Origin of the sequence: Nocardiopsis oceanisediminis, assembly GCF_048595525.1 — a bacterium.
Lineage (GTDB): Bacteria > Actinomycetota > Actinomycetes > Streptosporangiales > Streptosporangiaceae > Nocardiopsis_A > Nocardiopsis_A oceanisediminis.
On the sequence record NZ_JAFMZJ010000001.1, the window covers coordinates 6,711,054 to 6,766,756 of the forward strand.

At 73.5% G+C, this 55,703-nt stretch carries 53 protein-coding genes (2 of these 53 cut by a window edge); 20 read left to right on the top strand and 33 right to left on the bottom strand.

The window, feature by feature from the left end; all coding sequences use genetic code 11:
* The 3 genes in view from J0910_RS29335 to J0910_RS29345 are tightly spaced (at most 25 nt apart) and all read left to right on the top strand, a layout consistent with a single transcriptional unit that may run on beyond the window.
* On the top strand, positions 1-279 hold the final stretch of the coding sequence (locus J0910_RS29335) for a helix-turn-helix domain-containing protein (RefSeq protein WP_420161749.1). The gene continues 555 nt to the left of window position 1, outside the view; only the last 279 of its 834 coding nucleotides appear in the window; its start codon lies beyond the left edge, outside the window; it ends in the stop codon at positions 277-279.
* Between the two features lie 25 nt (positions 280-304).
* The gene (locus J0910_RS29340; RefSeq protein WP_420161750.1) at positions 305-496 is read left to right on the top strand and encodes a DUF397 domain-containing protein; all 192 of its coding nucleotides are present in this window, start codon (positions 305-307) and stop codon (positions 494-496) included.
* 5 nt (positions 497-501) lie between these two features.
* Positions 502-915: an NUDIX hydrolase gene (locus tag J0910_RS29345; RefSeq protein ID WP_420161751.1), complete on the top strand. Its 414-nt coding sequence runs from the start codon at positions 502-504 to the stop codon at positions 913-915.
* A 171-nt stretch (positions 916-1,086) separates the two neighbouring features.
* On the opposite strand, the gene J0910_RS29350 is transcribed toward J0910_RS29345, so the two are convergent.
* Genes J0910_RS29350 through J0910_RS29360 form a run of 3 tightly spaced genes read right to left on the bottom strand, consistent with a single transcriptional unit; the run spans position 1,087 to position 3,746 of the window.
* Positions 1,087-1,548: an NUDIX domain-containing protein gene (locus J0910_RS29350; RefSeq protein ID WP_420161752.1), complete on the bottom strand. Its 462-nt coding sequence runs from the start codon at positions 1,546-1,548 to the stop codon at positions 1,087-1,089.
* A 9-nt stretch (positions 1,549-1,557) separates the two neighbouring features.
* Positions 1,558-2,748: a DegT/DnrJ/EryC1/StrS family aminotransferase gene (locus tag J0910_RS29355; protein WP_420161753.1), complete on the bottom strand. Its 1,191-nt coding sequence runs from the start codon at positions 2,746-2,748 to the stop codon at positions 1,558-1,560.
* Complete coding sequence (locus J0910_RS29360; protein WP_420161754.1) at positions 2,748-3,746, bottom strand: Gfo/Idh/MocA family protein; 999 nt, start codon at positions 3,744-3,746, stop codon at positions 2,748-2,750. The genes J0910_RS29355 and J0910_RS29360 overlap by 1 nt, the downstream gene beginning before the upstream one ends.
* Positions 3,747-3,872: 126 nt before the next feature.
* Between J0910_RS29360 and J0910_RS29365 the strand changes: the two genes are divergently transcribed.
* Complete coding sequence (locus tag J0910_RS29365; protein WP_420161755.1) at positions 3,873-5,318, top strand: peptide deformylase; 1,446 nt, start codon at positions 3,873-3,875, stop codon at positions 5,316-5,318.
* Between the two features lie 212 nt (positions 5,319-5,530).
* Here J0910_RS29365 and J0910_RS29370 read toward each other — a convergent pair whose 3' ends face one another.
* The 4 genes from J0910_RS29370 to J0910_RS29385 form a co-directional block, all read right to left on the bottom strand.
* A complete protein-coding gene (locus tag J0910_RS29370) occupies positions 5,531-6,913 on the bottom strand; it encodes a dihydrolipoamide acetyltransferase family protein (RefSeq protein WP_420161756.1) in 1,383 nt (460 codons plus the stop codon).
* Positions 6,914-6,932: 19 nt separating this feature from the next.
* A complete protein-coding gene (locus J0910_RS29375; protein WP_420161757.1) occupies positions 6,933-7,910 on the bottom strand; it encodes an alpha-ketoacid dehydrogenase subunit beta in 978 nt (325 codons plus the stop codon).
* Between the two features lie 3 nt (positions 7,911-7,913).
* Positions 7,914-9,029 (bottom strand): pyruvate dehydrogenase (acetyl-transferring) E1 component subunit alpha, encoded by a 1,116-nt coding sequence (gene pdhA / locus J0910_RS29380; protein WP_420161758.1) that lies wholly within the window; start codon positions 9,027-9,029, stop codon positions 7,914-7,916.
* A gap of 475 nt (positions 9,030-9,504) precedes the next feature.
* Positions 9,505-10,101, bottom strand: a complete 597-nt coding sequence (locus J0910_RS29385) for a sigma-70 family RNA polymerase sigma factor (RefSeq protein WP_420161759.1) — start codon at positions 10,099-10,101, stop codon at positions 9,505-9,507.
* A 320-nt stretch (positions 10,102-10,421) separates the two neighbouring features.
* Here J0910_RS29385 and purS point away from each other — a divergent pair, with 320 nt between their 5' ends.
* The 5 genes from purS to purL all read left to right on the top strand — a co-directional run bounded on the left by purS (position 10,422) and on the right by purL (position 14,937).
* Entirely contained in the window at positions 10,422-10,664 is a 243-nt protein-coding gene (purS, locus tag J0910_RS29390; protein WP_026120662.1) for a phosphoribosylformylglycinamidine synthase subunit PurS, read from the top strand.
* A gap of 100 nt (positions 10,665-10,764) precedes the next feature.
* Positions 10,765-11,181, top strand: coding sequence for an ATP-binding protein (locus J0910_RS29395; protein ID WP_420161760.1), 417 nt, complete (start codon positions 10,765-10,767; stop codon positions 11,179-11,181).
* Positions 11,182-11,376: 195 nt separating this feature from the next.
* Positions 11,377-12,081, top strand: a complete 705-nt coding sequence (gene purQ, locus J0910_RS29400; RefSeq protein ID WP_420161761.1) for a phosphoribosylformylglycinamidine synthase subunit PurQ — start codon at positions 11,377-11,379, stop codon at positions 12,079-12,081.
* A complete protein-coding gene (locus tag J0910_RS29405; RefSeq protein ID WP_420161762.1) occupies positions 12,078-12,581 on the top strand; it encodes a hypothetical protein in 504 nt (167 codons plus the stop codon). Before purQ ends, J0910_RS29405 begins: the two co-directional genes overlap by 4 nt.
* A 46-nt stretch (positions 12,582-12,627) precedes the next feature.
* On the top strand, positions 12,628-14,937 hold the full coding sequence (gene purL, locus J0910_RS29410) for a phosphoribosylformylglycinamidine synthase subunit PurL (RefSeq protein WP_420161763.1): 2,310 nt from the start codon (positions 12,628-12,630) through the stop codon (positions 14,935-14,937).
* 254 nt (positions 14,938-15,191) lie between these two features.
* Here the strand turns inward: purL and J0910_RS29415 are convergent, their stop codons facing one another.
* A complete protein-coding gene (locus J0910_RS29415) occupies positions 15,192-16,244 on the bottom strand; it encodes a CPBP family intramembrane glutamic endopeptidase (RefSeq protein ID WP_420161764.1) in 1,053 nt (350 codons plus the stop codon).
* A 206-nt stretch (positions 16,245-16,450) separates the two neighbouring features.
* On the opposite strand from J0910_RS29415, the gene J0910_RS29420 reads away from it, so the two are divergent.
* On the top strand, positions 16,451-16,705 hold the full coding sequence (locus tag J0910_RS29420; protein WP_420161765.1) for a hypothetical protein: 255 nt from the start codon (positions 16,451-16,453) through the stop codon (positions 16,703-16,705).
* A 197-nt stretch (positions 16,706-16,902) separates the two neighbouring features.
* The gene (locus J0910_RS29425; RefSeq protein WP_420161766.1) at positions 16,903-17,583 is read left to right on the top strand and encodes a DUF5701 family protein; all 681 of its coding nucleotides are present in this window, start codon (positions 16,903-16,905) and stop codon (positions 17,581-17,583) included.
* A gap of 70 nt (positions 17,584-17,653) precedes the next feature.
* On the opposite strand, the gene J0910_RS29430 is transcribed toward J0910_RS29425, so the two are convergent.
* On the bottom strand, positions 17,654-18,595 hold the full coding sequence (locus tag J0910_RS29430) for a glycine betaine ABC transporter substrate-binding protein (protein ID WP_420161767.1): 942 nt from the start codon (positions 18,593-18,595) through the stop codon (positions 17,654-17,656).
* Positions 18,596-18,887: 292 nt separating this feature from the next.
* On the opposite strand from J0910_RS29430, the gene J0910_RS29435 reads away from it, so the two are divergent.
* Positions 18,888-20,645 carry a PQQ-binding-like beta-propeller repeat protein gene (locus tag J0910_RS29435; RefSeq protein WP_420161768.1) on the top strand — a complete coding sequence of 586 codons (1,758 nt, stop codon included), beginning with the start codon at positions 18,888-18,890 and terminating at the stop codon, positions 20,643-20,645.
* A 324-nt stretch (positions 20,646-20,969) separates the two neighbouring features.
* On the opposite strand, the gene J0910_RS29440 is transcribed toward J0910_RS29435, so the two are convergent.
* From J0910_RS29440 to J0910_RS29465, 6 genes are all read right to left on the bottom strand, one after another.
* A complete protein-coding gene (locus J0910_RS29440; protein WP_420161769.1) occupies positions 20,970-21,923 on the bottom strand; it encodes a glycine betaine ABC transporter substrate-binding protein in 954 nt (317 codons plus the stop codon).
* Between the two features lie 135 nt (positions 21,924-22,058).
* Entirely contained in the window at positions 22,059-23,030 is a 972-nt protein-coding gene (locus J0910_RS29445; RefSeq protein ID WP_420161770.1) for a glycine betaine ABC transporter substrate-binding protein, read from the bottom strand.
* Between the two features lie 13 nt (positions 23,031-23,043).
* Positions 23,044-24,963: an ABC transporter permease gene (locus J0910_RS29450; protein WP_420161771.1), complete on the bottom strand. Its 1,920-nt coding sequence runs from the start codon at positions 24,961-24,963 to the stop codon at positions 23,044-23,046.
* A 2-nt stretch (positions 24,964-24,965) separates the two neighbouring features.
* On the bottom strand, positions 24,966-26,081 hold the full coding sequence (locus J0910_RS29455) for a quaternary amine ABC transporter ATP-binding protein (protein WP_420161772.1): 1,116 nt from the start codon (positions 26,079-26,081) through the stop codon (positions 24,966-24,968).
* Between the two features lie 113 nt (positions 26,082-26,194).
* Positions 26,195-27,748, bottom strand: a complete 1,554-nt coding sequence (locus J0910_RS29460) for a GMC family oxidoreductase (protein WP_420161773.1) — start codon at positions 27,746-27,748, stop codon at positions 26,195-26,197.
* A gap of 54 nt (positions 27,749-27,802) precedes the next feature.
* A complete protein-coding gene (locus J0910_RS29465; RefSeq protein ID WP_420161774.1) occupies positions 27,803-29,335 on the bottom strand; it encodes an aldehyde dehydrogenase family protein in 1,533 nt (510 codons plus the stop codon).
* A 364-nt stretch (positions 29,336-29,699) separates the two neighbouring features.
* Here J0910_RS29465 and J0910_RS29470 point away from each other — a divergent pair, with 364 nt between their 5' ends.
* Positions 29,700-30,350, top strand: a complete 651-nt coding sequence (locus J0910_RS29470; RefSeq protein WP_420161775.1) for a class II aldolase/adducin family protein — start codon at positions 29,700-29,702, stop codon at positions 30,348-30,350.
* 99 nt (positions 30,351-30,449) lie between these two features.
* Here the strand turns inward: J0910_RS29470 and J0910_RS29475 are convergent, their stop codons facing one another.
* The 6 genes from J0910_RS29475 to J0910_RS29500 form a co-directional block, all read right to left on the bottom strand.
* Positions 30,450-30,758, bottom strand: a complete 309-nt coding sequence (locus J0910_RS29475) for a helix-turn-helix transcriptional regulator (RefSeq protein WP_420161776.1) — start codon at positions 30,756-30,758, stop codon at positions 30,450-30,452.
* Positions 30,751-31,611: an ABC transporter permease gene (locus J0910_RS29480; RefSeq protein WP_420161777.1), complete on the bottom strand. Its 861-nt coding sequence runs from the start codon at positions 31,609-31,611 to the stop codon at positions 30,751-30,753. Before J0910_RS29480 ends, J0910_RS29475 begins: the two co-directional genes overlap by 8 nt.
* Positions 31,608-32,573, bottom strand: coding sequence for an ABC transporter ATP-binding protein (locus tag J0910_RS29485; protein ID WP_420161778.1), 966 nt, complete (start codon positions 32,571-32,573; stop codon positions 31,608-31,610). Before J0910_RS29485 ends, J0910_RS29480 begins: the two co-directional genes overlap by 4 nt.
* Positions 32,574-32,680: 107 nt before the next feature.
* On the bottom strand, positions 32,681-33,043 hold the full coding sequence (locus tag J0910_RS29490; RefSeq protein WP_420161779.1) for a fluoride efflux transporter FluC: 363 nt from the start codon (positions 33,041-33,043) through the stop codon (positions 32,681-32,683).
* Positions 33,040-33,321, bottom strand: a complete 282-nt coding sequence (locus tag J0910_RS29495; protein ID WP_420161780.1) for a fluoride efflux transporter FluC — start codon at positions 33,319-33,321, stop codon at positions 33,040-33,042. The genes J0910_RS29490 and J0910_RS29495 overlap by 4 nt, the downstream gene beginning before the upstream one ends.
* A 360-nt stretch (positions 33,322-33,681) precedes the next feature.
* Positions 33,682-34,470, bottom strand: a complete 789-nt coding sequence (locus J0910_RS29500; protein WP_420161781.1) for an alpha/beta fold hydrolase — start codon at positions 34,468-34,470, stop codon at positions 33,682-33,684.
* Positions 34,471-34,745: 275 nt separating this feature from the next.
* Here J0910_RS29500 and J0910_RS29505 point away from each other — a divergent pair, with 275 nt between their 5' ends.
* Entirely contained in the window at positions 34,746-35,309 is a 564-nt protein-coding gene (locus J0910_RS29505) for a DinB family protein (protein ID WP_420161782.1), read from the top strand.
* A gap of 86 nt (positions 35,310-35,395) precedes the next feature.
* On the opposite strand, the gene J0910_RS29510 is transcribed toward J0910_RS29505, so the two are convergent.
* Complete coding sequence (locus J0910_RS29510) at positions 35,396-35,752, bottom strand: VOC family protein (RefSeq protein ID WP_420161783.1); 357 nt, start codon at positions 35,750-35,752, stop codon at positions 35,396-35,398.
* 457 nt (positions 35,753-36,209) lie between these two features.
* On the opposite strand from J0910_RS29510, the gene J0910_RS29515 reads away from it, so the two are divergent.
* Positions 36,210-36,470 carry a DUF397 domain-containing protein gene (locus tag J0910_RS29515; protein WP_420161784.1) on the top strand — a complete coding sequence of 87 codons (261 nt, stop codon included), beginning with the start codon at positions 36,210-36,212 and terminating at the stop codon, positions 36,468-36,470.
* A gap of 1 nt (position 36,471) precedes the next feature.
* Here J0910_RS29515 and fxsT read toward each other — a convergent pair whose 3' ends face one another.
* From fxsT to J0910_RS29540, 5 genes are all read right to left on the bottom strand, one after another.
* Entirely contained in the window at positions 36,472-41,016 is a 4,545-nt protein-coding gene (gene fxsT, locus J0910_RS29520; RefSeq protein WP_420161785.1) for an FxSxx-COOH system tetratricopeptide repeat protein, read from the bottom strand.
* Entirely contained in the window at positions 41,007-42,095 is a 1,089-nt protein-coding gene (locus J0910_RS29525) for an AAA family ATPase (protein WP_420161786.1), read from the bottom strand. The genes fxsT and J0910_RS29525 overlap by 10 nt, the downstream gene beginning before the upstream one ends.
* Positions 42,096-42,108: 13 nt before the next feature.
* Entirely contained in the window at positions 42,109-44,253 is a 2,145-nt protein-coding gene (locus tag J0910_RS29530; protein WP_420161787.1) for a VMAP-C domain-containing protein, read from the bottom strand.
* 155 nt (positions 44,254-44,408) lie between these two features.
* A complete protein-coding gene (locus J0910_RS29535) occupies positions 44,409-45,335 on the bottom strand; it encodes an arylamine N-acetyltransferase family protein (RefSeq protein WP_420161788.1) in 927 nt (308 codons plus the stop codon).
* 120 nt (positions 45,336-45,455) lie between these two features.
* The gene (locus J0910_RS29540; protein WP_420161789.1) at positions 45,456-45,830 is read right to left on the bottom strand and encodes a hypothetical protein; all 375 of its coding nucleotides are present in this window, start codon (positions 45,828-45,830) and stop codon (positions 45,456-45,458) included.
* A gap of 495 nt (positions 45,831-46,325) precedes the next feature.
* On the opposite strand from J0910_RS29540, the gene J0910_RS29545 reads away from it, so the two are divergent.
* Entirely contained in the window at positions 46,326-47,285 is a 960-nt protein-coding gene (locus tag J0910_RS29545) for an SURF1 family protein (RefSeq protein WP_420161790.1), read from the top strand.
* A 99-nt stretch (positions 47,286-47,384) separates the two neighbouring features.
* Here the strand turns inward: J0910_RS29545 and J0910_RS29550 are convergent, their stop codons facing one another.
* Positions 47,385-47,783, bottom strand: coding sequence for a DUF3817 domain-containing protein (locus J0910_RS29550; RefSeq protein ID WP_420161791.1), 399 nt, complete (start codon positions 47,781-47,783; stop codon positions 47,385-47,387).
* 137 nt (positions 47,784-47,920) lie between these two features.
* Positions 47,921-49,498, bottom strand: coding sequence for a glycosyltransferase family 2 protein (locus J0910_RS29555; RefSeq protein WP_420161792.1), 1,578 nt, complete (start codon positions 49,496-49,498; stop codon positions 47,921-47,923).
* 473 nt (positions 49,499-49,971) lie between these two features.
* On the opposite strand from J0910_RS29555, the gene J0910_RS29560 reads away from it, so the two are divergent.
* From J0910_RS29560 to J0910_RS29570, 3 genes are all read left to right on the top strand, one after another.
* Positions 49,972-50,730 carry a WbqC family protein gene (locus J0910_RS29560; protein WP_420162122.1) on the top strand — a complete coding sequence of 253 codons (759 nt, stop codon included), beginning with the start codon at positions 49,972-49,974 and terminating at the stop codon, positions 50,728-50,730.
* A gap of 119 nt (positions 50,731-50,849) precedes the next feature.
* Entirely contained in the window at positions 50,850-51,563 is a 714-nt protein-coding gene (locus tag J0910_RS29565; protein WP_420161793.1) for a PIG-L deacetylase family protein, read from the top strand.
* An 84-nt stretch (positions 51,564-51,647) separates the two neighbouring features.
* Positions 51,648-52,643, top strand: a complete 996-nt coding sequence (locus J0910_RS29570; protein WP_420161794.1) for an NAD-dependent epimerase/dehydratase family protein — start codon at positions 51,648-51,650, stop codon at positions 52,641-52,643.
* Between the two features lie 52 nt (positions 52,644-52,695).
* Here the strand turns inward: J0910_RS29570 and J0910_RS29575 are convergent, their stop codons facing one another.
* On the bottom strand, positions 52,696-53,076 hold the full coding sequence (locus tag J0910_RS29575) for a DUF202 domain-containing protein (protein ID WP_420161795.1): 381 nt from the start codon (positions 53,074-53,076) through the stop codon (positions 52,696-52,698).
* Positions 53,073-53,444, bottom strand: coding sequence for a YidH family protein (locus tag J0910_RS29580; RefSeq protein ID WP_420161796.1), 372 nt, complete (start codon positions 53,442-53,444; stop codon positions 53,073-53,075). The genes J0910_RS29575 and J0910_RS29580 overlap by 4 nt, the downstream gene beginning before the upstream one ends.
* 221 nt (positions 53,445-53,665) lie before the next feature.
* Between J0910_RS29580 and trxA the strand changes: the two genes are divergently transcribed.
* A complete protein-coding gene (gene trxA / locus J0910_RS29585; RefSeq protein ID WP_420161797.1) occupies positions 53,666-54,043 on the top strand; it encodes a thioredoxin in 378 nt (125 codons plus the stop codon).
* A 54-nt stretch (positions 54,044-54,097) separates the two neighbouring features.
* Here the strand turns inward: trxA and J0910_RS29590 are convergent, their stop codons facing one another.
* Positions 54,098-54,922, bottom strand: coding sequence for an SDR family NAD(P)-dependent oxidoreductase (locus J0910_RS29590; RefSeq protein ID WP_420161798.1), 825 nt, complete (start codon positions 54,920-54,922; stop codon positions 54,098-54,100).
* A 362-nt stretch (positions 54,923-55,284) separates the two neighbouring features.
* Positions 55,285-55,703, bottom strand: the 3' portion of a protein-coding gene (locus J0910_RS29595; RefSeq protein WP_420161799.1) for a spermidine synthase family protein. It continues 283 nt past the right edge of the window; 419 of the gene's 702 nt are visible here — the last part of the coding sequence; its start codon lies off the right edge, out of view; the stop codon is at positions 55,285-55,287.

Below are 55,703 nucleotides of genomic sequence, written 5' to 3' on the forward strand. Positions count from 1 at the left end.
GAGCAGATCGCTCACCTCTGCGAACTGGGGAAACGACGCAACATCAATATCCAGGTCCTGCCCTTCGAGGCAGGCGCCCACGCAGGCGGAACCGTCCCGTTCCTCATCCTCGGCTTCGAGGGCGGAACCGACTCGGTCGTGTACATCGAGTCACCGGGAGACGGCTTCTACCTGGAGGCAGAAGAGGAGATCGCCAGGCATAGGCTGGTGTTCGATCGCGTCCAAGCCACTGCCATGTCGGTTGAGGACTCCGCCGACTTCCTCGCCGCCTTGGTCTGAGTGGAGCCACTGAAACGAGGACCCCATGGACCTGACCACCGCTGTGTGGCGTACGTCCAGCTACACCAACGCCAACAGCAACAACTGCGTGGAGGTCGCCGACGCCCCCCGCATGAGCGCCGTACGCGACACCAAGAATCGCGACCTCGGGGCACTGCTCTTCTCATCCCCCGAGTGGCAGGCGTTCCTGGACGCAGCCAAACACGACACCTTCTGACCCCCATGCACTCGGTCTCCGTCGCCGGCGCGGTCGTCCGTTCGGACGGCCGTGTCCTGGCCATCCGGCGGGCCGACAACGGGCGCTGGGAGCCGCCGGGCGGGGTCCTCGATCTCGGGGAGGACATCGAGGCCGGAGTCCGCCGGGAGGTCCTGGAGGAGACCGGCCTGCACGTCCGGGTCGGCCCGCTGACCGGTGTCTACAAGAACATGAAGCGCGGCGTCGTCGCGCTGGTCTTCCGCTGTTCCGCCGTCTCCGGCACGCCCCGGACGTCCGAGGAGAGCACCGGCGTCCGGTGGCTCACCCCTGAGCAGGTCCGGGAGCGGATGGCGCCGGCCTACGCCTGCCGGCTGCTCGACGCCCTCTCCCCCGGGCCGCCCGTCGTGCGCGCGCACGACGGCCGCGACCTGCTGGACTGACCCCTCGCATTCGTGCTCTGCAGCAGACGGTCCCCGGACCGCCGGTAAGGCCGGCGGGCCGGGGATCGCGGTCGTTCAGGCCGGAAGCGGGCCGGCATCCCCGCCTCACCGGCGGTCAGAGGCACGCGGGCCTCGGGGCGCGCCCGGATCCAGCACGGTGCCCTCGTGCCGCTACACGCCCGACGCCGCCGTGTGCGCGGCCCACTCCCGGATCGTCTGCCGGGACTCGGGGCTGAGGTCGGTGGCGCCGAGTTCGCCGGGGGCGATCCAGCGGTGGCCGGTGTGCTCGCCGGACAGGACGACCGGCGAGCCGTTCCAGGCCAGGCCGAAGGTGTACTGGCGGGCCGGGCGGCCGCTACCGGAGACGTAGTCGAAGGAGGCGGTGAAGCCCGCGTCGGGCTCGACCGGCCCCGACCACCCGACCTCTTCGGCGAGTTCGCGGGCCAGCGCCTCCATAAGGGACTCACCGGCCTCGACGCCGCCGGAGGGCAGCTCCTCGATGCCGGGCAGGAAGTCGTCGCTGAGGGAGCGGCGCAGGATGAGGACGCGGCCGCGGTCGTGGACGACGGCGCCGACCACGAGCTTGGCGATCCGGTCGCGCTCGGCGTCGTCGACGAGGCTCTGGAGATCCATGTGGCGACGCTACCGCCCACCGAGCTCGGCCAGAGCGGTTTCGAGAGCCTCGGCCACTTTTCGGGTGTAGCGGTCGGCGGCGGCGGTGTCCTCGGCCGGTACGCCGATGCGCAGGGAGTGCGCTGCGAGCCGGTCCGCGGTGGCCGTCGGCGTGCGCGGCGGCGGGTGCCGATAGGAGGTGAGGGGGGAGCGGGGCGCGGTGAAGGCGGGGTAGGTGTGCAGGGGCCGCATCGAGTCGCAGTCGGTCACCTCGGCGCAGTCGGCGCCGCGCAGTCGGGCGAGGAGGTCCTCGCGGGTGAATCCGGCCTGGTCGGGGTCGACGGTGAAGACGAACGCGTACAGCGTGGAGGTGTGGGGGCCGCCGGGGGTCAGGACGGCGATCCCGGGCCGGCCGTCCAGCGCGCTTTCGAACGCCGCGGCATGGCGGCGGCGGTGGCTCAGCCAGGCATCGAGCCGGGACAGGTAGACCTCGGCCATCGCCAGTCCGAGCGGGTGCGCTCGGTACTTCAGCCCCAGTCCCGTCTCGGCGTAGGCGTACAGCGGGGCATCAGGGCGGATCTCGGCCAAGGCGCGCTTGTTGAAGTGGCCGAGCAGCATCGCTTTCTCGTAGAGGCCGCGGTGGGGGGTGGTGAGGATGCCGCCCTCCCCTGCGGTGATGGTCTTGCGGCCTTGCAGGCTCCAGCACGCGGCGTCGGCGAGCCGACCGACGCTGAGGCCCTCCCGGGCGGCTCCGTGGGCGTGGGAGCAGTCTTCGACGAGGGCGATGGCGTGGCGGTCGCAGAAGGCGCGCAGCCGCCGCACCCGCTGGGGGTGGCCCCACATGTGGGTGGCCACCAGCGCCCGGGTGGCGGGGGTGAGGAGTGCGGCCGCCAGGTCCAGGTCGACGGCGCCTTCGGTATCGACGTCGACCAGCACCGGGGTCGCGCCGAGCTGAAGCAGCGGGGTGGCGGTGGCGAAGAAGGTGTAGTCCTGTACCAGGACCTCGTCGCCGGGGCCGATTCCCAGCGCGTAGTAGGCCGAGTGCAGGGCGGCGGTGCCGGAGCTGGTGAGCAGGGCGAAGGCGGCATCGTGGCGGGCCGCGAAAGCGTCTTCGAACCGGGCGATGATGCCGGAGCGGTCGTAGATGGACACGGCGGTGCCGAGTTGGCGGTCCACGGCGGCGCGCACCTCGGCGTCGATGGGAGGCCAGTCCAGGCTCATCAGGCGCTCCTTTTCAGGGGGGCGTTCGGCAGGGGTTCGGGGCGGCCCGAGGCCAGGGAGGCGTAGGCGGCCTCCATCAGCGCGGTGGCGGCGATCCCGACGCGGGCCTCGCCGGTGTCCACCGCCGCCTCGTGCCGGGTGGCGAAGTGGTGGGCGAGCATCCGCGCCCACGGGTCCTCTGTCGCTTCCAGCGCCACGACGTGGAGGGGGCCGCCGCGGTCGCCGACGCAGACGCGGGCCCGGTCTCCGATGATGGTGATGCGCCCGCCCTCGGCCACCAGGTCGAGGACGTCGGCGCGCTCGTCGCACCGCGAGACGTACACCGATCCCGTCGTGGAGCCGCGGTGAGTCAGCAGCACGTGCGCGGTCTCCTCCACTTCCACGGGTGCGCGCCATGCCGGTGAGGCGCCGGTGAGGGCGTAGACGCCGGTGGCCTCGGCCTCGGTGAAGCGGGCGATGAGGTCGAAGGCGTGGTAGCCCAGGTCCAGCAGTGCGCCGCCGCCCGCGTGCTCGTGTGAGGCGCGCCAGGTCGCGGAGTAGTCGCCGGTGGGGCGGGTGATGCGGATGCGGTAGGACAGCAGCCGCCCCCATCCGGCCAGCAGCCGGCGGGCGATCGCGTACAGCTGGCCGTGCGGGCGGTGGGCCAGGACGCGGACGCGCCCGCGCGCCGCCAGCCGCTCGGCCTCGGTCAAGGTGAGTGCGAGGGGCTTCTCCTTCCACACGGTCAGGCCGGCGGCGCGGAGCCGCTGCGCCGCCTCGTAGTGCAGGTGGTGGGGGCAGGCCAGGATCGCGATGTCGAAGGCGTCTGCGGCCAGCGCCTTCTCCAGGGACGGGTAGGCGGTGAGGGCGCCGCGCCGGAGGCGCCCGGCCGCCCCGGGGTCAGGGTCGGCGACCCCGGTGATCCGCAGCGGCAGTCCCGCCTTGTCCAGGGCGGGCAGCAGGACCTCGCGCACCCGCGCGCCCGCCCCCACCAGCAGCAACCGGTCGGTGGTCTCCATCAGTCCTCCAGAAGGCGGAAGTGTGCCGCCTCCAGGAGAGCGCCGGTGAACCGTGTGAGGACAGGCTGAACAGGGCTCATTCACGGTTCACTCACCCGCTCACACCCGGTGCGCGAGAATCGGCTCATGACCCCCAGCGACTTCGCCCCGGCCCTGACGGCCTGGCACACCCGCCGCGGATTGACGAAGAAGGCCCTGGCCCACGCCATCGGCTTCGACCCCTCCTACGTCAGCCACATCGAGGCCGGCCGCCACCCGGCCTCCGGAGACTTCGCCCGGCGTGCCGAGCAGCACCTGGATGCCGGCGGCGAGCTGTGGAAGGCATGGCAGGGCGCCGCCGGGAAGCAACCGGCCCCCACGGGCGCGGCCGAGCTGTTCGTCGACTCCGACCACGCAGAACTCCGCTACCACGACGGCGTCTACACCGCGCGGATGCGCCGCCGCGTCGTCAACGGCGGCACCGAACCGGTCAGCCGCTATCTGGTGCGCATCAGCGTCGACCGCTACCCCGGCCGGCCTGAGCACTCCAACGAGCTCTACCGCCGCCACCCCCTCGCCTGGGAGGCGCTGAACCTGAAGGCCGCGTGCAACAACGAACCGATGCGCTGGACGGTCAAACACGACAAGGACAGCTTCAAAGAGGTGTGGCTGTGCTTCGACAACGAGGAATCCAGGTTCCCCCTCTACCCCGGGCAGGCCGCCACCCTGGAGTACGCCTACACCGTCGGCGAGGACCAATGGGGCCAGTGGTTCCAGCGCGCCGTCCGCCTGCCCACCAACCGCATCGGCGTCGACCTGGTCTTCCCCGCCGGCCTCGACCCCGACGCCTGGGGCACCGAAACCTCCACCACCGCCGAAGCCGTGCCGCTGCGCCACCCGATCAAGCGCACCTGCCAGGGCGATGACGTGGTCTTCTCCTGGTCCGCCCAGGACCCGCCGATCGGTGCCCGCTACCGGCTCGAATGGCGCTGGCGCGCCCGGCCCGGGGGCGAGCCCCGCCCCCTGCTGCGCACCTCCAGCGACCGCATGGCCGCCGCCGGCATCGTTCAGGACGGCGACCCCGCTCTGGCCCGCAGCGCCCGCCGGTTCCGGCTGCCCGAGGAGGCCGCCGCCGCGCAGGAGACCGTCGACCACCTCCACCGGGCCATCGGCAGGGTGCGCGAGCACCACGAGTTCGGCAAGGGCATGGGGCTGGCCGCGCCCCAGATCGGCATCGACCGCGCGGCCGCGGTCGTCCTCCCGCCCGACCCCGACGCGTCGCCGCTGGTCCTGCTCAACCCCCGCATCATCGGCTCCTCCGCCGAGACCGATGAACACTACGAGGGCTGTCTGAGCTTCTTCGACGTCCGCGGCCTCGTCCCGCGCCCGCGCCGCATCGAGGTCGAGCACACCGCTCCAGAGGGCGCGACCGTTATCACGGTGTTCACCGACGCCCTGGCCCGGCTGGTTGCCCACGAGGTCGACCACCTCCACGGCATCGTCTACACCCGCCACATGCGCCCCGGGCTGTCGCCCATCCCGGTCGAGGAGTACCGGGGCACCGGCCGGCCCTGGCGGTACCGACGAACGTGAGCACGCCTGGAGCGAGCCCGTACATGGCTCCCGCACTCTCCGCCGCGCAGAAACGGGGGCCGGCGCCGCCTCGAGAAGGCGGGACAGCCGCCCGGAAGCGGCCTTGTAACACCCCTGCTTCCGGTGGGCCCTCCGTTTCGGAAGCGGCGTGCTTTCCGTCGGCATGAACGCGGCCGCCGGGTCCGGCGGCCGCGTTCTCCTCGTTCAGCGGGTCAGCCCCAGCTGAGGGCGGTCCCCTCCGGGTCCTCCAGGAAGGCTCCGATGTCGCGGAGGACCTTGGAGCCGAGCTCGCCGTCGACCAGCCGGTGGTCGAAGGAGAGCGACAGGGTGGTCACCTTGCGCAGCTTGAGCTCCCCCTTGTGCGCCCAGGGCATGTCGCGGATCTGGCCGAAGGCCAGGATGGCCGCCTCGCCCGGGTTGAGGATGGGGGTGCCCGCGTCCACGCCGAACACGCCGACGTTGGTGATGGTGATGGTGCCGCCGGTCATGTCGGCCGGGGAGGTCTTGCCCGCCCGCGCCGTCTCGGTCAGCTCCTGCAGGCTCTGCGCCAGCTCCGGCAGCGGCTTGGCGTGCGCGTCCTTGACGTTCGGGACGACCAGGCCGAGGTCGGTGGCCGCGGCGATGCCCAGGTTCACGTAGTGCTTGACCACGATCTCCTGCGCCTGCTCGTCCCAGGCCGCGTTGACCTCCGGGTGCCGGCGCACCGCGGTGAGCAGCGCCCGCGCCACCAGCAGCAGCGGGGACACCTTGACCCCGGCGAACTCCGGCCGCTCGCGCAGCCGGCGCACCGCCTTCATCGTCTTGGTGACGTCCACCTGCAGGAACTCGGTGACGTGCGGGGCGGTGAAGGCGCTGGACACCATGGCCGCCGCGGTGCGCTTGCGCACCCCCTTGACCGGGATGCGCTCCTCCAGCGCCGACCGGTCGGCGGCCGGGGCCGGCGCGACCGGGGTCGGGACCTCGGCCTCGGCGGCGACGGGGGCCGCAGCCGGCTCGCCCTCGGCGGTGCGGCGCACGTCCTCCCGGGTGACCAGGCCGCCCTCCCCGGTGGGGGTGACCGAGCGCAGGTCGACGCCGAGGTCCTTGGCGAGCTTGCGCACCGGCGGCTTGGTGAGCACCGGGCCGGCCGGGGCCGCCTGCTCCGGCACCGCGGGAGCGGGCTCGGGCGCGGGGGCGGGCTCGGCGGGCGGCGCGGCGGTGCCGCCGTTGGCGGCCGCCTCGGCCGGGGCCGGGCGGCGGCGCGGGCGGCGCTTGGTGGACGCCGCCTTCTCGCCGTATCCGACCAGCGGCTTCTCCCGCTCCTCGGTCTCCTCGGCGGCCCCGTCCCCGGGGCCGTCGCCGCCGGTGCCGTCGTCCACCGCGATGATCGGGGTGCCCACGTCGACCGTGGCCCCCTCCTCCACCAGCAGCTCGGTGACGGTGCCCGCGAACGGGCTGGGCAGCTCCACGGCGGCCTTGGCGGTCTCGATCTCGCAGATCATCTGGTTGACCTCGACCCGGTCGCCCGGCTTGACGTACCACTGGAGGATCTCGGCGTCGACCAGCCCCTCACCGACGTCGGGCAGCCGGAAACGCTGGACTCCACTGTTGGCCATGTCTTCTCCGACTCCCTGATCAGTACGCGAACGCTCGGTCGACGCCGTCCAGAACCCGGTCCAGGTCGGGCAGGTAGTGCTCCTCCAGCCTGGACTGCGGGTAGGGCGTGTCGAACGCGCCGACCCGGATCACCGGGGCCTCCAGGTGGTAGAAGCAGTCCTCGGTGATCCGCGCGGCGATCTCCGCGCCGACGCCGTTGCCCACCGGCGCCTCGTGCGTGATGACCACCCGCCCGGTGCGGCGCACCGAGGCGGTGACGGTGTCGTAGTCGACCGGGGAGATCGACCGCAGGTCGATCACCTCGATGGAGTGGTCCTCGTCGGCCTCGGCCGCCTGCAGGGCGGTCTTGACCATCGGGCCGTAGGCGATCAGGGTCGCGTCGGTGCCGGGGCGGGCGACGCGGGCCGCGCCCATCGGCTCGGCGGACTCCAGGGCGGCCGAGGTGTCCACCGCCGCCTTCTCGTAGTAGCGCCGCTTGGGCTCCAGGAAGACCACCGGGTCGTCGCTGGTGATGGCCTGCTGGATCATCCAGTAGGCGTCCACCGCGTTGGCGACGGTGACCACCCGCAGGCCGGCGGTGTGCGCGAAGTAGGCCTCCGGCGACTCGCTGTGGTGCTCGACCGCGCCGATGCCGCCGCCGTAGGGGATGCGCAGCACGACCGGCATGCTCAGGGTGCCCGCCGAGCGGCGGCGCATCTTCGCCAGCTGGGTGAAGGTCTGGTTGGCGGCCGGGAAGAAGAAGCCGTCGAACTGGATCTCGCAGACCGGCCGGTAGCCGCGGAGCGCCAGGCCGATGGCGGTGCCGACGATGCCGGACTCGGCCAGCGGGGTGTCGATGACCCGCTCCGCGCCGAAGTCCTTGTGCAGCTGGTCGGTGACGCGGAAGACGCCGCCGAGCCGGCCCACGTCCTCCCCCATGACCAGGACCTTGGGGTCGTTCTCCATCGCGCGGCGCAGGCCCGCGTTGATGGCCTTGCCAATGGTGAGGTCGGTCATCGCTCAGCGGCCCCCTTCGGCACCGGCGCCCTCGAAGGACGCGAGGTAGTCGGCGAACTCCGCCCGCTGGCGGTCCAGCTCGGTGTGCGGCTCCGCGTAGACCTCGTCGAAGATCTCCAGCGGGGCGGGGTCGGGCAGCTCGCGGCATTCGCGGCGGACCCGCTCGCCGAGCGCGTCGGCCTCGGCCTCGACGCCGGCGAAGAACTCCTCGTCGGCCAGGCCCTGCTTCTCCAGGTAGGCGTGGAGCCGGGAGATCGGGTCCTTGCGCTTCCACTCCTCCAGCTCGGCGGAGGCCCGGTAGCGGCTCGGGTCGTCGTTGGTGGTGTGCGCGCCCATCCGGTAGGTGAACGCCTCGATCAGCGTCGGCCCCTGGCCCTCGCGGGCGCCGTCCAGCGCGGCGCGGGTCACCGCCAGCGAGGCGAAGACGTCGTTGCCGTCGATGCGGATGCCGGGGAAGCCGAAGCCGGCGGCGCGCCGGTAGATCGGCACCCGGGACTGGCGCTCCAGCGGCTCGGAGATGGCCCACTGGTTGTTCTGGCAGAAGAACACGACCGGCGCGTTGTTGACCGCGGCGTAGTTGAAGGCCTCGTTGGTGTCGCCCTGGCTGGTGGCGCCGTCGCCGAAGTAGGAGATCACCGCCTCGCCGTCCTCGCCGACCGCGCCGTCGCGCTGGACGCCCATGGCGTAGCCGGTGGCGTGCAGCGCCTGGCTGCCGATGACGATCGTGTACAGGTGCAGCCGGTGCTCATCGGGGTCCCAGCCGCCGTTGGTGACGCCGCGGAACATGCCCAGCAGCTCGCGGGGCTGGACCTCGCGGCACCAGGCGACGCCGTGCTCGCGGTAGGAGGGGAAGGCCATGTCGCCGTCGCGCAGCGCCCGGCCCGACCCGATCTGGGCCGCCTCCTGGCCGAGCAGCGAGGCCCACAGCCCGAGTTCGCCCTGGCGCTGCAGCGCCACCGCCTCGGTGTCGAAGCGCCGGACCAGGACCATGTCCCGGTAGAGTCCGCGCGCCTCCTCGCCGCTGATCTCGAAGGGGTAGTCGGGGTGCGTCCGCAGCTCCCCTTCCGGGGTCAGGAGCTGGACGAGCTCCGGTTCCTCATGCGCGGTGTTGTCCGACACCTGTCGCTCCTCGGGTTCTCGGGGCCGACGTCGCGAGGGTGAGCGCTGATCGGCCGATCCTCCACCCGCTCACCCGGGGTAACGGGTCTTGGCGGGCAGCCCTCCGCATATCGTGACAGAACTCACCACGCCCCGCGCAAGCCCCGGCGCCGCCTTTTCGACTGAGGCCCCATGATCCACGACCCCGGAAAAACCGCAACTACCAGGACTTCCTAGGAAGAGCAAGGCCGTCCGAAGAAAATTTCGGGCGTCCTACGAACCGCTCCGAAAAGCCCCCGGAAACGGCGGCGACCGGCCCGCGCAGAGCGCGGACCGGTCGCGGAGAACCGAACCGTGAATCACCGAGAGTGACGATAAGGGGTGGCGACGATCACCCGTGGTCACCCGAGGGGACCGTCGCACGGGCCGGGGGCGGCCCGGGTGCCGCAGAGGGGGCGGAGGGAGGCGGGAGGAGCGCCGGAGGGGCCGGCGGGCCTCACGCTCCGGAGCGCGGCGCGGGGGCGTAGTCGACGAGCTGCTCGCGGAGCTGGCGGCGGGCCCGGTGCAGCCGGGACATCACCGTGCCCAGCGGGGTGCCCATCCGGGCGGCGACCTCCTTGTAGGGGTAGCCCTCGACGTCGACCAGGTAGACGACCATCCGGAACTCCTCGGGCAGCGCGGCGAGCGCGGCGCGGATGCCGGAGTCGGGCATGTGGTCCAGGACCTCGGCCTCGGCCGAGCGCGGACCCGAGGAGCTGTGCGCCTCGGCCGCGGCCAGCTGCCAGTCCTTGATCTCGTCGGTGGAGTCCTGGCGCGGCTCGCGCTGCTTCTTGCGGTAGCCGTTGATGAACGTGTTGGTGAGGATGCGGTACAGCCAGGCGCGCAGGTTGGTGCCGGCGCGGAACTGGTGGAAGTTGGCGAACGCCTTGGTGAAGGTCTCCTGGACCAGGTCCTCGGCGTCGGCGGCGTTGCGGGTCATCCGCAGCGCGGTGGGGTAGAGCTGGTCGGCGTACGGGGTGACCGCCGTCGCGAAGTCCAGGGTCCCGGTCTCGCCGTTCTGCTGCTCGGTGCGGTCCAGTTCGATGGTCGTCAAGTCTCCCCCTTAGAGACGACCGGCTGTTCAATACCGATCGGTATCGAACTGTTAGACGCGCAGACTAGCGCGCAATGATGACACCTTTGGCGGTGATAAGCGTCACTCGGTGCCGCCGATTCCCCTATCGTCGCCGTTTCGTTACCCGTGATGCGGTATAGGACACCCGCCGCCGCAGCCGCTCCGGGCCCGGAGGCGACCGTGCTGACCTCGGCGGACCGGGGGCGCTCCGTGCCCCGGCCGGAGGCCGGTGCCGTACGCTTTTCCCGCGCGGCGCAGCCCGCGCGGCACCAGCGGACAAAACCAGCGTGGAGGACCCCGTGGCCCGCGTCATCGTCGACGTCATGCTCAAGCCCGAGATCCTGGACCCCCAGGGCCAGGCGATCGTGGGCGCCTGCGGGCGCCTCGGCTTCGCCGGCGTCGAGCAGGTCCGCCAGGGCAAGCGGTTCGAGGTGGAGATCGAGGGCGAGGCCGACGAGGCCCGCCTGGCCGACGTCCGCCGCCTCGCCGAGACGCTGCTGGCCAACCCGGTCATCGAGGACTTCGAGCTCCGGGTGGAATAACGCCCGATTGGCGTGCGGTATCCGTTGAGTTCTGCTTGCCCCGTTTCGTCCACTGGTCCTCGGGCATCGCTCTAGTGAGGCCGACGGTGAGGATTTCCCCATGGACGACGGAATCTCGTTCGCCCTACCCGCGGAGCCCGGTTCCCTGCCGGTGATGCGACGCATCCTCGGACGGGCCCTCCGGGAGCGGGGCATCACCGGAGACCGCGCGTTCCGCCTGCTCACCGCCGCCACGGAGGCGTGCACCAACGCCGTCGAGCACGGTTCCCGGGGCGCCTACCGGGTGGAGGTCCGCTTCGGTCCGGCGGACTGCCGGATCGCCGTCGCCCACCGCGGTCCCGGCTTCGCCGTGCCCGCCCCGCGGATGCCCGGCCCCGAGGCCGAGTCCGGGCGCGGCCTGCTGATGATGGGCCTCCTGGTCGACGAGGTCGACCTCGACTGCCCGCCCCCGGGCCGGACCGGGCGCACCCTGGTCCGGCTCCGCGAGCGGCTGCCCGAGCGGGAACCCTGCCCGTGACCTCGGGGGCCGGACCCAGCGGTCCCCCCGATGCGGGTAACCTCGTGAGCGAGCCCGCCCGTCACCTGCCACCTCCCTCGGGGAGGACGCGGACGTGTCGCTGTTCTTCCCGTCCGCCGCCCGTCCCCGTCCGGTCGTGGTCGCGGCGGCCGCGGCTGCCAGCGACTCATACCGACGAAACTTCGGAGAGTGCCCATGACAGCCCGTGTGGGCGTCGTCACCTTCCCCGGCTCCCTCGACGACAAGGACGCGGCGCGCGCGGTCCGGATCGCCGGAGCCCAGCCCGTCCCCCTCTGGCACGACGACGCCGACCTCAAGGGCGTCGACGCGGTCGTGCTGCCGGGGGGCTTCTCCTATGGGGACTACCTCCGCTGCGGGGCCATCGCCCGGTTCGCCCCGATCATGACCGAGCTGGTGCCGGCCGCCCGCTCCGGTGCCCTGCCGGTGCTGGGCATCTGCAACGGCTTCCAGATCCTGTGCGAGAGCCACCTGCTGCCGGGCGCGCTGACCCGGAACGAATCGCTGCACTTCATCAACGTCGAGCAGCGGCTCCGGGTGGAGTCGGCCGACACCGCCTGGACCAACCGGTACACCGCCGGCGAGGAGGTCCTGGTGGTGCTGAAGAGCGGTGAGGGCCGCTACACCGCCGCCCCGGAGACCCTGGACGAGCTGGAGCGCACCGGCCGGGTGGTGGTCCGCTACGCCGGCGGGGCGCCGAACGGCTCCGAGCGCGGCATCGCCGGGATCGCCAACGAGCACGGCAACGTGGTCGGCCTGATGCCGCACCCGGAGCACGCCGTCGAGGCGCTCACCGGCCCCTCCGAGGACGGCCTGGGCTTCTTCACCTCGATCCTGGCCCACCTGGCCGACGGGGTTCCCGCGGGGTCGTCGGCGCGATGATGGCCCTGCTGCGGTCCAGGCGGACGATGCTGGTCCTCGTCGGCCTGGTCGTGGTCGGGATGGTCGCCACCGGCGCGGTCGGCCTGATCAACGCGCTGAACGCACCCGCCCCCCAGGGGACCGACGGCGGCGGGCAGAGCGCGGAGCCGCCGCGCGACGCCCCGCCGGTGGGCGTCCTGGGCAGCGCCCCGGACCCGGTCGACTACACCGACCTGGACCAGGAGTGCGGCGCCATCTCCCCCGGCCGGCCCGAGGAGTGCTACCGCACCGTCGGGCTGGACGTCGGCGGGGAGGACCTGGACGCCGCCGACGCACTGGAAGAGGTGCGCGGCGCGCTGCTGGACGACGGCTGGAAGCCGCTCGTCCCCTCCTCCGACACCGACCCCGACGAGGTCCCGGCGGAGGAGTTCGTGCTCACCGACGGGACCGTGATGGCGATGGCCAGCCCGGTCTCCCACGACGACTCGACCCCGGCCGCAGTGGTGCTCGCCCACTACTAGAGCCGCCCGCTCCACTCGCCCGCCCTTGCATCCGAACGGAAACCGCATGTCCCACTCCCGCGCCATCGACACCGTGGCCACCGCCGAGAGCACGCCCGAGGCCGAGCAGCCCTACGCCGAGCTCGGGATGGCCGACGACGAGTACGCCCGCGTCCGCACCATCCTCGGCCGCCGGCCCACCGCCGCCGAGCTGGCGATCTACTCGGTCATGTGGAGCGAGCACTGCTCCTACAAGAGCTCCAGGGTGCACCTGAAGAAGTTCGGCGAACTCGCCCCGGACAGCGACGCGCTGCTGGTCGGCATGGGCGAGAACGCGGGCGTGGTGGACGTCGGCGAGGGCCGGGCGGTCACCTTCAAGATCGAGTCGCACAACCACCCCTCCTACGTCGAGCCGCACCAGGGCGCGGCCACCGGCGTCGGCGGGATCGTCCGGGACATCCTCACCATGGGCGCCCGCCCGGTGGCGGTGATGGACGCGCTGCGCTTCGGCCCGGCCGACGCCCCGGACACCCGGCGGGTACTGCCCGGCGTGGTCTCCGGTATCTCCTTCTACGGCAACTGCCTGGGCCTGCCCAACATCGGCGGCGAGGTCGGCTTCGGCGCCGGCTACGCGGGCAACCCGCTGGTCAACGCGCTGTGCGTGGGCGTGATGGAGCACTCCGACATCAAGCTGGCGCAGGCGCCCGGCCCCGGCAACAAGGTGGTGCTGTTCGGCGCCACCACCGGCCCGGACGGCATCGGCGGCGCGTCGGTGCTGGCCAGCGCCACCTTCGACGAGGAGAGCCAGGCCAAGCGGCCCAGCGTCCAGGTCGGCGACCCGTTCCTGGAGAAGCTGCTCATCGAGTGCAGCCTGGAGCTGTTCGCCCAGGACCTGGTGGTCGGCATCCAGGACCTGGGCGCCGCCGGCGTCTCCTGCGCCACCACCGAGCTGGCCGCCGGCGGCACCGGCGGCATGCGCATCGAGCTGGACCGGGTCCCGCTGCGCGACTCCACGCTCACTCCGGAGGAGATCCTGATGAGCGAGTCGCAGGAGCGGATGATGGCGGTGGTCGAGCCCGGCCGCCTGGACGACTTCCTGGCCGTGTGCCGCAAGTGGAACATCGAGGCCGCGGTGATCGGCGAGGTCACCGACGTGACCCCGGAGGAGGCCGAGCGCGGCGGCCGGCTGGTGATGACCTGGCGCGGCGAGACCATCGTGGACCTGCCGCCGCGCACCGCGGCCGACGAGGGCCCGGTGTACGAGCGCCCCTACGCGCGCCCCGCCGAGCAGGACGCGCTGCAGGCCGACACCCCGGACCGGCTGGACCGGCCCAAGGACGACGCGGCCCTGCGCGAGCAGCTGCTGACCGTGCTGGCCGCGCCCGGCGTCTGCGACCCGTCCTGGATCACCCGGCAGTACGACAGCTACGTGCTGGGCAACACGGTGCTGCGCGCCCCGCACGACGGCGGGATGATCCGGATCGCCGACGACTCCGACCGGGGCGTGGCGCTGGCCACCGACGGCAACGGCCGCTACACCCGGCTCGACCCCTACACCGGCACCCGGGCCGCGTTCGCCGAGGCCTACCGGAACGTCGCCGCCACCGGCGCCCGGCCGCTGGCCGTCACCAACTGCCTCAACTACGGCTCCCCCGAGGACCCGGCGGTGATGTGGCAGTTCGCCGAGTCCACCCGGGGCCTGGCCGAGGCCTGCAACCAGCTGGGCACCCCGGTCACCGGCGGCAACGTCAGCTTCTACAACCAGACCGGCGAGACCGCGATCAACCCGACCCCGGTGATCGGCGTGCTGGGCGTCATCGGCGACGTGAACGACCGGCTGACCAGCGCGTTCAGCGCCGCCGACGACGGCGCGGCGCTCTACCTGCTGGGCGAGACCCGGGACGAGCTCGGCGGTTCGGCCTGGGCCGACGTGGTCCACGGCCACCTGGGCGGGCTGCCGCCCGAGGTGGACCTGGCCGCCGAGGCGGCGCTGGGCGAGGTGCTGGCCTCCGCCGCCGAGTACGGCGTCGCGGCGGCCGCGCACGACCTGTCCGACGGCGGCCTGGCGGCGGCGCTGGCCGAGTCGGCGCTGCGCGGCGGCACCGGCTGCCGGATCAGCCTCGGCGGCGACCTGGCCGACCCGTTCACCGCGCTGTTCAGCGAGTCCGGTGCGCGCGCGGTGGTCGCGGTCCGCCCGGAGGCCGAGGACGCCTTCAAGGAGCTGTGCTCCCGGCACGGCGTGCCGGCGGCCGCGATCGGCACGGTCGGCGGCTCCTCGCTGTCGGTGAGCCACCCCGGCGGCGGGTTCGACATCCCGCTGCAGGAGCTGCGCACCGCCTACGAGTCCACCCTGCCCGGCATCTTCGACGGCGAGTGACCCGGCGGCCGCCCGGCCGCGGCGAGGGGGCTCCCGCTCCCCGCCGCGGCCCGGACGGCACCGGGAAGCGCTCCCGCTCCTCCCGGCGATGCCCTCCCCCCGCGGCGCCGCTTTCTCCGCGCCGGAGGGCGGGACCCCGGTCCGGCGGCGGCCGGGCCCGCTCACGCCGCTCACGGAGCGGCCGGCCCCTCGGAGCCCCGCCGGCGGGGCTCCGAGGGGCCGTATCGGCCGCCCCGGGCGAAGGGCGCGGCCGCTCAGGAGCGGGTCTGCACCCCGTGCCGGCGGGCCAGGAGCACGGTCAGCGCCACGAAGGCGAAGGTCTGGGCGAGCGCGCCGGGGACGAACTCCCACGGGACGGCGCCCTGGTCCAGCGGGGCGGCGATGTCGCCCATCGCCGAGGTGACCAGCATCCCGGTGAGGTTGTGCAACACGTGCATGACCACCGCCGCCTCCAGTCCGCCGGTGCGCACGCTCAGCCAGGCCAGCGTCATCGCCCAGACGAAGATCCAGGCGGCGCCCCAGCCGGTGTAGCCGTGCACCGACATGAAGAGCAGCGAGCTGACCACGATGCCCGGCCACGGGGTGCGGATGAAGGACCCGAAGGCCTGCATCAGCCAGCCGCGGAAGACGTACTCCTCTGCGGCGGCCTGGAACGGCACGAGCAGCAGGACCAGCGCGGCGGCGGGAAGGAACACGCCCCACCCGGCCCACTCCCAGCCCTGGGCGCCGAAGACCTCCCCGAGGTCCCGGCCGGCCGCCAGGTAGGTGGCGACGCTGATCGCGTAGCCGATGGCGATCGCGGCGGCCGCGGCTCCGGCGCAGGTCAGCGCCCACCGCCAGCGGAACCGGCCGACCACCGAGGAGAGGGTGCCCGCCGGCCGCCGCTGCACGAGCCGGGCGGCCAGCAGCACCATCGGGAGCGCACTGGCCAGGCCGAGCAGGGTGGCGCCGAGGAAGGCCAGCGGGGCCGCCTCCAGCACCGCCATCGGGTCGCCGCCGGCGTCCATTCCCCCGTTGAAGAAGGCGATGACCCCCGCGCCGATGCTCAGCGCCACCATCACGACCAGGGCGGGCACCAGGAAGGCGACGGTCCCGACGATCGGCCGCCACCAGGAGTTCCACCGGTTGCGGGCGAGCAGGTGGTAGGGGGTGCCGGCCGGGGCCGCCCCGATCCGGGGCGCGGGCGGGGCCGGCGGCGCCTGCCACCCGGCGGCCCCCTCCGGTCCGGGCCCCGGTGCCGGGTACCCGCCGGCGCCGTCCCGGCGCTCCTCCGGCACGGGTCCGGGGTGTCCGCTCAACGCGCTCATCGAGGTCTCTCCGTTCGACGCTGCTCTTCCTGCCCGGCCTCGAGCATCCCGCGGCGGCCCGGGGCCGCCCCAGTCGCCGAGGTCATCGCTTTCCCCTGACATTTCCCGGCCGCGCCCCGTGACAACTGTCATCCCGCCTCGGCCGCCCGGGCCCCCGGGCGTACGCTGGTGAGCAGGGGCAGAGCGCCCCGACAGGACCGGGAGACATGGAGAACGAGTACGGCGGCCCCAAGCGCCGCGGACGCCTCAAGGGGCCGCTCGGCAGCCACGACCGCCCCGCGAGCGCCCTGGCGTTCCGCCTGATCCTCGCGGTCTTCGGTGCGGCCGTCCTGCTCGTCGCCGCCGTCCTCGCCTGGAGCTGGGCCGGGAACGCCCTGCTCGCCTTCGTCTTCGCGGCCGCCCTGGCCGCCTCGCTGCTCAACGTCTACTGGGTCTACCAGCGCCTCCGCCACGAGCGCTGATCCCCCGGCCGCCCTCTCTCCGCCTCCGCCCCGCGCCCTCCCTCCCGCTTCCACCGGGTGCCGCGAGGGGTGTCCGGGGCTCTTCCGGATTCGCTCCCCCGATCGGGAACAAGGGGCGGCACCGCCGCGTTCCACCACCGTACGACGTACGACCATACGGCGTACGATCAACGGCTTCCGGTGGTGAGGAGAAGCGCATGCAGCGATCCCGGGCATACGAGGAATTCGACCGCCAGGTGCGCGTACTGGCGGAGAAGGACTACCCCGGGCTCTCCGGGCTGGGGGCGGACGGTTTCGCCGCGCTGGTGAAGCCGCTGCGCGATGCGGCGGCGGAGGCGGCCGGGGCGGACGGCGGGCCGTGGCCCGACGAGGACGGCGGGTCCCCCGGGCGGGTCCCGTTCGTGCTGGTGGTGACCAGGGACGTCGTCCCGATCGAGGAGAGCATGGTCCGCACCGCGCTGCCCCGCGGGCGCAAGCCGGGGTTCGTCGACCACTCCTACGAGGAGGGGGCGCTCGCCCGGTTCACCGCCACCGGGGAGACCGCGCTCCCCGATCCGCGCGCCTACCTGCTCACCGGCGTCGACCGGGGCGAGGAGTTCTGCGGGGCGGTGCCCGCCGACGCCATGGCCGCGATCCGGGAGCGCGGCCGCACCCCGCTGACCATCGAGGAGGGCATCGCCCTGGTGACGCTCTTCCCGGCCGCGCTGGAGAAGAACAAGTGCTTCTCCCTGGGCGGCTCGCGCTGCGGCGACCGCCGCGTCCCCGCGCTGTGGATCAGCGGCCGCGCCCCCAAGCTGGGCTGGTGCTGGGAGGGCAACCCGCACACCTGGCTCGGCATGGCCTCCGCGGCCGGCCGGGCCCCGGGCCGGGCCGGCTGATCCCGGCGCGGCCGTCCCGGGCGCCGCGGGTCCCCGCCGCGGTGCCCGGCCGCTCCGTCCCGGTCCGGGGTCAGGCCTCCGGCGGGATCCATTCCTTCCAGACGTCCTCGTTGTCGTCGACCCAGGCCTCGGCGGCCTTCTCCGGCGCCATGCCGTCGTCGGCGATCATCTTGGCGACCTTGTTCTGGTCCTCGTTCGACCACTGCCAGCGGTCGAGGAAGCGGTAGGCGACGCCGCCCCGGTCCGCGAACTCCTTGTTGAAGACCTTGGTGAGGTCGTAGGAGGGGTAGCCGCAGGAGACGTCGTCCGGGTCGACCTCGCACATGTCGACGTACTCCGGCATCTCGATCTCGACCAGGTCCATGTCCTCGAAGACCCACTGCGGCGCGTAGAAGTAGAAGAGGGCCGGCTCCTTCTTCTCGTAGGCCTCCCGGACCGCCGCGATCTGGTTCGCCTCCGAGCCGGTGTAGTCGATCTCCAGGTCCAGCTCGTAGTGGTTGATGATGCCGGGGTCCTGGCTCTGGAAGAGCGGGTCGCTGGAGATGAACCGGCCGGTCTCGCCCGGGGTCTCCGGGGTGGCGAAGAGGTCGGTGTTGTCCGCCAGGCCGTCCAGGGTCATGACCTCGGGGTGCTGCTCGGCGACGTAGGCCGGCACGTACCAGCCGTGGTCGCCGTAGAGGCCGGTCTCGCCGCCGTCGACGACCTTCGGGGCCCCCGGGTCGCCGTAGATCTCCATCAGGTCGTCGCGGCGCCAGTTCTCCAGGTTGACGTCGACCTCGCCGGCGGCCATCTCCTGCCAGGTCGGCTCGACGTCCAGCTCGACCTGCTCGACCTTGACGTTGAGCTCGTTCTCCAGCAGGTAGGTCAGCACCGCCGCGGAGGCCTCGTAGCCGGCCCACGGGTTGACGGCCATGCGCACCGTCTTGTCGTCTTCTCCCCCCTCTCCGCCGCCGGTGCCGCAGGCGGTCGCGAGAAGGACGAGGGAGGCGGCCGCCGCGGCCGAGCGGAGCACGCGGGCCGGGCGTCTCGGGTCGGGAGTGCGGGCGTGAGAGGGGTGGCTGCGCATTCGGACCTCACCAGACGGCGCCCGGCGGGGCGGGCGCCGTTCTATCACCGAGAAGCGGGCGGGGCGGGCGTTCCGTCGCCCGCCGCCGCGCAGGACACGTCATTCTATTGCGACCAATGGGGCGGATGATGCATATCGGTCGCCCCCGGAACCCCGGCCGCCGCGCGCGCGTCCCATCCCGTGGCCGCCGACCAGCGACGCCCCCCGAAAAGCCCGACGCTGAGCCGGGAGGACCCCGATGACAGAGGACCGCGGAACCGGTCCCGGCCGCCGGAGCCGCTCCGCCGGCCGGCGGCTGCGGGGGCTGCTCCTGCGCAAGGCGCGCGAGGCCGACGCGCGCCGCGGAAAACGCCGCGACCCGCGGAGCAGGCGGGCGAGCGCGGCGCAGCGGGCGGTCGCCGAGGCGCTGCTCTCCGAGCGGTCCGGCGGCGGGGCGGGGATCCCCCGCGACGAGTGGGGCGTCCCGCTGGACGACCGGCACGTGCGCTCCTCGCTGACGGTCGAGGGCGCCGGCTCGCTGCGGCGCCTGTTCTCCGGCCCGCGCCGGGCCGACTTCACCCGGGCGTTCCGCCGCAAGCGCGACCGGGCGATGCTCGGCGCCGCCGTCCTGATCCTGCCCTTCCTGGCGTACTTCCTGGTCAGCGACCGGCTGACCGCGTGGTCGGACCCGGAGGCGGGGATCTCGGAGAGCGGTGCCGTGCTCGGCCCGCTCTGGGAGGCCTCCCCGGACACCGCGTTCGCGTTCGACTCCGGGGGCGGCCGCGGCTTCCCGTCCCGCTTCGAGGACACCGCCGCGTCCTGGCCGGCCGGCGACACCGTGGTCCGCGCCGACCGGGCCGGGGTCACCTCCTACGCCGCCGCGGACGGGGAGGTGCGCTGGCGGTTCGCCCCCGACGGCGCGGGGCTGTGCACGGCGGCCGCGGAACCGGCGGAGGGCGGCGTCGGCGTGCTGGTCGTGGAGCGGGACGGCGGAGACGGCGAGGACGTCCGCGGCTGCGACACGGTCCTCGGCATCGACCTGGCCACCGGCGCGGAGCTCTGGGAGGCCCGGGTCCCCGGCCTCGCCGAGCGGGGCGGGGAGGCCGGAGGCCGCCTCTCCGCCTGGTCCGCCGGGCCGCGGGCGGTGGTCGCCTGGGGCCCGGTACTGGCCGGGTTCGGTGCCGGGGACGGCGAGCCGCTGTGGGACGCGGCGGAGCCGCCGGCCGCCGGCGACGGGTGCGCGCCCGCCCCGCTCCGGCTGCTGCCCCGGGACGACGGGAGCGCCGCGGTGCTGGGCTCCTGCGGCCCCGGCGGGGAGGCGGCCTTCACCGGGCTCCTGGACACCGCGACCGGCGAGGTGTCGGAGCGGCTCGCGCTGCCCGAGGACGCCGCCCGCTCCGGCCTCGGCTCGCTGACCCTGGTCGCGGCCGACCCCGTCACCGTGCACAGCGACCCCCTCGCGGCCGACTCCGAGCACCTCCTCACCGAGGGCGGAGTCCCCGAAGGGGACGAGCTGCTGGTCGCCGCCGGCGGCGGGTGGACCCGGACCGGCGCCGAGGGCACCGCCGGCGTGGGGTCGGAGGAGGAGCGCTGGGAGATCGATCTGCACGGCGGCCGGTTCACCGCCGCCGGCGAGGTGCTCTACGCGGAGACCGGTGATGCGGGCGGGAACCGGGTCGTCGCCTTCGACCTGGAGCGCGGCGGGGTCCGGTGGAACCGCCGGGTGGCGGAGGACCACTTCGCGCGGGTCGCCGGCGCCGGCGGCGACCGGGTGCTCGCCGTCGTCCGGGCCCCCGGGAGCGGCGGCGAGGACGGCACCCCGCCGCGGACCCGGATCCTGGCGCTGCCCGCCGGCGGGGAGGGCCCGGCCGAGCTCGTCGCCGACGGCCTGCCGGACGTGCCCTGGCTGGAGAGCACCCCGGTGCGGCTGCACAAGAGCGGCGGCCGGTACGTCGTCGGACCGGCCCCCGACCCGTACGGGAAGGAGCCGGTGCCCCCGCTCTTCGCCGCCGGATAGCGCGCCGGGCCGTCCGGACCGGAGGGCACGGCGGACGGCTCCGCGCGGCCGGGGCGGCGCCGCACAGGCCGACCGCGGCGGGGGGCGCACCGCTCTGCGGGGGCGGTGCGTCGGCGACCGGGAACGGCGGCCCCGGGGCGTCCAGGGCGGACGGCGCCGCAACCGACTCCGCGCAGCCGGAACAGGCCCGCAGGCCGGCCAGGGCGGAAGCCCGCCGCTCCCCGGGAGGACCGGCGGCCCGGCGCCCCGGAACGGCGGCGGCCCCGGGCCGTCCGGGGCGGGACGGGCCGGGGCCGGGGCGCGCGGGCCGGAGGGGCCCGGCGGTCAGCTCCCCTCGGGGAGCCACTTCCGCCAGACGTCCGGGTTCTCCTCGGCCCAGGCCGCGGCGGCCTGCTCCGGGTCCCGGCCCTCCTCGGCGATCATCCGGGCGACCTTGTTCTGGTCCTCGTTGGTCCAGGTCCAGTTCTCGATGAGCTCGTGGGCCGGGCCGCCGGTCTCGGTGAACGCGGTGGAGAACACCTTGTTCAGCTCGTACTCGGGGTAGTCGCAGCCGACGTCGTCCGGGTCGATCTCGCACAGCTCGACGTACTCCGGGAACTCCACCTTGACCAGGTCGAGGTCCTCGAAGAGCCACTGCGGCTCGTAGAAGTAGAAGAGCACCGGCTCTTCCTTCTCGTAGGCCTCGCGGACCCGCTCGATCTGCTTCTCCTCCGTGCCGGCGTGCTCGATCTCCAGGTCCAGGCCGAAGTGGTTGATCATGCCCTGGTCCTGGGTGACGAAGCTGGGGTCGGCGGCCAGCAGGCGGCCGGGGCCCTCGCCGCCCTCGGCGAAGAGGTCCTCCTTGCCGAGCAGCCCGTCCACCGTGTCGATGCCGGGGTGCTCCTCGACCAGGTATTCCGGCAGGTACCAGCCGATCCGGCCGTCGTTGCCGGTGGGACCGCCGTCGACGACCAGCGGCCGCTCGGTGTCGCCGTACAGCTCCATCAGGTCCTCGTGGCCCCAGTTCTCCAGGATCACGTCGACCGAGCCGTCGGCCAGGCCCCGCCAGGAGGCCTCCTCGTCGGCCTCGACCAGTTCGACCTGGTAGCCCAGTTCCTCTTCGAGCAGGTAGGAGACGACCGCCGCGTCGGCCTGGTAGCCGACCCAGCCGTTCAGCGCGATCCGGACCTGGGGGGCGCCGGCGCGCCCCTCCTCCTCGGCCGATCCGCACGCGGTGGCGAGCAGGACGGCGGAGGCCAGCGCGGCGGCCCGGGCCGGCGCGCTCCTGTACAGGGGCATGGGTGTTCCTGGGGTTCTCGGGGTGTTCGGACCGTGCGGGGGATCACGGGGGATGTCGGGTCTTCCCGGAGAGCGGGCGGACCCCGGAGCGGCCGGAGCCGCCGGGGTCCGCCCGGTCACCGCGGGGCGCCGGGGTCAGGGCACGTCGTGCCCCTCGGGCATCCAGTCCCGCCAGACGTCCGGGTTCTCCTCGACCCAGGCCGCGGCGGCCTCCTCGGGGTCCTGCTTCTCGCCCGCGATGAGCCGCGCGACCGCGTTCTGGTCCTCATTGTCCCAGGTCCAGTTGTCGATCAGCTCGAAGGCGTCCCCGCCCTCCTCGGCGAAGCCCGCGCGGTAGATCTTGTTCAGGTCGTAGCGCGGGTAGTCGCAGGCGATGTCCTCGGGGTCGCTGTCGCAGCCCTCGGTCCACTCCGGGAACTCCACCCGGACCAGGTCGAGCTCGCTCTGCACCCAGCTGGGCTCCTGGGAGTAGAACAGCACCGGCTCACCGGCCTGGTAGCGCTGGCGCACCTCGGTGAGCTGCGCCGCCTCCGAGCCGGCGTAGACGATCTCGAACGGCAGGCCGTAGTGGTTGATCAGGCCCTGGTCGCTGGTGACGAAGCCGGGGGCGCCGGCCAGGAACTGGCCCTTGTCCCCGCTCTCCGGGGTGCGGAACACGTCCGCGTGCTCCTTGAGGCCCTCCGGGGTGTTGATCCCGGGGTACTCCTCCACCAGGTACTCCGGCATGTACCAGCCGATGTGGCCGATGTTGCCGTTGGGGCCGCCGTCGACCACGGTGCCGTTGCCGCCCGGCCCGTAGATCTCCATCAGGTCCTCGTGGCCCCAGTTCTCCAGGATCACGTCGACCGCCCCCTGGTCGAGGGCCTGCCAGGACGGCTGCTCGTCCAGCTGGACCAGCTGGACCTGGTAGTCCAGCTCCTCCTCCAGCAGGTGCTTGATGACCGCGGCGTCGGCCTCGTAGCCGACCCAGGAGTTCAGTGCGATCCGCACCGTTCCGGGGTCGCGCAGGATGTCGGTGCTGCGCACCGCGCAGGAGGTGGCCAGCAGCGCGGCCGTGCCGAGCACCGCCGCCTTGGCGAGCAGGGATCGGGTCTTCTTCATGCGCATGGGTCTCCTCCTCCTAGCGCGCGGCGCTCTGGGTGAGCCGGTCCAGGAACAGACCCAGGCAGACGATGGCCAGGCCGGAGGTCATGCCCAGGCCCAGCTGGTTCTGGGCCATGCCGAACACGACGCCGTAGCCGAGCGCGCCGGCGCCGACCAGGGCGCCGATGACCACCATCGCCAGGACCATCATGATCCCCTGGTTGACCGCGAGCAGCAGCGAGTGCCGGGCCAGCGGGAGCTGCACCTTGAGCAGCATCTGCCCGCGGGTGCTGCCCAGCGACTCGGCGGCCTCCACCGTGTTCGCCGAGACGCCGCGGATGCCGTCGTTGACCAGTCTGATGACCGGCGGCAGCGCGTACACCACCGCGGCGGCCAGCGCCGGGATGCGGCCGATGCCGAACAGCGCGACCGCGGGGATCAGGTAGACGAACGGCGGCAGCGTCTGCATCGCGTCCAGGATCGGGCGGAGCACCGCGGCCAGCCGGTCGCTGCGCGAGGCCAGCACGCCGACCGTGAAGCCGACGGCCACCGTGGCCAGAGCCGCGATCAGCACCTGGGAGAGCGTGTCCATGCTCTCCTCCCAGGCGCCGAGGAGCCCGCAGGCCAGGATGGACAGCCCGCCGACCAGCGCGATCCGCCAGCCGCCCAGGGCCAGGCCGAGGGCCGCGGCGGCCAGCACCACCAGCCACCACGGCGAGTCGGTGAGCACCGAGCGGAGCGGGTCCAGCAGCAGGTTCAGGGTGGCCTCGGCCAGCCACGCGGTGAAGCCGCCGAAGACGTCCTGCACCGCGGTGTTGGCCGCGTTCACCCAGTCGGAGATGCTGATCCGCACCTCGCGGGGCCAGTCGGTCAGGCCGATCATCCGGCCGACGACCACGGCGGCCGCGGTGGCCAGCACGCCGCCGATGAGCAGCGGGCGGCCGAGCGCCGACGGGATTCTCGGCCCGCGGGCCTCGTCGCCGGCGGCGGCGGTGATCCGGTCCAGCGCGATGGCCATCAGCACGATCGCCAGGCCCGCCTCGAAGGCGCGGCCCACGTCGACCTTGTTCAGCGCCTGGTAGATGGCGTCGCCCAGGCCGCCGGCGCCGATCACCGAGGCGATGACCACCATGGACACCGCGAGCATGATGGTCTGGTTCACGCCGAGCATGATGGTCCGCTTGGCCAGCGGCAGCTGGACCTTGGCGAGGATCTGCCGGCGGGTGGAGCCGAGCGACTCGGCCGCCTCCAGCGCGCCCTTGTCCACGCCGCGGATGGCCAGCGCGGTGATGCGCACCGCCGGCGGGATCGCGTACACCGTGGTGGCCACGGCCGCCGCCGGGTTGCCGATGCCGAACAGCAGCAGCATCGGCATCAGGTAGGCGAAGGCCGGCATGATCTGCATGAAGTCCAGCACCGGCCGGAGCGCCCGCTCGAAGCCGGGGCGGCGGCCCGCGACGATGCCCAGCGGGATGCCGATCAGCAGCGCCAGCAGCACCGAGGTGATGATCAGCGAGAGCGTGGTCATCGCCTGGTCCCAGAGGCCGAGCAGCCCGAACACCGCGAAGGTGGCCAGGGTGAACGCGGCCACCCGGGTACCGGCCACCCGCCAGGCGGCGAAGGTGCCGAGCACCATCACGCCGAGCGGGGTGAGCAGGGTCAGCCCCTGGTTGATCAGGATGACGGCGGAGCCCAGCCCGACCGAGGCGTAGTTGAAGCCGTACAGGAAGAGCGGGCTGGTGTTGCGGTTCTCGACGATCCAGGCGTAGACCTCGTCGAAGAGCGCGCCGAGGCCGACGTCGAGCGATTCGGGGAACGGCATCCGGCCGCGGAGCACGGCGTAGCCGACGAGCAGCACGGCGAAGACCGCGGCGACCTGGACCCAGGTGCGGTTGAGCGGGTTCGCCGGGCCGCCGCCCGGCCCGGCGGCCGTTCGGGGTGTGGTCTCGGTGGCCATGGTCAGGCCTCCGCGCCGTCGGCGAGCGGCTGCGGGCCGGTGCCCAGCTTGCCGTCGTCCGACTGGTCCTCGGCGATGATGCGCAGCACCTCGGTCCGGCCGACGACGCCGAGCAGCCGGTCGCCGTCCATCACCCGGACCGGGGCGGTGCCCTCGGCCAGCAGCGGGACGATCTCGCGGACCACGGTGCGCGGCTCGGCGGCCGGGCCGTCCAGCGGCTCGCCCTCCCGGGGGTCGCGCATCAGCCAGCGCACGGTCAGCACGTCGGTGCGGGCGACGTCGGCGACGAAGTCGCGGACGTAGTCGTCGGCGGGGCGGCCGACCAGCTCCTCGGCGGTGCCGACCTGGACCAGCTCGCCGTCGCGCATGATGGCGATCCGGTCGCCCAGCTTGAGCGCCTCGGACAGGTCGTGGGTGATGAAGACCGCGGTCTTGCGCAGCTCGCGCTGGAGGCGGAGCACCTCCTGCTGCATGTCCCGGCGGATCAGCGGGTCGAGCGCGCTGAACGGCTCGTCGAAGAGGAGCACCTCGGGGTCGACCGCGAGCGCGCGGGCCAGCCCGACGCGCTGCTGCATGCCGCCGCTGAGCTGGCCGGGCCTGGAGTCCTCGTAGCCGGACAGGCCGACCATCTCGATCATCTCGCGGGCCCGGGCGTGCCGCTCGGCCTTGCTCTGGCCGCGGACCTCCAGGCCGTAGGCGACGTTGTCGATGATCTTGCGGTTGGGCAGCAGGCCGAAGTGCTGGAACACCATCGCCGCCTTGTGCCGGCGGAGTTCGCGCAGCTCCTGCGGGGAGCACTCGCGGATGTCGGTGCCGTCCAGCACCACCGAGCCGGCCGTCGGCTCGATGAGCCGGGTGAGGCAGCGGATCAGGGTGGACTTGCCGGAGCCGGAGAGGCCCATGACGACGAAGATCTCTCCGGGCAGCACATCGAAGGAGACGTCGCGGACCGCGACGGTGCATCCCGTCGCCTCGCGGACGGTGTCGCGGTCCTGGCGCTCGTACTCGCTGCCGATGATGCCGTCGGCGTTCCTGCCGAAGATCTTCCACAGGCTGCGGACGGAGAACTTCGGCTCGGGCTCGCTGTTGAGTTGTGTTTCGTTCGCAGGGGAACTCATGGAGAAAGGGTCACCTCTGATGGCCATCCTCCGCACGCGCGGCGCGCGGAGGACGGCGCGTCGTTGTCAGGTCGCTTCCGCCGTGGAGCGGGCACGGCGTGGGCGGTGAGGGCTCAGCCCTCGGTGCGGTCGGCCCGGATCAGGTCGGCCGCGCGCTCACCGATGGCCAGCACGGTGACCATCGGGTTGGGCGAGGTCATGGTCGGGAACACCGAGGCGTCGGCCACCCGGAGCCCGCGCAGCCCGCGCACCTTCAGCCGCGGGTCGACGACCGCGGCGGCGTCGTCGGCCGCGCCCATCCGGCAGGTGCCGGCCGGGTGGTAGACGGTGTGCGCCGCCTTCCGCCCGTACTCGGAGAGCTGCTCGTCGGTGACGACCTCCGGGCCGGGCGCCACCTCGCGCGCGATCCACGACTTGAACGGCTCGGTCTCGGCGATCTTCCGCGCGATCTTCAGGCCGTCCACGATGGTCTGCTCGTCGTAGCCGTCGGGGTCGGTGAAGTAGCGGAAGTCCAGGGCCGGCTTCTCCTTCGGGTCGGAGCTGGTCAGCCAGAGCTTGCCGCGGGACCGGGAGCGCGGGATGTTCGGCGTCATGCACATCGCGTGCTTCCAGTCCGGCGAGTCGTAGCCCAGCCGCTTGGTGTTGTCGTCGAACGGGATCTGGTACGTGTGGAACATCAGGTCGGGACGGGGGTCGCTCTCGTCCCGGCGGATGAACAGCGCCCCGTCGGAGTGCATGACGGTGTTGTCCGGCACGTCCCGCGAGGTCTCCCACATGATGATGGACTCCGGGTGGTCCATCAGGTTCTCGCCGACGCCCGGCAGGTCGTGCCGGACGTCGATGCCGACCTTCTCCAGGTCGCCCTTGGGGCCGATCCCGGAGAGGAGCAGCAGCCGCGGCGTGTCGATCGCCCCGGCGCAGAGCACCACCTCCCGTGCGGCGCTGACGGTGCGGCGCTCGCCCTCCGGCGTCACCACCTCCACCCCGGTGGCCCGGTCGCCGTCGAAGACGAGCCGGTCGGCCCAGGTCTCCAGCATCAGGGTGAGGTTCTTCCGCTCGCCCATGACCGGGTGCAGGTAGGCCACCGACGCCGAGGAGCGGTTGCCGGTGTAGGGGTCGTAGGCGATGGACAGGAAGCCGACGCCGTCGTTGAACCCGCCGCCGTGCGAGGTGGCGGCGTTGAAGTCCTCGACCACCGGGACCCCGGTGGCCTCGGCCGAGGCGGTGACCCAGTCCTTGACCAGGTCGTTGCGGTCCTTCTCGGCGATCGGGACGATGTTGTTCTTCAGCCGGTCGACGTAGGACTGCACGGTGGCGTTGTCCCACCCCTCGGCGCCGGCCGCCACCCAGTCGTCCATGTCCTGGGCGAACGGGCGGAAGCTGATCAGGGTGTTGTGCGAGGAGCAGCCGCCGAGCACCCGGGCCCGGGAGTGCACGATGTGCGAGTTGCCGCGGGGCTGCTCGGTGGTGGTGTAGCCGTAGTCGAGGTCGCTCTCCAGCAGCCCGAGCCACTCGCGCAGCTTGAGCACCCGGTCCAGGCCGACGTCGGAGGGGCCTCCCTCGATGACGCAGACGCTGGTGGAGGGGTCCTCGGTGAGCCGGTTGGCGAGCACCGATCCGGCGGTGCCGCCGCCCACGATGACGTAGTCGTAAACCGTCTCGGTCATGAACGCTCCTTGTGAAGCAGGGCGAGGTCTTCGGTGTGCGGGGTCCGGGGGAGGTCAGACCTCGCCGAACCAGCGCTGCGGCTTGGGGTCGAGGGTGCGGTAGATGTGCTTGGCCTCGCGGTACTCGTCCAGGCCCGCGTTGCCCAGCTCGCGTCCCACCCCGGAGCGCTTGAAGCCGCCCCACTCGGCCCCCGGGAAGTAGGGGCCGTACTCGTTGATCCACACGGTGCCGTGCCGCAGCGCGGCCGCGACCCGCTCGCCCCGGGCGGTGTCGCCGGTCCACACCCCGCCGGACAGCCCGTAGTCGGTGTCGTTGCCCAGCTCGATGGCCTCGGCCTCGGTGCGGAAGGTCTCCACCGTGACGACCGGGCCGAACACCTCGGTCTGCACGATGTCCATGTCCCGGGTGCAGCCGGTGAACACGGTGGGCCGGTAGAAGTAGCCCCGGGCCAGCTCGGGGTCGTCCGGGCGCTTGCCGCCGGCGATGATCTTCGCGCCCTCCTCGACGCCGCGCGCGACCGCGGCCTCGACCTTGGCGCGGTGCTCGGCGGAGACCAGCGGGCCGCAGCGGACGCCGTCCTTCTGCCCGCAGCCGATGACGATCGCCTCGGCGCGCCGGGCCAGCTCAGCGGTGAACTCGTCGTGGACGTCCTCGTGCACGATGAGCCGCGCGCCGGCCGAGCAGACCTGGCCGGAGTGGAAGAACGCGGCGGTGAGCGCGTAGTCCACCGCGGTGTCCAGGTCCACGTCGGGGAAGATGATGTTGGGGTTCTTCCCGCCCAGCTCCAGGGCGACCTTCTTGACCGTCTCCGCGGCGCCGGCCATGATCCGCTTGCCGGTGGCCAGGCCGCCGGTGAAGGAGACCAGGTCCACGTCGGGGTGCTCGACCATCGCGGCGCCGACCTCGGCGCCGGTGCCCAGCACCAGGTTGATCACGCCGTCGGCGGGGACGCCCGCCTCCAGGCAGAGCTCGAACAGCTTGCAGGTGGTGACCGGGGTGATCTCGCTCGGCTTGACCACCATGGTGTTGCCGGCCGCGATCGCCGGGGCCATCTTCCAGGCCAGCTGGAGCAGCGGGTAGTTCCAGGGGGTGATCATCGCGCAGACGCCGACCGGCTCGTAGACCACCCGGCTGAAGACGCCCTCCGGCGCGGAGATGATCCGCCCGGCGTCCTTGTCGGCGAGCCCGGCGTAGTAGCGGAAGACGGCGGTGACGTCGTCGACGTCGATCCCGCCCTCCTCGATGGTCTTCCCGGTGTCCAGCGACTCCATCACCGCGATCTCCTCGCGGTCGCGCTGGAGGAGGTCGGCGATGCGGTTCAGGATCTCCCCGCGCTCGGCCGCCGGCCGGCGCGCCCAGTCGCCCTGGTCGAACGCGCGGCGCGCGGCGGCCACCGCCGCCTCGGTGTCGGCCGCGGTGCCCTCGCTGACCACGGTGAGGACGGAGGCGTCGTAGGGGTTGAGGACCTCGCGGGTCCCGCCCTCGGCGGCGGCGCGCCAGCTGCCGCCGATGAACATGCTCGACGCGGTCGCCGACCCGGGGCCGGACAGGTACTGCTTGCTCGGGAGAGTTACGTAGGGTTGCATCACGGATCCGTCCTGCCCAGGAGATTTGCCTTCAAACGGCTCAAACATGCCGTTATCTCATCGAGACATTCAAAAATCACCCGACTGACCTGCATTAACGCAACAAAGACGCGTCAACGCGGACACGCAACGGTGGTGCGTATCACGCAACACCTCGATTCATGTTCACTGAGAGTGATGATCGCCGAGAGGTGCGGCGGCCGCACCGCACCGGTGCGCGTGTCGCGGTTCACCCGTCCGGCGGTCCGGGCACTGGACAGACCGGCCCGCCCTCGGGTTAACGTGGATAAGGCATGCCTAAGGAGGCGGTCCCCCCTCGTCACCCTCTACCTTCCCTCCCCCCGACGCGATCACGCGAGGACACATGCTTCTTGAGCAAGAGCGCAGGGACGTCGCGCTGACCGCCCACCGGCTCGCCGGCACCGGCGCCGCGCTGGGCCGCGGCGGTGCGGTGAGCGTCCGCAGCGGAGACCTGTTCGCCGTCACCCCCGCCGGCCTCCCGCTGGACCGGATCGAGCCGGCCGACTGCCCGGTGCTCTCCGTCGAGGGCGGGGTGGTCGAGGGCCGCCGCGGCCCGGCCGCCGACACCGTGCTGCACACCGCCGTCTACCGGCACACCGGGGCCGGCGCCGTGGTGCAGTCCTACGGCGAGCGCTCCGCCGCGGTCTCCGCGGTGCTCGCCGAGCTGCCCCCGGTGCACCGCGCCGCCGCCCGGCTGGGCGGCGCCGTCCCGGTCGCCCCGTACTCCGTCTACGGCGGCGGCGACCTGGCCGACCAGGCGGTCAAGGCGCTCAAGGGGCGGCAGGCCGCCCTGCTGGCCTGCAACGGCGCGGTCGCCGTCGGCGCCGGGGCCGCCGAGGCCTTCGAGAACGTCTCGCTGCTGGAGTGGCTCTGCGGCGTCTACGCCGAGGCGCGCCGCCTGGGCGAGCCGCGGGTGCTCACCGAGGACGAGCTGGCCGAGGTCCGCGAGCGCGACCGCGACGGCTGGGCCGGCCCGGACCCGTTCCTGTTCTGACCCGCCCTCCTCCGGCCCCATCGACGGCCGGCGCGCCGGGGCCCCGCCGAACGGGTTCGGCGGGGCCCCGGCGCGTCGGCGTCCGGCGGCGAGGAGGGGTCAGCGCTCCTCGTGCCCGATGAGCGGGAAGGGCTCGGTGGAGAACACCGCCTCCACCGGCACCCCGAAGTAGGCGGCGATCCGCAGCGCCAGGTGCAGACTGGGGCTGTACTCGCCGCGCTCCAGGTAGCCCACGGTCTGGTAGTGCACGCCCAGCGCCTCGGCCAGGCTGCGCCGGGAGACGCCCCGCTCGACCCGCATCACCGCGATCCGGTTGTAGATCCGCTCCGCGGGCGCGGAGCCCGCCCGGCCGCCCCGGGCGCGCCCGTTCTCCGCACGGTCCGCGGCGGCCCCGGCCTGCTCAGACACGCTGCATCGCCTTCTGCCGCGCCGCCTCGACCTTGGCTCCGCTGACCCGGCGCGCCATCCGGCGGAGCAGCACTGGTGCGAGCACCATACCGAGCAGCGCCCAGGCGCCGAGCACGCCCGCCGTCTCCAGCGTCCGCCAGGACTCGCCGATCTCCACCGCGAGCATGCCGTCCGGCAGCAGGGCGGCGCGCATGCCCAGCGCCGTCCAGTAGATCGGGAAGGCCTGGGCGATCCCCTGCACCCACTCGGGCAGCGCCGTCACCGGGTAGAACACCCCGGAGATCGCGGTCAGGCCCATGATCGGGAGCATGCCGATCCCGTTGACCAGCCGGGGGTTCTCGAAGAGCGAGCCGAGGGCGGCGCCGAGCGGCACGGTCGCGGCGATGCCCAGGAAAAGCACCCAGACCAGCATCGGCCAGCCCCGGGCCAGCCCGGCCGCGGTGCCGTCGTACAGGAACAGCCCGGGGACCAGCAGCAGGAGCACCGTGGCGCCGATCAGGATCAGCATGTAGACGGTCTTGCCGACGAGGTAGACCCCCATCCCGCCGGGCAGCGCCTTGGCCCGCAGCAGGGTGCCGTCCTCCCGGTCCATGGAGAGCGCCGCGGCCGTGGCGAGGACCCCGGTGAACACCACCATCAGCCCGATGACGCCGGGCAGCCCCGCCGCCGCGGCGCTCACCCCGGTGCCGTCCAGCTCGGAATCGCGCTGGAAGAAGAGGACCACCAGGAAGATCACCAGCATCAGCACCGTGCCGAACATCTCCATCGGGTCGGTGAGCGACCCCCGGATCTCGATCCAGCCCCGCCGCGCGCCCAACCGCACCAGGTGCACCCTGCCCGCCGCGCCGTTCATCGCACGCCCCCTTCTCCCGCACCGGCGGCGGAGCCGCCCGACTCGTATCTGCGCACCAGGTCCATGTAGACCTCCTCCAGCCCGGCCCGGCGCACCTCCAGGTCGGCGAGGTCCTCGCCGTGCTGCTCGAACAGCCCCCGGACGAAGGCGGTGCCGTCCGGGGTGGAGTGCACGAAGCGCTCCCCGCCGATCCGCCAGTGCACCTCGGCGTCGCTGCCCAGCTCCCGGGCGAGCGCCTCCGGGCTGCCGTCCGCCACGATGCGGCCGTCGGCGAGCATCAGGATCCGGTCCGCCAGCTTCTCCGCCTCGTCCAGGTCGTGCGTGGTGAGCAGGATCGTGGTGTCCTCCTCGTCGGCCAGCGCGTGCACCAGGTCGTGGAAGTCGCGGCGGGCCCGCGGGTCGAAGCCGGCCGTGGGCTCGTCCAGGAAGAGCAGGTCGGGGCGGCCGACGATGCCGACCGCGACGTCCACCCGGCGGCGCTGGCCGCCGGAGAGCGAAGCGACCTTGGCCCCGGCGTGCCCGGTCAGGCCGACCAGCTCCAGCAGCTCGTCCACGTCGCGCGGGCGCGGGCGCTCCGCCGAGGAGTAGGGCGCGTAGTGCGCGGCGAACAGCTCCAGCAGGTCGCGCACCCGCCATTTGGCGTGGTCCCGCCAGGACTGCAGCACGACGCCGATCCGGGAGCGCCACGCCTCGCCGCCGCTGATCGGGTCGGCGCCCAGCACCCGGACCTCCCCGGCGGAGCGGGCCCGGAAGCCCTCCAGGATCTCGATGATGGTGGTCTTGCCGGCGCCGTTCGGGCCGAGCAGGGTGAGCACCTCGCCCCGGTCGATCCGGAAGTCGACGCCGTTGAGCACGTCCTTGCTGCCGTAGCGCATGCGCAGGCCGCTCACCTCGACGACCGCCGGCCCGTCCGGGCCGCGGGCGGCGGGTGCGCCGCCGGCCTTCTCTCCGATTACCGCCATAGGACGACGACCTTCCGTAGGACTACTGCCTTCATTGATAGTAGTTGTACTACATCTCGCCGTACAGTGACCACCGGGCCGGTGTCCGGATGCGGTCCGGGACCGGGTCAGCCGGTGAGCGCCCGCCCCACCGCGGCGCCGATCGCGGCGGCGCCCAGCCCCGCCGCGATGGAGGCCGCGGCGTTGGCGAAGGCGAGGAAGCGGGCCCCGGTGCGCAGCAGCGCGAACGTCTCGTAGCCGAAGGTGGAGTAGGTGGAGAGCGCACCCAGCAGCCCGGTGGCGGCGAACGCGAACACCCGCTCGGGCAGCGCCGCCTCCACCGCGGCCCCGAACAGCAGGCAGGCGGTGGCGTTCGCGGCGTGCGTCCCCCAGGGGAACCCGGAGTCGTGCCGGGACTGCACGTACCGGTCGACCAGGTAGCGCAGCGGCGCCCCGATCGCGGCGCCCAGCGCCACCATGAGCGCGGTCACCGGCCGCCCCCGGCCCGGCCGAGCACCGCCTCGGCCAGCGCCGTCCCGGCCCAGACCGCGGCCAGCGCGCAGACCAGGGTCCCGCCCAGGTAGGCCAGGGCGGTCGCGGACCGCTCCGCGTCCAGCAGGGCCTGCGCGTCGATGACGTAGGTGGAGAAGGTGGTGTAGCCGCCCAGCACCCCCACCCCGAGGAACGGGCGGAGCAGCCGGAGCCTCGGGCCCGACCGGGCGACCAGCACCATCAGCGCCCCGATCAGCAGGCAGCCGGAGACGTTCACCAGGAAGGTCGCCGCCGGGAACCCCCCCCGGCGCGCTCGGCAGCAGGGCGCTCGCCGCATACCGGGCGGCGCCGCCGATCGCCCCGCCCGCGGCGATCACCGAGAGCACCGCCCACGGGGCCTCCGGCAGCTCCCGCGCCTGGCGGCGGTCGCGCAGGTCGACGTCGGGATCGATGCCCCCGGACTCCGGGGGCCCGCCCTCCAGGGGCTCCTCATCGGCGGTTCCGGGCAACGCGCGCCTCCCATCAGCAGGACCGGGGGCGCGCTCGCCCCCGTGCCGACAGGGACCGTCGGCGGCGGTTCACCGCGGTTCCCCCGCTCCGCTCGCGGGGCGGCGGGCCCCACCGCCGGACTCCGATGCTACCCGGGGCCGGCCGGAACCCCGGCGAGGTGCTCCATCACCAGCTCGTTCACCCGGTCGGAGCGCTCCACCCCGGCGAGGTGGGCGGCGCCGCGCAGCAGCTCGAACCGGGCCCCGGGGATCCCCGCGGCCAGCCGGCGGCCGTGCCCCGGCGGCAGCAGCGGGTCGTGCGCGCCGGAGACCACCAGCGCCGGGGCGCGCACCCGGGCGATGTCGGGGAACTGGTCGGTGACCGCGGCCGCCTCGCAGCAGGCCGCGAACCCCGCGGGGTCCACCCCTTCGAGCCCTTCGGCGACGCACCGCACCACGTCGGGCCGCTCCCGGGTGAAACCGGGGGTGAACCAGGGCAGCAGGACGTCGCCGCGGACCCGGCCCATCCCGCCGGTGCGGGCGCGCTCGGCGATCTCCAGCAGGGTGTCCGGGCACGGGACCCGGGCCGCGCCGGCCAGGTAGGCGATCCGCTGCACCCGGTCCGGCCGGTGCACCGCCAGCCAGGTCCCCGGCATCGCGCCGAACCCCGCGCCGACCACCGACACCCTGCCGATCCCGTGCACGTCCAGCAGCGCCTCGATGTCGGTACCGAGGTCGCCGACGGTGACCATGGGCTGGTCCCCGGCCGGCGTGGCCCCGTGGCCGCGGTGGTTGATCCGCAGCACCCGGCAGTGCCGGGTCAGCTCGGGGATCTGCGGCTCCCAGACCGGCCACTTGGCGCCGAACGGCGGCAGGAGGAGGACGACGGGCCCGTCCTGCGGCCCGTCGAAGCGGTGCTGCAGCGGAACGACGGCCATACGACCTCCGGCGGGACAACAGGGCCGGTCAGGACATGATCGCTCAACCTAACACATGGGTGACACGCGCCACTGGCGCATCCGCATCCCCATCGTCGCAGTTCATCCGGGACGCCCGGGTGGCGGAGAAGCGCCCCCGGAGACCCCCTCCGCGGAACACCGCGATCGCGGACCGGAACCGTCCTGATTCCCCCGTAGCGTCTTCCCTGTACCGAGCGGCAGGGCGCACGCCCTCCCCGACGCACCGCCTCCGATGAAAGGCACGGTGGGACACCATGGGCTCCGAGAACGCGGGAACCGCCCCGAGCGAGCGCGACGAGCTGCTGGAGATCCTGCGGGAGCAGCGCCGGTTCCTCCGGCTGACCGTCCGCGGGCTCGGCGACGAGCAGGCCACGACCCGGACCACCGCGAGCGAGCTGACCCTCGCCGGCCTGGTCAAGCACGTCGCGCTCACCGAGCGGGGCTGGATCGACATCATGCTGCAGCGCCCCTCCCAGGGCCCGGAGCGCACCGAGGAGACCTGGGGCGACGACTTCCGGCTGGTCGGCGAGGAGACCCTGGCCGGGGTGCTCGCCCTCTACGAGGAGGTCGAGCGGGACACCGAGGCCGCCGTGGCCGGGCTGCCCGACCTGGACCGCGCCGCGCCGCTCCCGGAGGCGCCCTGGTTCCCGCCGAACGCGGCCTGGTCGGCCCGGCGCATCCTGCTCCACCTCGTCCGGGAGACCGCGCAGCACTGCGGGCACGCCGACATCATCCGCGAGTCGCTGGACGGCTCCGGCACCACCGAGGTCATGCTGGACGCGGTCGAGTGGGGCGACCAGGTGAAGAACGCCTGGTAGCGGCAGTGCCGGAAGGCGGGGCCTCCTCGGCCCCGCCCCCCTTCGCGCCGCGGCCCGGCGGGCCGCGGTCCTCCCCTGCCCGCCGGCTACTCCCACTCCAGGCAGAACGGATGGCCGGCGGGGTCGGCGTAGACCCGGAACCGTCCTTCCGGGGCGGCGAGCCGGACCGCCCCCAGCTCGAGCAGCCTCCGCTCCGCCTCGTCGACGTCCTCGTCCACCCGGATGTCCAGGTGGACCTGCTGCGGCCGGCCCGGGTCCGGCCAGTCCGGCGGCACGTGGTCCGGTGCCCGCTGGAAGCTGATCCGCCCGGTCCGGACGTCCCCGATGTCGACCCAGTCGCCTTCGTCGGCGGTGACCGGTACGCCCAGCACTTCGGCGTAGAACCCGGCCAGCGCCTGCGGGTCGGGGCAGTCGAACACCACCGAGGACAGCCTGCCGATCATCGCTCCCCCTTCACCGGCCCGCCTGCGCGGCCCTGGTACTGCAGCCCTGCCGTGCGGCCCTGATCCACGGCCCTGCTGCACGGTCTTCCCTGCGGGGCGCCCCGCCGAACCCCCCGGGGACCGGGCCGCGCAGCGGGGCCGCCCCGGCCGGATGCGGCCACACCGGCCGCCCCGGTGCCTCCCCAGGCGTCACCTCTCTGAACAGGTTCATCTCATATCTTCAGGTCGAGATACCTGCCGCCGACCGCCCCGGCTCCCATACGTGATGCCCCCTGCCCAGAGGGTATGAATGCGGACGAAGAGAACCCCTTGAGGAACCCCTTGAGCAGAGCACCGTCGAGGCACCGCTGCCGGACGGTACGAGGTCCCGCCGGAGACCAGGTCCCCGACGGGACCTGACCGTGGTCCGGGACCCCCTCCCCGGACGCCCCCACCGGTGAAGGGACCAGCCCGCTCCATGGCCAAGCAGGACGACCTGAGAAGAGACCCCGGCTCCCCCTCCGGCGGATGTACGGCATACGACGGACTCGCCCGCACCTGGGGCGGGTGGCGGAAGTCCTCGCACAGCCGACAGGGCGGGGACTGCGTACTGATACGCCCCGTTCTCGGCGGCGGGCTCGCAATCCGCGATTCGAAGACCCCGGATCAGCGCCCTCTGGATTTCCCCACCCGTTCCTGGCTCGCCTTCCTGAGCATCGCACTCGGCGAGGAGGCCTGAGTCAGAGCGCGATGGGGTAGATGTCCTTGTCCTCCCGCTCTCCTTGGGCCAGGCTCACCGTGTTGGGGTGGCCGTCACCGAGCGCTTGGGCGTAGCGGGACCGCAGCTCCGCCAGCCTGGCCGAAGGCTCTTCCCCGTCGATCTCCGCCTCGCCCACCGCGAAGTTCCGCTCCGCGCACAGGGTCACCGGGTGCTCGGCCCCCAGGGACTCCCGGGCGAGCTCGGCGGTGCGCCGGTCCGCCTCGCAGGCCGCGACCGTCTCTCCTTGGGCCGCCAGGGCGTTGGCCACCCCGATCCTGGCGACGAGCGTGTAGGAGTGCTTCTCACCGAGCCGCCGCTCCAGCTCGGCCAGCACTGTCTCACCGTCCCGCAGTGCGTCCGACGTACGCCCGACCCTCCGGTGGATCGTCGCGTGGTTGTTCTTCACCGCGAGACTCTGCGGATGGTCGTCCCCATACGCTTCGGAATAGGAGCGGAGCACCTCCTCACTCGTCTCCAGTGCCCTCTCCCACAGCCCTGCCTCGCGAAGCGCGATGGCCAGCGCGGCTCCGGCACGCCACGTCTCCGGCGCGTTCGGCCCCGGCGAGACCTTGCGCGCCTGGTACGTCTCCTGCGCCTGCTCCACCGCCTCCTCGACCATCCCCGCCCGGTACAGGGCGACACTGTGCAGGCTCCGGGCTCCGACGTGCTGCCGGGACCCCTCACCGAACATCCGGCCGCTCAGCTCGTTCATCTCCCGCAGCCAGGCCTCCGCCTGCAGGTAGCGCCCGGAAGAGAACAGGTCGATGCCGATCGACACCCCGGCCGCCTGGGACGACGGGTGACCGGGGCCGAGGACCTGGCCGAACAGCGCGTAGGCCTCGCGGTCGAGCTCCAGGGCCTCGTCCACCCGGTCACCGTGGCGCAGGCTCAGCGCATGCAGCTGGGCGTACTGGATCGCCACCGGGTCCTCCCTGCCCAACAGCTGCATGCTGGACCGCCAGACCTGCTCGCTCAGTTCGATGGCCCCCTGGTAGTCCCCTTCGATCCGCTTGCCGTCGGCCAGAGCCGAGGTCAGCGCCAGAGTGTCCTCATGCATGAGTCCGTGCTCGGCCATCAGCGCGTCGCACAGCCGGGAGTTGATCTCCTGCGCCTCGGCGAACCTCCCCGTGCCGCGCAGGACCTCGACCACCTCCTTGGCCAGGGCGACACTCTGCGGGTGGGTCTCGCTCTGCTCCCCGCCCCACATCTCCATCGCGCGGCGGCCGACGTTCAGCGCCCCCTGGATGTCGCCCCACCAGTTGAGGAAGGCGGTGACGTTCACCGTCAGATTGCGCACCCACGGCTCGGAGCAGGTGTGCACCTCGGCGGCGCGGATGTGCGGCAGCAGTTCGGAGTAGACCGGCCACTCCGCGGGGTTCGCCGGCTCCTCCGGGTCCATCGCGGCCAGGATGAGGTGGGCCTGGTGCCGTACGGAGTTGCGCTCGTCGGGTTCCAGGCGCTGGCGGAGGGTCTGCTGGACCAGGCGGTGCATCTGCAGGGTGCCGGCCCGGTGGTCCAGGCGGGCCAGGGAGAGCTGGCTGATGTCGCGGAACGCGGCGCTGAGCGCGACCGGGCTGTTCACGATGGAGAGCAGCTCGGGGTCGAGCTGGGCGCCGCGGGCGGCGCGGAAGTAGCGGCGCGGGACCGGGACCGGGGCCAGGAAGGCGCAGACCCGCAGCAGCGCCAGCGCCGAGGGGTTCTTCTCCTCCAGGCGGCGCAGCGACAGGTTCCAGGCGGCGGTGACCGGGCGGCCGTACTCGGTGAGGTCGGGAACGTTGAGCAGGGCCTCGTTCTCCGCCTCGAACGCCTCCAGGTAGTCGTCGGCGTTCATCCCGGTCTGCAGCAGCCAGACCGCGGCCTGCTCCACCGCCAGCGGCAGGTGGCCCAGCACCTCGGCCACCCGGTCCGCGCCCTCGTCGGGCAGGTCCGGCCGGCGCAGCCGGATCAGCTCGCGGCTCTCCTCCGGGCTGAAGACCGACACCTCCAGGGCCCGGGTGGTCCGCTCCCAGTCGGGGTTGCGCGAGGTGATGAGGATCCGGCCGGTGCCGTTGGTGGGCAGGAAGTCGCGGACCATCTCCGGGGACTCGGCGTTGTCGAAGACCAGCAGCCAGTCCCGGTAGGGCACGCCCAGGCGGAGCGCCTCCAGCACCGCCGGGACCGCCTTGTCCTGGGTGGAGTCGACCGGCAGCTCCAGCGTCTCGGCCAGGTCGATGAGCGAGCGCATCATCTCCCCGGTGCTGGACGAGGGGACCCACCAGACCAGGTCGTACTCGTCCTGGTGCCGGTGGACGTACTCGACGGCCAGGTGCGTCTTGCCGACGCCGCCCATGCCCCAGACGGCCTCGGGGAGGATGCTGGTGGTCCCCTCGCTCAGCCGGCCGGCCAGCTCCTCCAGCTCCGCGCTGCGGCCGATGAAGCTGCGGTTCCGCTGCGGGATGGCCGGGGACCAGACCGGCGGCGGGTCGCCGGGCTCGTGCCGGGAGGCCGGGGACGGTGGAACGGAGCGTGCTGCGGCCAACGGATCTCCTGCCGGGTTTCGGGGGGTGTCCCGGGCGGGCGGCGCCTCGTCGCCGGCGGCCGGCCGGAGGGCGGGACCCTCCCCGTCCACCCGGGAGGGTTCTGCTCTGACGTCCGCTTCTTCGACTTCTGCGTCTCCTGCACCTTTTATGTCTTCTGCGTGCGGTGCGGACGCATCGGTCCGGATGGTCATGCGGTCGCGATTCCCCTCATCGCCGTAGCGCGGCCCCGCTCCGGACGGTCCGAGCGCCTCGGAAAGCCGGTCCGAAAGGGAGAGATAAGTTCCGGACACAGAGCGTAGCGAAGCATGTACCGCTCTCGCATGGGGAATCGCCTCTTCGGGGACGGCGTCCATCAGTGCCGTACGGGCGGGGTGCAGGAGCACCGATTCCACCGAGGCCGCCCAGGGCACCGCGGAGCGGACCGACCGGGCCCAGGCCAGCATCGCGCGCAGCGTCTCCGAGCGCCGCCCGTGGGCAAGAAGAACCTCGCGCACCCGGGGCCTGAAGTCAAGGGTGACTTCGTCGGCCCGCGCCGCCCGCTCGCCCGGAACCGTCCGGACCAGCAGCCCGCCGCAGAGCACCTCGGCCAGGTGGCCGCTGTCGGCCTCCGGCAGCACCAGGCTCTGCACGCCGCGCATCGCGGGCAGGCTCAGCGGCACCGCGGCCAGCAGCCGGGCCAGCCGGAACGCCGTGTCCGAGGCGTCGGCCCGGAACCGCAGCACCGCGTCCTCGGCGCTCTCGACGGCCGCCTCCGGCACCGCGGCGGGCGGCCGCCCGCCGGGCCGTGCCGGGAGCACCCGCGCGTGGTAGCCGCTGGGGAGCCGGCGGCCGGCGGCGAACCGGGCGAACTCGGCCAGCCCGTCCGGGAAGGCCACCACCGGCACCGGGACGGCGGACGGCAGCGGCCGGTCCGACCGGAGCAGCTCCCCGGGGTCGGTCGGGTGCACGCCCAGGCGGGTGTTGCGGGGCAGCCCGGAAGCGGCGCCGGCCGGGAAGTCCAGTCGGGCCCGGTAGGTGTCGATGTGCCCGCGGTGCCACTGGCGGCGCGGCAGCGGGTTGAGGATCGCGGTGCAGTGCCGCCGCGCCCACCGCGCCAGCCGGGCGTGCATCCGCCCCGACCGCCACTCCTCCGACATCCCGTCGGTGCAGAGCAGCAGCAGGGCGCCCGGGTCGGCGGCCGCGAGCGCCCGGTCCAGCTCCGCCCAGTCCTGCGGCCGGGCCCGCCCGGGCGCCCCGCAGCGGCGGGCGCGCACGTCGCGGAAGACGCCCCGGTCGCCGACCAGCCGCTGGAAGGCGTCCAGGTCGCCGGTGTGCGCCAGCATGGTCAGCGACTCCTCGCGGACCAGCAGCAGCCGGTGGCCGCGCTCGGGCACCGGGCGCAGCGCGGGCAGCCAGCGGCCCGCCGCGGCGCTGTTCCGCGCGGTGGCCTCCTCGTCGAGCGCGCGCTCCGACGGGGAGGCGGCGGGGACCGCGAAGGGGCGGAGCGCCCGGTCCAGCCAGGCCTGGTCGCCGCGGCGCGGCGCGATGCGCGGCGGAGCCGGAGCGGCGGGCGGGTACGGGCCCGGCGGGCCGGCGCGGCGGCCGCCGGCACCGGAGAGCTCCTCTCCGGCTGCGGTACCGGGGAGCCCCGCCCCGAGCAGGGGGGACTCGGCCCCCTCGCCCGGCCCGGACGGCGGCCCGGCCCCGTCCCGGCCGCCCTCCGCGGCCGGCGGCTCCCGCACCGCCGCGGGCGGCCCGCCGCCCCACGGCTCCCGGTCCTCCTCGGGCGGCTCCCGCACCGGGGCCGGGGGCGGGCCCGGCTCGGACGCCTGCTCCCCCGCACCGCCGCCCTCCAGGTCCGCCCGGACCGCGGCCAGCCACAGCGCCTCAGCGGCCTCGCGGGCGGTCAGCGGCTCGGCGCCCCGGTCCCGGCCGTCCGGGAGCGGACCCGCGCCCGCGCCGCTCCGGCGCCGCGCCGGTCCCCCCGGCGCGCGCCCGTCCCCGGTCCGCTGCGGATTCACGCCCACGTCCCCCGCACCTCGGGCCCGGTCACCCTGCGCCAGAGGAAGTCGAGCAGCTCGTCCCAGGACTCCCCGTCCACCGCCCCCGGGGCGCTGACCGCGATGTGCACCGAGTTGAGCAGCTGGTCGGGGGTGAGCCCACCGGCCTCCAGCCGCCGCTCCAGGAACCGCCGGACCAGGCGGCGCGCCTGCTCGCCGGCCTCCTCCGCGTCCTCTGCTCCGGCGAACCTCCGCTCGAAGTGCGCGGCGACCATCGCGGCGAGCCGCTCCTCGTCCGGATGGCCCATGTCCAGGTGCAGGCAGCGGCGCTTGAACGCCTCGGGGAACTCCCGCTCCCCGTTGCTGGCCATCACGATCAGCGGGAACGCCCGGCAGGCCACATGGCCGCCGGCGACCACGGCGCGCCGCCCCGGGTCGTCGGTGGGCACCTCGACCTCGTGCGCGGCCCGCCTGCGGGTCAGCTCGGGGATGCGGAACTCGCCCTCCTCCAGCACGTCCAGCAGGTCGTTGGCGAGGTCCAGGTCGCCCTTGTCGATCTCGTCCACGAGCAGCACCCGCGGCAGCCGGTGCGCGAGCAGCGCGGTGCCCAGCGGGCCCAGCCGCAGGTAGTCCCCGATGTCGTCGGCGCGCTCCCCGGCCTCCTCGTCGCGGTCCTCTCCGGGGCGGCCCTGCTCGGCCGCCAGGTCGTGCACCCGCCCGATCGGGTCGTAGGAGTACAGGCCGTGCGCGACCGCGGTGCGGCTGCCGATCGGCCAGCGCAGCACCCGGCCCAGCCCCAGCTCGCGGCTGATCCGGTAGGCGAGGCTGCTCTTGCCCACCCCGGGAGGGCCGGTGACCAGCAGCGGCCGCCGCAGGTACAGCGCCGCGTTGACCGCGTTGGCCTCCTCCCGGGAGGCCGGGGCGCCGCCGGAGGTGCCGAGCCGGCGCACCTGCCCCTCCTCGTCCTCGGGCGGGTCCGGCTGGAGCGGGCCGCCCTGGAAGTCGCGCCAGGGCGGCGGGGGCGGCAGGTCGCCGCCGAGCGGCCGGGCACGCGGGACTCCGGTGCCCCGGTAGATCCACCAGGCCGGCTGCGCCGCTTCGTCCATCGCAGGCCCTCTCTCAGAGGCGCGCGGGCGGTTCGCCTCCCGGGGCGAACCTCCGCAGGGGGCGGTCGGGGTCGTCGTGCAGCAGCACCGGCCGGACGGCCTCGCCGCCGTCCTGGGCGTCCCGGGCGGCGCGCCGGAGCCTGTCGACCGCGCTCTGCACCCGCCGCGCGGCCGTCCTCGTATCCTCCTCGCCGTTCAGCTCCCGTTCCAGCCGGTCCCGGAAAGAGCGGCCGAGGCGGCCCCGGCGGTCCCAGAGCAGGAACGGGAACCCGTGGGCGAGGGCGCAGTACAGGCCGTCCCTGCCGGCGCCCTCGGCCGCGCCCGGCTCCAGGGCCGCGATCACCGCCTGGCGGTCCTCGCCCATCCTGCGGTACAGGTCGCCGCGGCGCCGCTCGTCCCAGCCGCCCTCCGCGCCGACCCAGTGCACCCGCGGGCGGGCGCCGCTCTTCAGCGCGGCCCAGCGGAGCAGCCTGCGGCGCACCGGGGCCATCTCGCTCTCCAGTCCGCGCAGCACCACGCGGTAGTGGTCGCCCAGCTCGACGGTGAAGTCGCCGCCGAGCACCGGGTAGGGCCAGGCCTCGGCCTCCAGGGCCAGCAGGTCCAGCGGCAGCCCCACCTCGATCAGCAGCTCCGAGCTGAGGTCGTGGGCCCACCCGCGCTCGGCGTCGAGCACCGCCCGCACCGCGCGGTCGCCGAGCCGGCCGGCGTCGACGACCTCCTCGCTCACCCGGTAGGGGCGCCACTCGGCGGGGTCGGTCTGGCTCCACACGCTGAGCCTGCGGCGCGGATCGGCGGGGTCCTCGTGCTCCCGCTCCACCTGCAGGATCAGGTAGCAGGGGGTGTCCGCGCGGTAGTCCTCCAGCTCTCTGCGGCGCTCCTGCAGCCGGGAGCGGACCCCGCGGACGCCGGCCCGCTCCACGGCGCCCACCTGGGCGTCGACCCAGTCCGCCAGCGACGCGGCCGCCAGCGCCTGCCGGGTGTCGGGCGGGTGCGCGGCGTCCAGCTCGTACCGGAGCAGGTCGGCGAAGACCAGGCGGGGCGGCACCCCCCGGTCGGCCATGGCGTCGGAGAGCCGGCGGAACCCGTCCCAGGCGTCCTCGATCGCGGTGTCCCGGTCCGGGGTGGCCCAGCGCGGCGCAGCGATCCGGTACACGGTGCGCAGCCTGGGGGTGCGCAGCCCGCGCAGCAGCGACCGCATCTCCTCCTGCTCGCGGGCCTCGGGGCCGCGGCTCCGGCCGGGGGAGACCAGCTCGGCCAGGCGTCGCTCGGCGGGGCTCCCTTCGGCGAACAGGTTCAGCGCCTGCCACAGCGCGGCGGGCCCGCCGGGCAGCTTCCAGCACTCGTGGACCAGGTCGAACGCCCACCTGTTGAGTTCGCCGCCGTCGACCCGGTCGCCGGGCCCCGGCCCGGTCTGCAGGGTGCGGCCGAGCCGCACCTCGACGGCGGTGAGCATCCGGCGGCGGTCGCTCGGCCGGGCGAGCCAGCGCTCCTCGCGCAGGTCGCGGCAGACGTCGTTGGCCACCGCGGGGTCGGGGCGGTCCTCCTCGCCCCAGGTGAGCATCGGGCCCAGCGGCGCCCAGGCGTCCAGCAGCACCTCCAGCGGGAGCATGACCGCGGTCCGCGCGTCCGGGTCGTCGTAGGCGCCGGTGACGACGCCGACCACGGCCCCGGTGCCGTCGCGCACCCCCGCCCCGCTGTAGCCGGGCACGATGCGCTGGGTGGTGGTGCGCTGCCCCTCCATCTGCACGCCGCGGGGGCGGCCGCCGCGGTCGCGGAGCGTGTAGTAGGCCCACAGCTCGGCCTCGCCGCCGCCGGGGTAGCCGCAGACGGCGACCTCGCGGCCGGCGGGCTCGCCGCAGCGGCGCAGCTCGGGCGGGCGCAGCGGGGCGGGCGGGGCGCGGTCCAGGGCGAGCACCGCGAAGTCGGCCGGCCCGTCGTCGAACACCTCGGCGACCTCGGCCCGCTCGGCCCAGCCGGGCGCGGCCACCGGGCCGTCCACCACCACCCGGGTCTCCCGCGCCGCGGCGCCGGCCAGTACGTGCGCCGAGGTCAGCACCCGGGCGTCCGGGAGCACGACGCCGGTGCCGTAGTCGCGCAGCCGCTCGCGGCCGCCGGAGGTGTCGAAGACGCGCACCCGTACCGTCCAACCGCCGGCCACGTCCCTGCGCACCTCCTCCCGGGTCCCCCCTGAACCCCCCATCCAACGACGCCGGAGGGCCGACCGGCAAGGGCCCCTGCCGTTCCGCGGGCCCCGTGGCCGGGACCGGCCGCGCCGCCGGGCCCGCGTGCGCGGCGGCGGGCCCGGGCGGGGCGCTAGTCGAGCTCCTGCCCTTCGGGGGTGGACTCGACGAAGCGGACCAGTCTCCGCTCGTCCTCGGCGGGCAGGTGGAGGCCGAACACCTCGCGCAGCACCTGCGGGAGCCGCTCCGGGTCCAGGCGGCGGTCGGCCGGTGCGGCGCTCGGGGTCTGCGTCTGGAGCTTCCGGTCGGTGAGCACGAGGCGCTCCCGCAGCCCGTTGCGCTGCACGGTGAGCATCCGGTGGAACGGGGACCGGGGGTGGTGCGAGGCGATGTAGTTGTGGTCGGCGTAGTCGGGCCGGTAGAAGGGGGCGGTGGAGAAGTAGTAGAGCGGGAACCAGCCCTCGGCGGTGGCGTACCGGAGCAGCCATCCGCGCGGGGTGTCGTCCAGCCGGTAGGTCCAGTCGCCCTGGTGCGAGACGGCGCCGTCCGCCAGCGGGACCGGCTCCAGCGGGCCGACGCCGCCGACGCCGGTGTCGGCGATCCAGGCCCCGCCGTCCGCCTCGACCTTGAGGATGGTGTGCCCGACCGTGCGGAGCACGTCCAGGCCGCGTCCGAACAGGAGGCGGGCGCTCAGCCCGGTGACCCGGAAGCCGAGCCGGTCCAGTGCGGTGGCGAACAGGACGTTCTGCTCGTGGCAGTAGCCGCCGCGGCGGCGGACCACCATCTTGTCCTGGAGGTCGGCGATGTCGAGGGAGATCTCCCGGCCGAGGAGCACGTCCAGGTTCTCGAACGGGATCGCCTGGGCGTGCGCCCGGTTCAGCTCGCGCAGCACCTCCCAGGTGGCCTCGCGCGGCCCGCTGTAGCCGATCCGCTCCAGGTAGGCGTCGAGGTCGAACTCCCCGCTCTGCCACCCGTACTCGGGTCCGGGCGGCGGGACCTCGGGGACGGGGATGTCCGATACGTCGGTGTGCGGTGCCCCGGCGGTGGTCGCTGCGGTCATGTCGTCCTCCCGTGTTCCTCGCTGAGGACTCCACCGTGCCGGGAGGCCCTTGCCGGGCGCTGTCCGCCGGCTGTCGGTCCGCCCGCCGCCCCCTGTCCGCCCGGTCCGGGGGATGGGCGGTCACATGCCGGCCATGAGGAGCAGGACGAGCAGCAGGGTGCCGGCCCACAGCGCGATGACCGCCCAGCGGGCCCGGTCGTACCGGGCGCGGGTCGGGAAGAGCCAGACCGCCGGCATCGCGCACACCGCCGCCAGGTGAGCGATGTAGAGCACCCAGGCGGCGAGATAGGCCCCCTCCCTCTCCTCGCACGCGGGCGCGGACATCCCGCAGTCGGACAGCGCCAACCCCGCGATCAGGAGGAACATCCATATGATCCAGGCCGCGGGAAGGCAGAGCAGCGATGCCGCCGCCGGCGCCGCCCACCACCACCGGCGGCGGTCCTCCGGGCGGGTCCCGGTCGGCTTCTCCTGCTCGGTCTCGGTGTTGAGGTCCATGCCCCGATCCCAGCAGGATCGGGCGGGCTTCTCCTGAGCACCGCTACTCAGCCCGGGGAGCCGGCCGCGCGCCGCCGCGCCGACGAACAGCATGTTCACGTGCGAGCGGTCCAGGCCGATGAAGCCGAGCGGCCGCCCGGAGCGGCGGGGCGAAGGTACGCGGAGGGGCGGGGGAAGGTCCCGGAAAAGGAAAGCGCGAGGGCCGCCTCCATGTCCCCCCTCAAAATCACGGAGGCGGCCCTCGCTTTGGGAACGGCCTGCGACTCCTCCCCCCTGGAGTCGCGGCCTTCGAAAGCTCGCGAAGCGCGTGAAGGGTATTTCTCTCTCGCGCTGGTACATAGATTACCCACTGAGACCTCGACTAACAACCCTCCGTCACAGGAAATTACTTAAAGTGATGGCCATTCCCGAACCTGTGACGGCCCAAGTGGGGAGGGGGTTCGGTCAAGTGGGGGCCAGACGGCGGGCGGTCCCGAGCGGACATAGCCTGGACGGGTGCGAATCCGACTGTTGACGCCCAGGTGGCTCGGCCTGCACCTGGTGGCGGTGCTGGCCATCGCGGTGTGCATGGGGGCCGGCTACTGGCAGTTCGTGCGCGCCCAGGAGCCGGACCGCAGCGAGGTGTCCAGCCCCGTCCAGGAGCTGGCGGAGGCCAGGCCGCTGGAGCAGGTGACCGAGCCCGGGGCCTACATGCCCGAGAGCGACGGCAACACCGCGGTCACCGCCGAGGGGACCTACGCCGACACGCCCCCGCTGCTCGCCCCCGGGCGGAGCGGCGCCGGCGAGCCCGGCTACTACGTGATCGCGCCGCTGCTCACCGCGGAGGACACCGCGGTGGTGGTGAACCGCGGCTGGATCCCGCGGGCCGACGGCGAGGACGGGGTGCCCGACGGGCTCCCGGAGCCGCCGGAGGGCGAGGTCTCGGTGACCGGGTGGCTGCAGCCCCCGCAGAAGAACGATGAGGGCTACTCCCCGATCGGCGTACCCGAGGGGCACGTCGCGCGGATCGCACCGTCGGTGCTGGTGAACACCTGGCCGTACCGGCTCTACGAGGGCTACGTCGTGCTCGGGGGGCAGGAGCCCGCCGACACCGCGGCCGAGGGCGCCGCGGTCGGGCTGGAGCCCGTGCCGCCGCCGCGGCCGGAGGAGAAGATCTCCTGGAACTGGCGGAACGTCAGCTACGCCGCCCAGTGGGGGGTGTTCGGCCTCGCGGTGCTCGTCTTCTGGGTCTCGCTGATCCGCCGCGACCTGGAGGAAGCGGCCGAGGGCTCCGGGGAGGACCCGGCCGGCGGCGGACCGCGGGACGGCGGTCCGGACGGCGGCGCGCCCCCTCCCGGCCCGGAGGGGCCGGCCGCGGAGGGCGGCTCCCCCGCGGAAGGCGGTGCCCCCGCCGGGGGCGGCAGCAGCGCGGACGGCTCGGGCGCCGAGCCCGCGGAGGCGGCCGCCCGGCGCTGACCCGGCGGTCCGGCGGAGAGACGACCCGGCGCCGCGGGGTCCCGGAGCGCGCTCCGGGACCCCGCGGCGCCGGTGCCGCCCCGCCTCCCGGCGGCGGGCTCAGGCCGCCGCGGCCCGGGCGTCCTCGGCGTCCATCGCGGCCTTCTCCGCCTTGGCCAGCCGGTGCTCGATGACCATCCCGACGAACGGGACGGTGCCCGCCAGGGCCACGCCGACCGTCCGGCCCGCGCCCCAGCGGCGGCCCAGCGCCAGCCAGATGACCACCAGCACGTAGGCCATGTAGATGTAGCCGTGCGGGATGGCGATGAACAGCATCAGCACCGATTCCGGTCCGAACAGGTGCTCCATCCCGGCCGGGGCCGGCACCAGGGCCAGCGCGGAGGTCTCGCCCACCAGGTACTTGGCCGGCATGGCCACGAAGACCAGCAGGAGCAGGGCGATACCGGTGATGTAGGCCAGCACGCGGTAGAGCGTGAACGGGAGACGCTTCTTATCCACAGGGGCACCTCGGTGTGCTCGGACTCAGAGCGGGCCCGGCACCCGCCGTCCGGTCGCCGGGACCCTCTTGCCCTTCGACCCTAAGTGCTGTATGGAGCCGTCTCTCCGCGGGGCCGGTCACACCGCCCGGCCTCCGGCTACAGGTTCCCCGCCTCCCTGGTCGGGCTGGTCCACCGGCCGTCGGAGCGGGCGGTCCAGGCCTGCGGGATGGTGCGCAGCGTGAGGAAGGAGTCGATCACCCGCATCGGCAGGAAGAACAGCCCGTAGACCAGGTAGCTGGGGCGCCGGCGGATGGTGGCCATCACGCAGGTCAGCACGTAGTCCGGGATGAACAGCCCGACCGCGATGGTGGCCAGCGGCAGCACCGCCTCCACCGCGCCGTAGCCGGCCGCGTAGAACCCCAGGCCGAGCACGGCGCCCCCGGTGACCTCCGGGATCAGCATGAAGACCCCGAGCAGCACGGTGGCGATGAGCACCGCCGCGACCAGCAGCACCTCGAGGATGTAGAAGAACAGCGCGAACCAGAACAGGCTCGGCCAGACGCCGTGCCGGCGGATGGTCTGCCAGAAGCCGAGCGTCCAGCGCCGCACCTGCTTGACGTAGTCCCGCATGGTGAACGGGTCCTGGCAGTAGGCCCGGGTGTCCGGGCGCATCGAGATCCGGCCCAGCCGCTTGTGGTGCACCTCGAAGGTCATGTTGAAGTCCTCGATCACCAGCCCCTTGGGGTTGATGTCCAGGCGCTTGAGCACGTCGGAGCGGTACACGCTGGCGAAGCCGGGGACGATGAAGGTCACGCTGGTGAACCGCCAGGTCTGGCCGAACCGCATCAGGTACTGCAGCATCCAGTAGAGCCGGTCCCGGTAGGCCGAGATGAGCCGGCCGACCAGGGTGCGCTCCTGCGGCTTCCACTCGGCGACGACGAACCCGGCCACGGCCGCGACGCCCTGCTCGGCCAGCTGCCGGCGGGCGCCCTCGACGTAGCGCTCGTCCAGCTCGGTGTCGGCGTCCAGGATGACCACCGCGTCGTAGTTGTCGGTCAGGTCGAACTCGGTGATCACCGCTTCGATCGCGCCGGCCTTGCCCCGGTTGCTGAGCAGCTCCAGCACGTTGACGCCGGTCTCCGCGGCGATGTCGGCGGTGGCGTCGTGCGAGCTGTCCGAGACGACGTAGATGTCCCACCGGTTGAACAGCCGCAGCGCCGAGGCGATCGCGCCGTCGATCACCGGCTCCTCGTTGTGCGCCGGGATGATCACCGCCATCGAGATCTGCTCCGCCGGCGCGGCCGTCGCGGTGCCCGCCGCCGTCCCGGCCTCGGCCTCCGCGGCGCTCTCCTGCGGGCCGGTCCCGCCTCCGCCGGCGGAGCCCCCGCCGGGCGGCGTCCGGCCGGGGCCGCCCGCGGCCCGGGAGCGGACCAGGACCTGCTCCTCGGCCGCGCTGCCCTCCTCCGTGGCGAGCCGCACCCGGCGGCGGCCCCGGGTGCGGCGGGCGGCGCGCCGGGAGGCCAGCCCGCGGATCGTGTCGTCGCCGAGGCGCACCCCGCCGATCAGGGTCCACACCAGGAGGTTGACGCCGAAGGCCATCCACAGGAAGAGCGGAGTGCTGCCCCCCTCGGCGGCGGCCAGCGCGAACCTCAGCCATTGGACGAACAGGGTCACGGCGAGCGTCAGGGCGATGAGCCCCGCCACCCAGCTGCCGATGAAGCGTGCGGTACGCACCGAGGTTTCCTCCACACGGACGAATCGGAACTTGGAGGGTCTTTGGCCTCTGGTGACACTTCATACACCCCAGAGGCGAAGCGGTCATGATCGGACGGACGGTTTTGGGCCGACCTTGACCGACAAAGCCAGTATTGAGGTGACGTTTCCGCGAGGCTGGAAGTTCACCGGCGGGGACGACCTAAGTAGGCCACGCGAATCGCGGGGTCGGCCTTGCGGTGGACCAGAGCCGTTGATGCAATACCTGAAGGGGCGGGCGGAACCACCCCGTGTACGAAGTTTCTACGTATTCGCCGTCTTCATGCGGCGATCGGCCGCACAGAGCGGACGACGACCCGGACAGAGCAGTGTCCCTACCGGACGCGGGCCCGACCTCGGCGCACAATCGCAGGACAGAGGCGGCCCTGCCTCCGAGCAGCCGTACACAGCGAGTGAAGACCCCGCCTCGGAGAGGATGCCCAGTGCGTGTAGCCATGCACCAGCCGCACTATCTGCCTTGGCTGGGCCTCATCGACAAGATCGACAGAACGGACCTTTTTATCGTTCTCGATCATGTCCAGTATGAACGCAAAGGATGGCAGAACCGAAACTATGTCGCGGGCAAGGGCGGACCGGTCCTGCTGACCGTCCCGGTGATCCAGCAGAGCCGGGACGAGCGAATCATGGACAAAAAGATAGATACATCTCGGCCATGGCGGGACAAACACCGGCGAACCATAGCGGAGCACTGCTACCGCAAGGCGCCTTTCTGGGACGACTACGCCGATGCCGTCCTCTCCCTGTACGACCGGGAGTGGGAGCGGCTGGACGAGCTCGCACTGGCCAGCACGGAGCTGGTGCTGGACGCCTTCGGCATCGACACGCCCGTCGTCCGCGCCAGCGAGCTGGGCGAGTTCCCGGGGCAGAAGAGCGAGCTGCTCGCGCAGCTGTCGGCGAAGGCCGGGGCCACCTCGATGCTCTCCGGAGACGGCGCCCAGGACTACGTCGACCAGCGGGTCTTCCAGCGCTACGGCATCGCCGTCGAATGGCAGAACTTCGTCCATCCGGAGTATCCGCAGTTCAACCGGAAGGCAAAGGACGGCTTCCTGCCGCGCATGGCCGCCTTGGACCTGCTGCTCAACGCCGGGCCCTCCGGGATCGACCTGCTCCGCCGCTCCCGCAGCGAGAGCGGGCCCGCGCCGCAGGAGATCGAGGACGCGGCCGACGCCACAGGGGAGGCGCCGGGGAGCTGACCAGGTGCGCTCCGGCGTCGCCGGCGCTCGGCGTGGCAACCGTCACACCCCGATGGACGTCACTGATCATAGCTGGTCAGTGCCTTCATCGACCGATCCCCCATGGATAGGAACTCCGCATGACGATCGACTGGTCCCAGCAACGCATCCTCGTCTTCGCTCCGCACCCGGACGACGAGACCCTCGGCTGCGGCGGGCTCATGCACCGCGCCAAGGCGGCCGGAGCCGAGGTCCACGTCCAGTTCCTCACCGTCGGCGACACCGCCGACAACTCGGCCAAGGGGTTCTCCACCGCCGACGAGCGGTACGCGGAGATCAAGGAGGTCGCCGACCACTTCCGGTGGGACGGCTGGCACATCGCGTTCCCGGGCGACGAGTACCACCTCAAGCTCGACGCGCTGCCCCGGTTCGAGCTGTCCAACGTGATCGAGCGGCACAGCCCGCTCTCCATCGCCGAGCTGCGGCCGACGGTCGTCATCGCACCGCACCGCACCAGCTACAACCAGGACCACCAGGTCACCGCGGAGGCCGTGCACACCGCGCTGCGGCCGTCCAACACCCGGCTGCGGCACCACCCGCGGCTGGTCCTGGCCTACGAGGAGGCGGCCGACCAGTGGCGCTACGAGGCCGCCCCGTCCCCGAACCTCCTGGTCGAGCTGGACGAGGAGGACCTGGACGCCAAGATCTCGGCCATGCGCCTCTACGGGACCCAGATCCACGAGCACCCGCACACCCGGTCCGAGCAGACGCTCCGCAGCCTCGCCGTGCTCCGCGGCATGCAGACCGGGGTCGCCCTCGCCGAGGGCTTCTACGCCATGCGCCTGCTCGCCTAGGGCGGCGCCGACCGACCCCGGCGTGCGGCCCGATGCACGCCGGGGCTGACCGGAACACCGTGACCCTCAGGAGGGGGAGGCACCTTGAAGGCCCTCGTCACCGGCGGAGCCGGCTTCATCGGATCGCATCTCTGCGATCACCTCGTCGCCCACGGGCACAGCGTCGTGGCCCTGGACGACCTGTCGACCGGAAGGGAGTCCAACCTCGAGCAGCTGGCCGGGAACCCGTCCTTCGAACTCGTCAAGGGTTCGATCCTGGACAAGAGCCTGGTGGACGACGTGATCGCCGAGTGCGACACGGTCTTCCACCTCGCGGCCGCGGTGGGCGTGCACACCATCGTGGACAAGCCGCTGGAGTCGCTGCACATCAACCTGCAGGGCACGGAGAACGTGGTGGAGTCGGCCGCCCGGCGGCGGGCCCGCTTCATGGTCGCCTCCACCAGCGAGGTCTACGGCAAGAACGACGCCGACGGCCTCTCCGAGGACGCCGACCGGGTGCTCGGCTCCCCGCTGAAGAGCAGGTGGTCGTATGCGGCCGCCAAGGGGCTGGACGAGCTGGTCGCCTACATCTACGGCGAGGAGTCCGGCCTGCCCTGCGTCATCACCCGGTTCTTCAACATCGTCGGCCCGCGGCAGACCGGCCGCTACGGCATGGTGGTGCCGCGCTTCGTCTCCCAGGCGGTGGCCGGCGAGCCGATCACCGTGTACGGCACCGGCGACCAGCGCCGCTGCTTCGGCTCGGTGTTCGACGTCGTCCCGGCGGTGGTGAAGCTGATCGACACCCCGGCGGCCTACAACCGCGCGGTCAACCTCGGCGGTAGGGAGGAGGTCTCCATCAGGGGGCTGGCCGACCGGGTGGTCGAGCTGACCGGCTCGCCGAGCACCGTCTCCTACGTTCCCTATGAGGAGGCCTACGGCGAGGGCTACGAGGACATGCAGCGCCGGATGCCCGACACCTCGCTGGCGCACGGCCTGATCGGCTACGAGCCGCAGCGCCGGCTGAACGACATCATCGCGTCCATCATCGACCACGACCGCGCGAGCGGGCCGGACCGGCGGGAAGCCGTCGCCCGACCCTGACGAGCCGGGCCGGACACCGTCCATCCGGCCCTTTCCGGCGGCACGCCCGCCCTCATCCGATCAGCGCGCTCAGTGCCACGGCGATCGCGAAAACGCAGGTCCCCGCGCTGATCAGAATCCTCATCCAGCCCCGTGCGAGCGGCGCCGCAGGCCCGTCCGCAGCACCGCCGCGCGCCCCGCGGCCGTCCGCCCGCCACCTGCGCCGCACGTGCACCGCCGCGGCGACCGCGATCCCCACCGGCACCAGCGCCACGGCCGCCCGGAGCAGCGTCCCGGTCCCCGCGTCCTGCGGGGCGCCCCCCTGGAACGGGTCCCGGACGTAGAGCAGGGCCACGACCACCAGCACGATCACCGTGCGCTGCCAGGCCAGCAGCGTCCGCTCGGCCTGCAGCCCGGGGTCGCGCGGCGCGCCGCCCTCCGCCGACCGCCTCATCCGAGCACGTTCCCGAACAGCACCGCCGCGCAGACCAGGGCCACCCCGAGCGCGGTGAGCAGCGGCAGCAGGCTGAGCGGGAGCGGGCGGCCGCGCCGCATCGCCTCCTGCACCCGCCGCCAGCGCAGCGGCGCGTAGACGGTGATCACCACGGCCATCGCGGTCAGCACCGAGCCGACGACCAGCCGCGGCCCGTCCTTCCAGTCCAGCGGGACCAGGTGCAGTACCGCGACCGCGCCGGCGACCAGGGCGAGCGCGGTGCGGATCCAGGCCAGGAAGGTCCGCTCGTTGGCCAGGGTGAACCGGTAGTCCGGCTCGCTCCCGGCGTCCCGCGACCCGCCGTCCCCGCCGCCCTCGCGCGCTGCCATGCCGTCCCCCGTCTCCGCCCGGTCCTTGACGACGACCTTAATGACCTGCGGCTTTTCCTCCCAAGTCGGTATTGCTCAGTAGTTTTGTCGGGAACCGGGACCGATCGCGCCCGATCCCCGCCGGGGCGGGAACCGGTGCCGGTGATCGCGCTTGCGGAATGAATCCGCGGGCAGGACCGCTCTAGGAGGGACCGGCCCGCGAACGAGATTCAGGAGAAGCAGTGGCCACCACCGAGCTGACCAAGGACAACTTCAACGAGACCCTCACGGACAACGAGTTCGTGCTGATCGACTTCTGGGCCTCCTGGTGCGGTCCGTGCCGGCAGTTCGCCCCGGTCTTCGAGAAGGCCTCCGAGGAGAACCCGGACCTGGTCTTCGCCAAGGTCGACACCGAGGCCCAGCAGGAGCTCGCGGCGAGCTTCGACATCCGCTCCATCCCGACCCTGATGGTGGTCCGGGACAAGACGGTGGTCTACGCCCAGCCCGGCGCGCTGCCCAAGGAGAGCCTGGACGACCTGATCAAGCAGGCCAGGGAGCTGGACATGGACGAGGTCCGCAAGGAGATCGAGAAGCAGCAGTCCGGCGACGCGCAGTCGTGAGCGCCGGTCCGGGGGCGGCGGCGCCGGGGTGAAGGCGCCGCCGCCCCGTGCGCGTCAGGCGTGCGAGCCGCCGTCGACGCGCAGCTCCACGCCGCGCATGTAGGCGCCGTCGTCGGAGGCGGCGAAGGCGATGGCCCCGGCGATCTCCTCCGGTGCGCCCATGGCCACCGGCGGGGTGATCCGGGCGTAGTAGGAGCCGTCGGCGTTCTCCGGGAAGGAGACCGCCCTGGTGAGCGGGGTCTCGACCCCGCCCGGGGAGACGGCCAGCACCCGGACGCCGCGCTTCCACACCTCCGCGGCCAGGCTCAGGGTGAAGGCCAGCACCGCCCCCTTGGAGGCGGCGTAGGCCGCCATGGCGGGGTGGGCGTGGGTGGCCGAGGTGGAGGCGGTGTTGACCACGACGCCGCCGACCGCCTCCAGGTGCGGCATGGCCTCCCGGCAGAACAGCATGGTGCCGGCGGTGTTCACCGCGAACTGCCGGTTCCAGTAGTCCAGGGTGATGTCCTCCAGCGGCACCACCTTGTGGAAGCCGGCCACGTTGACCAGCAGGTCGATCGCGCCGAAGCGGCCCGCGGCGGCCTCGACGGCGCCGCGCACCGCGGCCTCGTCGGAGACGTCGGCGGGGTGCGCGACCGCCTCCGGCCCGTCCGGGCCGTTCTCCTCCCCGATCAGCCGCACCGTCTCGGCCAGCCCGTCCTCGTCGAGGTCGACGAGGAGCAGCCGCGCGCCCTCGGCGGAGAGCCGCAGCGCCGCCGCCCGCCCGATCCCGGATGCGGCCCCGGTGAGGATCCCGGCCCTGCCCGCGAAGCGGCGTCCGATCCCGGCCTTGTCCATGCTCTTCCCACTTCCTCCGGGGTGCTCCCCGGGCTCCGCGATCATCGTATTCCTATTAGGAATATCAGATTCCGATATGAGCATTATCAAGCACGCGCTAGGTAGGGTCCAGGGCTCCGCGGGCCGGGCGGCCCCTCTGCCCCGCCTCCGGGAGGCGATCCGCGGCCGTACCGCCCGCTCCCTCCCGCCGCCGGAGCCGGCGCACCGGAGGGCGGCCCCGTCCGCACCGCGCCCGGTCGCGCCCTGCTCCCCGGCCGGGGAGCAGGCCGCCGGCCCGCCCGGTCGGCGGCCCGGCGGACCTCCCGGGCGGACCTGCCGGGCCGCACTGGCCCCGCGGCTCCCGGGCGCGGAACACGGAGCACGGGGCGCGGAGGCCCGCGCCGACGGCGCCGGGAGCGGCCGCGCGGTCAGCTCCGGGTGCGCACCAGGTAGACGACGTCCGGCTCGCCCGCGCGGGCCGGCACCGCGATCTCGGCGACCCCGCCGAACCGGCGCTCCAGCAGGGCGGCGAAGGCGGGGGCGCGCATCGCGCTCCAGAACGCGACCGCGCCGCCCGGCACGGCGACCGCCTCGATCAGGTCGAGCGCGGCCGGCTCGTACAGCCGCCCGTTCTCCGCGCGCACCGTCCAGTCCGGGCCGTTGTCGGTGTCCAGGCAGAGCACGTCGTACCGGACGCCTCCGGAGGCGGCGCGCCCGGCCGCCTCCGCCAGCCAGACCGCCAGGTCGGCGCGGACCAGCTCGCACCGGGGCTCATCGGGCAGGTTCCCGGCGACCGCGCCGAGCGGGCCGGAGTGCCACCCGATGACCTCCGGCTCCAGTTCGACCA

Coding starts and splice junctions, on each gene's coding strand:
- J0910_RS29340 (WP_420161750.1), top strand. CDS start 305: ATGGACCTGACCACCGCTGTGTGGCGTACGTCCAGCTACACCAACGCC.
- J0910_RS29345 (WP_420161751.1), top strand. CDS start 502: ATGCACTCGGTCTCCGTCGCCGGCGCGGTCGTCCGTTCGGACGGCCGT.
- J0910_RS29350 (WP_420161752.1), bottom strand. CDS start 1,548: ATGGATCTCCAGAGCCTCGTCGACGACGCCGAGCGCGACCGGATCGCC.
- J0910_RS29355 (WP_420161753.1), bottom strand. CDS start 2,748: ATGAGCCTGGACTGGCCTCCCATCGACGCCGAGGTGCGCGCCGCCGTG.
- J0910_RS29360 (WP_420161754.1), bottom strand. CDS start 3,746: ATGGAGACCACCGACCGGTTGCTGCTGGTGGGGGCGGGCGCGCGGGTG.
- J0910_RS29365 (WP_420161755.1), top strand. CDS start 3,873: ATGACCCCCAGCGACTTCGCCCCGGCCCTGACGGCCTGGCACACCCGC.
- J0910_RS29370 (WP_420161756.1), bottom strand. CDS start 6,913: ATGGCCAACAGTGGAGTCCAGCGTTTCCGGCTGCCCGACGTCGGTGAG.
- J0910_RS29375 (WP_420161757.1), bottom strand. CDS start 7,910: ATGACCGACCTCACCATTGGCAAGGCCATCAACGCGGGCCTGCGCCGC.
- J0910_RS29395 (WP_420161760.1), top strand. CDS start 10,765: ATGGACGACGGAATCTCGTTCGCCCTACCCGCGGAGCCCGGTTCCCTG.
- purQ (WP_420161761.1), top strand. CDS start 11,377: ATGACAGCCCGTGTGGGCGTCGTCACCTTCCCCGGCTCCCTCGACGAC.
- J0910_RS29405 (WP_420161762.1), top strand. CDS start 12,078: ATGATGGCCCTGCTGCGGTCCAGGCGGACGATGCTGGTCCTCGTCGGC.
- purL (WP_420161763.1), top strand. CDS start 12,628: ATGTCCCACTCCCGCGCCATCGACACCGTGGCCACCGCCGAGAGCACG.
- J0910_RS29415 (WP_420161764.1), bottom strand. CDS start 16,244: ATGAGCGCGTTGAGCGGACACCCCGGACCCGTGCCGGAGGAGCGCCGG.
- J0910_RS29420 (WP_420161765.1), top strand. CDS start 16,451: ATGGAGAACGAGTACGGCGGCCCCAAGCGCCGCGGACGCCTCAAGGGG.
- J0910_RS29425 (WP_420161766.1), top strand. CDS start 16,903: ATGCAGCGATCCCGGGCATACGAGGAATTCGACCGCCAGGTGCGCGTA.
- J0910_RS29435 (WP_420161768.1), top strand. CDS start 18,888: ATGACAGAGGACCGCGGAACCGGTCCCGGCCGCCGGAGCCGCTCCGCC.
- J0910_RS29440 (WP_420161769.1), bottom strand. CDS start 21,923: ATGCCCCTGTACAGGAGCGCGCCGGCCCGGGCCGCCGCGCTGGCCTCC.
- J0910_RS29445 (WP_420161770.1), bottom strand. CDS start 23,030: ATGCGCATGAAGAAGACCCGATCCCTGCTCGCCAAGGCGGCGGTGCTC.
- J0910_RS29450 (WP_420161771.1), bottom strand. CDS start 24,963: ATGGCCACCGAGACCACACCCCGAACGGCCGCCGGGCCGGGCGGCGGC.
- J0910_RS29455 (WP_420161772.1), bottom strand. CDS start 26,081: ATGAGTTCCCCTGCGAACGAAACACAACTCAACAGCGAGCCCGAGCCG.
- J0910_RS29460 (WP_420161773.1), bottom strand. CDS start 27,748: ATGACCGAGACGGTTTACGACTACGTCATCGTGGGCGGCGGCACCGCC.
- J0910_RS29465 (WP_420161774.1), bottom strand. CDS start 29,335: ATGCAACCCTACGTAACTCTCCCGAGCAAGCAGTACCTGTCCGGCCCC.
- J0910_RS29470 (WP_420161775.1), top strand. CDS start 29,700: ATGCTTCTTGAGCAAGAGCGCAGGGACGTCGCGCTGACCGCCCACCGG.
- J0910_RS29480 (WP_420161777.1), bottom strand. CDS start 31,611: ATGAACGGCGCGGCGGGCAGGGTGCACCTGGTGCGGTTGGGCGCGCGG.
- J0910_RS29485 (WP_420161778.1), bottom strand. CDS start 32,573: ATGGCGGTAATCGGAGAGAAGGCCGGCGGCGCACCCGCCGCCCGCGGC.
- J0910_RS29500 (WP_420161781.1), bottom strand. CDS start 34,470: ATGGCCGTCGTTCCGCTGCAGCACCGCTTCGACGGGCCGCAGGACGGG.
- J0910_RS29505 (WP_420161782.1), top strand. CDS start 34,746: ATGGGCTCCGAGAACGCGGGAACCGCCCCGAGCGAGCGCGACGAGCTG.
- J0910_RS29510 (WP_420161783.1), bottom strand. CDS start 35,752: ATGATCGGCAGGCTGTCCTCGGTGGTGTTCGACTGCCCCGACCCGCAG.
- J0910_RS29515 (WP_420161784.1), top strand. CDS start 36,210: ATGGCCAAGCAGGACGACCTGAGAAGAGACCCCGGCTCCCCCTCCGGC.
- J0910_RS29525 (WP_420161786.1), bottom strand. CDS start 42,095: ATGGACGAAGCGGCGCAGCCGGCCTGGTGGATCTACCGGGGCACCGGA.
- J0910_RS29535 (WP_420161788.1), bottom strand. CDS start 45,335: ATGACCGCAGCGACCACCGCCGGGGCACCGCACACCGACGTATCGGAC.
- J0910_RS29540 (WP_420161789.1), bottom strand. CDS start 45,830: ATGGACCTCAACACCGAGACCGAGCAGGAGAAGCCGACCGGGACCCGC.
- J0910_RS29560 (WP_420162122.1), top strand. CDS start 49,972: ATGCACCAGCCGCACTATCTGCCTTGGCTGGGCCTCATCGACAAGATC.
- J0910_RS29565 (WP_420161793.1), top strand. CDS start 50,850: ATGACGATCGACTGGTCCCAGCAACGCATCCTCGTCTTCGCTCCGCAC.
- J0910_RS29575 (WP_420161795.1), bottom strand. CDS start 53,076: ATGAGGCGGTCGGCGGAGGGCGGCGCGCCGCGCGACCCCGGGCTGCAG.
- J0910_RS29580 (WP_420161796.1), bottom strand. CDS start 53,444: ATGGCAGCGCGCGAGGGCGGCGGGGACGGCGGGTCGCGGGACGCCGGG.
- J0910_RS29590 (WP_420161798.1), bottom strand. CDS start 54,922: ATGATCGCGGAGCCCGGGGAGCACCCCGGAGGAAGTGGGAAGAGCATG.